The organism is Streptomyces sp. NPDC006134, assembly GCF_040628835.1.
In the GTDB taxonomy this organism is placed as follows: Bacteria; Actinomycetota; Actinomycetes; order Streptomycetales; family Streptomycetaceae; genus Streptomyces.
This window is the reverse complement of sequence record NZ_JBEXTV010000027.1, coordinates 1-57,516: the sequence shown is the minus strand read 5'-3', so window position 1 is coordinate 57,516 and position 57,516 is coordinate 1. Positions and strand designations below refer to the sequence as shown.

Below are 57,516 nucleotides of genomic sequence, written 5' to 3'. Positions count from 1 at the left end.
AGACGGCCGTCGTCGTGGACGGCGCGGAGCTGGCCGGCCGGCTGCTGGCCCGGCTGGCCGCGCGGCACCGCGGCGTCATCGGCGGTGCCATCGGCGGCCAGGAACCCCAGCCCGGGTGGACCGTCACCGCGGCGCCGCAGGACGGGCCGGGCGCGCAGTGGACGGCCGGCCGCCGGCACCTGCTGGCGGGCGAGGCCGCCCTCGCGCCCGGGGAGGACGAGCGCACCGCCCTGCTCGCCTGTACCGAGCCGGCCTGGCTGCACCTCACCCCGCTGGGCGGCGGCCGGGCCCTGCTGCAGGCCATGGTTCCGGGGCCGGTCCGGGATTCCGCCGGGCTGCTGACCCGGCTGCTCGCCGCATCGCCGCTGGCGGACCGGCTCCGGCACGCTCCGGCCTCGGCGGTGGCGGTGCCCGCCGCCCCCCGCGTCCATCGGGCGCCCGCGCCGCCCGGACGCCTCGTCGTCGGCGCGGGGGCCCTCCGCCACGACCCGCTCAGCGGTTCCGGAACCGCGCAGGCACTGCGTACCGCCGTCCTCGCCGCCGCGGTCGTCGACGCGGCGGCGCGGGGCGTGCCCGCGGACGCACTCCGCGCCCACTACACCGCCCGCCTGCACGCCGCCTTCCGCGAGCACCTGCGCACCTGTGCCCGGCTGTACGCCGCGGCCTTCCCGTCCGCCGCCTGGCACGACGAGCTCGACGCCGCCCGCCTCCCGCTCCCCGCGCCGCCCGTGCCCGCGTGAAGGCCGGTGGCCTCGGCTCCGGCGGCGACCGGGCCTCCACGCGCACCCCTGGTGGGCGTGGAGACAGGCCGGTCTCACCGGCCTTCCCCCGGTCCGGAGCGTCCTGGCCGTGCCGGCGTCGATGACGTGATCGGCGCCGGTGACGTCACCGACGACGTCGGGGAGGAGGTGCTGTCCGAGGCCGCGTCCGAAGCGGGTGATCCGCATGGCCGGTGAGGGCGACCGTCACGGGGACCCGGGCGGAAGGGGACTCTCGCCGCCGTGCCGCAGCCGGTGGACCTGCCCGGCGAACGCCGCGAACGCCCGCTCGTCGAACAGGACGAACCTGACTTCCTCGACGGCGGTCTCCGTGTCCCGCACCGTCTCCACGGCGATGCGGGCGACGTCCTCCACCGGCCACCCGTAGGCACCGGCCGAGATGGCCGGGAACGCCACCGTGCGGGCGCCCAGCTCGTCGGCCACCCGGAGCGACTTGCGGTGGCAGGAGGCGAGCGGCGAGGGATCGCTGCCGGCGCCCTGGTACACCGGGCCCACCGTGTGGATCACCCAGCGGGCGTCGAGATCGCCCGCGGTGGTGGCGACCGCCTGCCCGGTGGGCAGGCCCTTGCCGTACCGCGAGGCGCGCAGCGCGCGGCACTCGGCGAGGATCGCGGGGCCGCCGCGGCGGTGGATCGCGCCGTCGACGCCGCCTCCGCCCAGCAGGGAGGAGTTGGCCGCGTTGACGATCGCGTCGACGCTCTGGCGTGTGATGTCGCCCCGGACGAGAGTGAGGGTGGTCATGTCTGTCTGAGCCTCCGCCAGACGGCCTTCGCCGCGTTGTGTCCGGACATGCCGTGCACTCCGGGGCCCGGCGGGGTGGCCGACGAGCAGAGGAAGACGGCCGGGTGCGGGGTGGCGTACGGGAACAGGGACAGCTTGGGACGCAGCAGGGTCTGCAGGCCGCGGACCGCCCCGGAGGCGATGTCGCCGCCGACGTAGTTGGCGTTGCGGGCGGCGAGTTCGGGCGGGCCGGCGGTCGCGCGGGCCAGGACGCGGTCGCGGAAGCCCGGCGCGAAGCGCTCCAGCTGGCGTTCGACGGCGTCGGTGAGGTCGCCGGTCCAGCCGTGGGGCACGTGCCCGTACGCCCAGAAGACGTGCTTGCCGGCCGGGGCCCGGGTGGGGTCGGCGACGCTGGGCTGCACGGTGATGAGGAAGGGGGCGCCGGAGGGGCGGCCCTCGTGGGAGGCCGCGTGCAGGGCGGCACCGATCTCCCCGGTGTCCGCGCCGACCTGGACGGTGCCGGCGGCGCGGGCCTCTGCCGCGGTCCACGGGACCGGGCCGTCCAGCGCGTAGTCGATCTTGAAGACGCCGGGGCCGTAGCGGTAGCCGTCGTAGTACCGGCCCAGGCCCGCGATCCGGGCCAGGGCGGTGGGCGAGGTGTCGAAGACGTACGCGCGCGCGGGCGGCAGGTCGTCCAGGCGCTTGACCTCGTAGTCGGTGTGCACGGCGCCGCCGAGGTCCGTCAGGAGGGCGGCGAGGGCGTCGGAGATCGCCTGGGAGCCGCCGCGGGCGACGGGCCAGCCGCGGGCGTGCGCGGCCAGGGCGAAGACCAGGCCGATGGCGCTGGTGGCGAAGGAGCCCAGGGGGGCCATGACGTGCGCGACGAGTCCGGCGAACAGGGTCTTGGCCTTCTCGTCGCGGAAACGGCGCATCAGCCAGGTCGACGGGGGCAGGCCGGCGAGGCCGAAGCGGGCGAGGGTGACCGGGTCGCGGGGCAGCGCGGTCAGCGGCAGGGACATGAAGTCGCGGGCGAGGGTGTCCCACCGGGGCAGGAAGGGCTCGACCAGTCTGCGGTAGGTGCCCGCGTCGCGCGGGCCGAACGAGGCGGCCGTCTCGCCGACCGACCGCGCCAGCACGGCGGCCGAGCCGTCCGGGAACGGGTGCGCCATCGGCAGCCCGGCGTGCAGCCACCGCAGGCCGTAGCGCTCCAGGGGCAGGGCGCGGAAGGCGGGCGAGTTGACGCCGAGGGGGTGGGCGGCGGAGCAGGGGTCGTGCCGGAAACCGGGCAGCGTGAGCTCTTCGGTGCGGGCGCCTCCGCCCACGGTGCCGCGCGCCTCGAACACGGCCACGGAGAACCCGCGCCGGGCCAGCTCCACCGCTGCGGTCAGCCCGTTCGGCCCCGCCCCCACCACGACCGCATCGAGCATCGACGGCACCTTCGGACCCCTTCGTCAGCCGACGGCCACTGAGGATCAGGATATGCCCGGGCACCGACAGTCCCCGGCCGCGGGTCCGCTCCCCCGACGACTGCCCGGACTGCCGGAGCGTCTTCGGCAGACCCCGGCCGCGGGTCCGCTCCCCCGGCGCCGGGCCCGCACGGTGCCCGGCGCCCGGCGCCCGGCGCCCGGACGCCCGCCCTCAGGCGGCCCCGCCCGACAGCAGCGCCGCCACCTGCCGGGCCGTGGCCGCGTCACGGGCCGCGGTGAACGGCAGCTCGTTGCCGCCCGTGATGCGGAAGGGCTCGCCGGTGCGGGTCAGGTGGGTGCCGCCCGCCTCCTCGACGAGCAGCAGCCCGGCGGCGTGGTCCCAGGCGGCCTCCCAGGAGAACGCCGTGGCGTCCGATGCGCCGCGGGCGACGGCGAGGTACTCCAGTCCGGCCGAGCCGCAGGCGCGGGGTGCGACGCCCTTGGTCCACAGGCCGAGCAGGGCGCGCTTCTGCTCCGGCGTCGTGTAGTCCGGGTGGGAGGTGGCGACCCGCAGGTCACGGCCCGGCTCCGGCGGTCCGGCGTGCAGCCGCTCCCCGTCCAGGAACGCGCCCCGGCCGCGTACGGCCGTGGCGAACTGTTCCCGGGCGGGCGCGTAGGTCCAGGAGGCCCGCAGGACGCCGTGCTGCGCGAGCGCGACCAGCGTGCAGAACCCGGTGTCGCCGTGCACGAACTGCCGGGTGCCGTCGACGGGGTCGACGATCCACACCGGTGCCTCGCCCCGGAGCGCCTCGTAGGAGGCGGGGTTGGCGTGCACCGCCTCCTCGCCGACGACGGCGGAGCCGGGCAGCAGGGCGACGAGCGCCTCGGTGAGGTACAGCTCGGCCTTGCGGTCGGCGTCCGTCACCAGGTCGTGCGGTCCCGCCTTCTGGTCGACCTCGTGCGCGGCGAGCCGCCGCCAGCGCGGCATGATCTCCAGTGCGGCGGCCGTGCGGACGGCTTCCTCCACGTCGGAGGCGTGCCGGGCGAGAAACCCGTCGATGGTTTCGCTGTCTTCGATCATGACTCCATGAGAGCACGCGCCACCGGCGGTCCCCACCCGGCCGGTGTGCTCCGGGCACGACCGGCGTGAACACCGGGGCACCAGGGGCCAGGGATGGGGAGGGGGATGGGGACAGGGCCGGGGACGGGCCGGATCAGCGCCCCACCGCGTACCCCTGCATGCCTCTGGGGTTGGCCGCGGCCGACAGGATCCCCGTCTCCGGGTCCCGCGCGACGGCGCACAGCCGCCCCTCCGACCAGGGGTCGCCGACGGTGACGTCGTGGCCGCGGCGCCGCAGTTCCCCGACGACCGCCGGGTCCGTGCGGGACTCGACGGTGACGCTGCCCGGTCGCATGCCGCGCGGGAAGAAGGAGCCGGGGAAGCTGTCGTTGTGCCAGTTCGGGGCGTCGATGGCGCCCTGGAGGTCGAGGCCGCCGCGCACCGGTGCGCGCAGCCCGACCGCGAGGAGGAAGTGGAGCTGCCACTGGTCCTGCTGGTCGCCGCCGGGGGTGCCGAACGCCATGAACGGGACGCCGTCGCGCAGCGCGATCGAGGGGGTGAGGGTGGTGCGGGGACGGCGGCCCGGCGTGAGGGAGTTGGGCAGGCCCTCCTCCAGCCAGGTCATCTGGAGCCGGGTGCCGAGGGGGAAGCCCAGTTCCGGCACGACGGGGTTGGACTGCAGCCAGCCGCCGCTGGGCGTGGCGGCGACCATGTTGCCCCAGCGGTCGACGACGTCGAGGTGGCAGGTGTCGCCGCGGGTGGTGCCGTCGGCGGCGACGGCCGGCTCGCCCGGCACCGGGGAGAGCGGGCTCTTGGCGACCGTGGGCTCGCCGGCGCCCGGTGCGGCGGAGCCGGCGCCCTCGGCGGCCGCCGCGTACGCGTGCGCGGCCAGCCGCGGGGTGCGCCCGCCGGGGCTGCCGGGCCGCAGCTCGTACGAGGCGCTCTCCCCGACGAGCCGTCTGCGCTGCGCGTTGTACGCGTCCGACAGCAGGTCCCCGACGGGCACGTCGGCGGCGTCCCCGTACCAGGCCTCCCGGTCGGCCATGGCGAGCTTGCAGCCCTCGATCAGCAGGTGCACGTAGTCGGCCGAGCCGTAGGGCGGCAGTTCGGGCGGGAGCAGGGCGAGCTGCTGGAGCAGCACCGGGCCCTGGCTCCAGGGGCCGGGCTTGCATATGGTCCAGCCGTTCCAGTCGTACGTCACCGGTGTCTCGTACGTCGCCGACCAGGCGGCGAGGTCGGCGGCCGTGAGGGTGCCGGTGTGCCGCTCGCCGCTGGTGTCGAGGGTGGGGCGCGCGGCCTGCCGTACGAGGGCATCGGCGATGAACCCGGTGCGCCAGACCTCGCGGGCGGCCTCGATCTGCGCCTCGCGGTCCCCCGCCCCGGCGGTCTCGGCGAGGAGCCGCCGCCAGGTGGCGGCGAGGGCGGGGTTGCGGAACAGCTCGCCCGCGCGGGGCGGGCGTCCGTGCGGCAGGTACACCTGTGCCGAGGAGGTCCACTCCGTCTCGAACAGCTCGCGGACCGTCTCGACGGTCTCGCCGACGCGCTCCACGGGCGCGTGCCCGTGCTCGGCGTAGCCGATGGCGTACTTCAGGACGTCGGCGAGGGGCTTGGTGCCGTGGTCGCGCAGCAGGAGCATCCAGGCGTCGAACGCGCCGGGCACGGCGGCGGCGAGCGGACCCGTGCCGGGGACGAGCTCCAGGCCGAGGCTCTTGTAGTGCGCGACGCCGGCTCCGGCGGGGGCGACGCCCTGCCCGCACAGCACCCGCACCTCGCCGCCCGCCGGGGCGAGCAGGATCGGCACCTCGCCGGCCGGTCCGTTCAGGTGCGGCTCGACGACGTGCAGGACGAACGCGCCCGCCACGGCGGCGTCGTAGGCGTTGCCGCCGTCCTCCAGGACGGCCATCGCGGACTGCGAGGCCAGCCAGTGGGTGGAGGAGACCATGCCGAAGGTGCCCTGGAGCGTGGGCCGGGTGGTGAACATACAGCCTCTCACCTCGCTGTTCGCGCCCATCGGTCCGTCCGATCGGCGCTGGGGAGCCGTCCTGGGGAGGATCCGGGGAGTCCGGGCCGGGACCCGCGCTCCCCTGATCCCCGAGCAGGCTATCGATCGCCCTGTGCCCCTTCTCCCCTGCCTCCGGCATGAAGCGGGCGTGGTGGTCGAGTGTGATCGTCGGCGACGAACGCCGCGAACGCGGTGCGGTGACACGGCGTGAGCGGGCGCAGCCGGCCGGGGAACGCGCCGTCGTCCATGGCCGGTGGAGGTGTGTCCCACCCCACCACGAGAGTGGCCGGGAACGGGTCTCGTCTCCCGGGCCAGGTGATCACACCGCGTGCCATGGATGCCCGCCACACAGGGCATCCGGCAAGCCTGGCCCTCCCGCCCATGTCGACACCGCCGGGGCGCCGTGATGATGCACGTCACACCGTTCACCGGTCTTCGTCCGGCGTCGGCGCACGGCCGTTCCCACCGCTTCAGGAGGCAGTCGTCATGGGTCCGTCGCACCCTCCGTTCCGTTTCACCGGGAGCCGCCGCCTCCTCAGAGGCGTCCGCCGCTGGGTCACCGCCGCCGTGGGCGCCCTGGCCCTGACCGGCGGCCTGGCCGCCGCGGCCCCGCAGGCGACCGCCGCGGGGCTCACCCAGGTCACCGCCTTCGGCAGCAATCCCGGCAATCTGTCCATGTACGCCTACGCACCCGACACGCTGCCGGACGGCGCCCCGCTCGTGGTCGCGCTGCACGGCTGCACTCAGAGCGCGAACGACTACTACGCGCACTCCGGCTGGCCGAAGTTCGCCGACCGCTACGGCTTCGCGCTGGTCTTCCCGCAGACGAGCAGCGCCAACAACGCCAACTCCTGCTTCAACTGGTTCGAGCCGGGCGACAGCAAGCGCGGCCAGGGCGAGGCACTGTCGATCAAACAGATGGTCGACAAGGCCGTCGCCCAGTACGGCAGCGACAGCCGGCGGGTCTACATCACCGGTCTGTCCGCCGGAGGCGGCATGACCGCGAACATGCTCGCCGCCTACCCCGACGTCTTCGCGGCCGGCTCCGTCAACTCCGGACTGCCCGCCTCCTGCGCGACCGGCATCGCCGCCGCGTACACCTGCATGTACAGTCCGCCGGACAAGAGCCCCGCGCAGTGGGGCGACCTGGTGCGCGCGGCCGCCCCGTCCGGCACGGCCTCCTGGCCCCGCGTCGCGATCTGGCAGGGCACCGCGGACACCACCGTCAAGCCCGCCAACGCCACGGAACTGCGCGACCAGTGGACGGACGTGTGGGGCATCGGCCAGACGCCTTCCCGCACCGAGACCCTCGCCGGGGGCACCACGCTCAGCGTCTACGACGACGCCTCCGGCCGGCCCGCCGTCGAGGTCTACTCCCTCTCCGGCATGGCGCACGGCCTCGCGGTCGACCCGGGCAGCGGTGACGAGCAGTGCGGCACCGCCGGCACCTATTACCTCGACACCATCTGCTCCAGCCACCACACCGCCCGTTTCTGGGGGCTCGACGGCGAAGGCGACGGAGACGGAGACGGAGACGGCGGCCAGGACCCCGGGGCCCTGCCCGCGCCCACCGGCCTGGCGGTCACCGCCACCACCGGTACCACCGTCGCCCTGCGCTGGAACGCGGTCGACGGCGCGTCCTCGTACGCCGTCCACCGCGGCGGCAGGAAGGTGGGCACCACCACGTCGACCTCCTACACCGACACCGGCCTGGCCACCGGCACCACGTACGGCTACACGGTGGCGGCCGTGAACGCGGCCGGCACGGCGGGCGCGGTCTCCGCGACGGTGACCGCGACCACGACCGGCTTCACGCCCACGTGCCACACGGCGAGCAACTACGCCCACACGACGGCCGGACGGGCCCACCAGAGCGGCGGCTACACCTACGCCAACGGCTCGCAGCAGGCCATGGGGCTGTGGAACACCCTCATCACCCACACCCTCATGCAGACCGCACCCGGCTACTACGTCCTCGCGGACTCCGGCTGCCCGGCCTGACCCTCACCCCACGGTCCCGGTGGACGCCCGTCCGCCGGGGCCGCTCATGCCCGGCGGGCCGCCGCTCTGGTGGGCCCGTCCGGCCGCCCGGGGACCCGTCACTCGCCGAGTTCGCGGACCAGGGGGTGGTGCGCGCAGCGGAAGCCGCCGGCGAAGGCGGTCACCGCGTCGAAGGCAAGCGTGTGGACCGTGACGTTCCGCCCGGTCAGCGCTTCGGCGAGGCCGGTCAGCCGTTCGTCGACGAGCACCTCGCCGGGGCCGAGGACGAGACTGTTGCCCGCGAGGAGGTTCACCGCCTCCCACAGGGTGACGTCGATCAGGTCCCAGTCGGCGACGGGGGCCGGCACGCCGTCGGGGAACTGCTGCCGGCACACGACCGCCAGCCCCTCGCGGACGGCGGTGAGGCCGTCGTCCAGGTGGATCACCCGATCGCTGAGCGGCACCTCGTGGACGCGGTGGCCGTCCCCGAGCAGGCGTGCCAGCCACCGCGCCCCCTGCGCGTCGGAGGCCGTTCCGCCCCGGCCGATGCCGACGAGGACGTCCCGGCCCAGGACCAGCACGTCGCCGCCTTCGAGGAACGGCCCCGTCGCCGAGGCGAGCTCGGGCACCGGTACCGGTGACGGCGGCGGCATCACCGAGCAGCGCGCCCCGCGGGCGGCGGCCTGCGCGAAGACGGGGCGCAGCCCGAAGCGTTCCTTGAACCGGGCCGGCAGCCGCAGGGCGGCCTCGATGACGTGGTCGCCGACGACGATCATCGGATCGCGGACGAACGTCTGCGTGCTGAACCGGTCGCCGTCCCTCCCGTACACGGCCAGTTCGGGTTCGGTCAGCTCCCGCGGGCGGTGCACGGCCACCCCGCGGCCGGTCAGGAAACGGGCCAGTCCCTCGATCTGCCCGACGCTTCTCGCCCAGCCCTCGGGGTCCGCCTCGGACCAGAGTCTTCCCGCCCAGCGCGGCAGGTTCCGCCGGGTCTGCTCGGGCAGGAAGCGCAGAGAGTCCGGCAGCCCCGCACCGAGCCGTTCCGGGACGCGGAAGTCGATGACGCGGCCCACCACCGCTTCCTTGAGCACTCCCCATTCGTGGGTGACGTTGACGCGGTCGAGCGGTTGCGGAGTGGTCATGATCGCGTGGCTCCTCGTCCGGGAGGGGGGAGACCGGGTACGGGCTCGAAGCGGCGCCCCGGTCCGAGGACACGTCCACCGTTTCACCCCGGACCGGCCGGTACATCGGCGAAGGGGACCGAAGACGGCTGGACATTCGGGAGGAACCACCCCCGCGGGACGTCGTTCTCACGGAGGAGACGCCGACGGGGACGGCCCGTCGTGGAACCGGGCCGTCAGCGCACGCAGTCCCAGAAGCCGAGGTTGTGCGCGCGGTGGTAGTCGACGGGGCCGATCCGCTGGGGCGCCAGTGACTGCGTGTACGGCCGTCCGGCGGGGCCCCGGTGGTGGTAGGGGCGCCAGGCAGGCAGTCCGGCGCCGCGGGGTGCGCCGGTGCGGGCGAACGCGGCCCAGTAGCCGGTCATGGCCGCCGACAGGCGGCGCTGCGCCGGGGTGAACAGCGGCTCGGCCGCTTCGTCCTCGAACAGGTACGGGATGTCGCCGGCGTGGAAGGCGCCGAAGTCGAAGTCGCCGGGCAGCGGCAGGAACATCGGCGCGTCACGGTCGGCGAACTCGTACGCGTACACCGGCACGTGCCGTGCCAGCGCGTCGTGCTGGTCCCGGGTGCCGCGCGCCCACATGCGGTCGGTGATCACGGTGGCCCACGCCAGCGCGGGGGACGGGAAGGCGTCCGCGGGGTACTCGGCCCGCACCCGCCAAGCCGCCCGCTCGCCGAACGCGGTGCGCAGCGCCCGGTCGTAGTCGGCCTCGGTGAACGGCCTGCCCACGGCGTCGTAGAGCATCCCGACGAACGTGCGGTGCTCGTCGCGGGTCGCGCCCGACAGGACGGGCACCCGGTGGAACCGTCCGGCGCGCAGGGCCCGGGGCGGCAGCTCGGGCAGGGTGGTGTTGCCGTACCCGAACGCCTGGAAGGCGTTCATGATGTGCGGCACGTCGAGGATCGTCTTCACGGGCAGGGCGCGCAGGCAGGCGAGGACGCGCTCGGGGCGGTCGTCGCGGCAGCCGAGGGGGGCCGTCATCTCGCGGGTGACGTCCTCCATCTCCCGTCCGGTGCGCCAGACGTACCAGGGGTAGCCCGGCACGTCCGGTCCCATGGCGCCGGCCGGCATGTCCATCATGGCCTCGCCGCTGGCCATGACGGCCCGGTGGAACAGGCCCCGGGAGGCGGGGGACGTCAGGTGTCCGGCGACGGCGGACGCGCCGTAGGAGACGCCGGCCACGGTGACGTTGCCGGGGTCGCCGCCGAAGGCGCGCGCGTTGTCGCGCACCCAGGCCAGGGCCGCCCGCTGGTCCTGGAGGCCGAAGGTGCCGGACCCCTCCAGGCCCGGCAGGGCGAGGCCGCCGAAGACGCCGAGGCGGTAGTTGACGGTGACGACCATCAGGCCCCGCCCGGCCAGACGGCGCCCGTCGAAGAAGGAACCCCCGCCCACGGAGCCGTCCCCGTGGATCCACACGAGCACGGGCCAGGGCCCCCGGCGGTCCCCGCCCGACGGGGTGGTGACGTTCAGGACCAGGCAGTCCTCCTCCGTGCTGGAGATCGGCGCGTACTGCGAGGGCACCTGAGGGCACAGCGGTCCCGGCTCGGTCGCGTCCCTGACCCCCTTCCACGGCGGTACGGGGCGGGGCGGCGCCCACCGGTGCCGTCCCTCGGGGGCGCCTGCGTAGGGAATGCCCTGGAAGATCCGGTACGGGCCCGAGCGGGTGCCGCGGACCAGGCCCGCGCCCGTGCGTACCGTCTCGCCGGTGGGGGCGGAGGGCTCGGCGGTGAGGGCGGAGGGCTCGGCGGTGAGGGCGGAGGGCTCGGCGGCGGACCGGGCCGCGGCGGCTGCCGGGCCGGGCTTCGCGGTGAAGGCGGGCGGGGCGGACAGCGGTGCGGTGAGCGCCAGGGCGGAGACCGCCGTGACGACGGCCGCCCGGTGACGGATTCTGCGCTGGGTCACGGCGGAAGCCTTCCGCGCACGGACCGGCCCGGCGCGGGAATGCACCGGGGGCAACCTGATCGGACGCGTGCCCGGGCCGGACGTGTGCCCGGGCCGGACGTGTGCCCGGGGCGACGCGTGCCCGGGGCGACGCGTGCCCGGGGCGTCCGGAAGAGCACGGGCGTCCCGGGCCCGGGAAGCCGTCCGGTGGCACCCTGCGGCGTCCTCGGTGCCCGGCGGTGCCCGGCGGCGTGTGTTCCGGTCACGCGCGGGCGGCGGCCGGTTCCGGGGACGCCGCGCGCCGCGGAGTGCCGCCATGCGGCCGGTGACGTTCTCGCGGGCGCCTTCGCCCGCGGTGCCGGGGGGCCGGTTACTCCGGCTCGGGGGCGTGCGGGGACGCGGCGGGCGGTTCGGGCGTGCGCTCCCGCCCGCCGTCGTGGCCGGAGACCACCACGGCGACGAGCCCGACGACGACGGCAGCGGCGGCGGCCCGTCCCGCCGCCCGCACCGTCCAGGCCGGCCAGGTCACGCCCGCGCGCCCGCCCGGACCGCCCAGCCGTTCACCCCGCCGGGCGGGCCGCAGCAGGCGGAGCAGCAGCAGGACCGCGACCGGCAGTTGCAGCAGCCACAGCACGGTCCGCGGCCACTCGCCGTACCAGACGTTGGTGCCGTACAGCAGTGTGTGCCACACGCTCAGCACGTACACGACGATCACGAACCGGTGCAGCCGGCGCCAGGTGTTCGCCCCGATGCGGTGCCGGACGTAGAACAGCAGGCCCAGGGGGACGGCCAGGTACAGGGCGCCCTGGCCGAGCGGAATGGCGATCCTGCCGGTCCCGGAGTCGTACCAGCCGGGGACGAAGGTGTCCGCGAAGCCCGCCCACAGCCGCTCGGCCCACGCCAGCTGTGCCTCGTAGCGGACGAGTTCGGCCGCGAACATCAGCGCGTGCGCGGCCATCAGGGCCGTCGTGGTCAGGCTCGTGGTGCGGTGCCAGCGTTCCAGGACCGGCCGGGAGACCGGCAGCCGGGCGGGGCGCGGCCCCGACAGCAGCAGGCCGAGCATCACCGTGCCCCACGCCCACAGCAGGCCCGACCAGCCGAACGCCTGGCTGAGCAGGTACATCCAGTAGGTACCGGCGTCGTCCATGAACGGCATGACCGCGACCGTGGCCGAGGCGCCCGACTCCATGCGCGCGTACAGGAACCAGAACACGGCCCCCGTGACCACCACCGCGGCACCGGCGTCGGGCAGCGCGGAGCGCAGGTCGCCCCGCAGGGCGATCCGGTCGGCGGGAGGCCGTCCACGTCCGGGCGGAACGGTGGTGCCGTCTCCGTCCGATCTGGCGTCCGACAGCATCAGGGGCCTCCCGGGCACGGGCCACCGCGGGAGCGGTGCGCGTGGTGACGTGGAGCACCAGTGTGAAGGGGGAGGGCGGGGAACACCGAGACGCGTTCCGGCCAGAGCGACCGCTTGGGAAACGGTGGCCCCGGCAGCCCCGGATATCGTCTGAGCTGCGGAAAACACCGGCTCCTCCCCCGCTCCACCGCTCACGGAAGCGCACGGGAGTTCCCTTCCGGCCAACCGCCGACGGCCCCCTGCCGCACGGCTGCGGACGGCTCTACGCTGATGCGCGCAGCCGGCTCGCTCCTCCTGCCCCGCGCGTCACCGCTGTCCCGCGCGGCCGGGTGACCGCCGGCGCGCCCGTGCGTCGCACGCGGGCCGTGCGCGGCGGCCCCAGGGGGGAACGGGCGGGCGGTACGGACGGCCGTACGGGGGCGTGGTCTTCCGCCCTGTCCGGTGGTGTGTTCACGGTTCACGGCCCGCTCCACACGGCCCGGTACGGAGGAGGACGCGTGCGCGACCGGTCGAGTCCTCGTCGTCCCCGCCGCCCGGCGGCCGGTCCGGTGCCCGGCGAGCCGGGGCGCGGGGAGCGGGGCGGCATCGTCTCCGGCGTCTGCCACGGCACCCTGGGCGAGCTGTACCAGGGCCCGCTGCGGGCCGGCCCCGAACCGGACATCGCGGTGGTGTCCTTCCCCGTGGACCGTCACTCCTGGGTGTGCTTCACCCCGGGGGAGGCGGCCGGCCCGCCGCGCCGGCCGCCGCTCGGCGAGAAGTCGATGACGGCGGTCCGCCTGTTCCTGGAGCACTACGGCCTCACCCTGCCGCCGGGCGACTGGAGCACGTACTCCGAACTGCGGGTGGGGGTGGGGATGGCCAGTTCGACCGCGGACGTCGTGGCGACGCTGCGCTGCCTGTTCCGCGTCTTCTCCCTGCCCTGCGACCTGGAGGTGATGCTCGGTGTCCTGGCGCGGATCGAGCGCGCCGACAGCGTGTTCCTCGACGAGTTCGCGCTCCATCTGAGCGGGCGGCACCGGGTGGTGCGGCGTCTGGGCACGGGCATCGGCTTCCACACCGTCTTCGTCACCGAGCCCGGCACCGTCGACACCGCCGCCGTCACCTCCCGGCTGCTGGCCCACTACCGGCGGCGCGGGGAGGAGTACGAGCGGTGCCTGGGCGACCTCCTCAAGGGTTTCGCCTGCGGTGACGCCGCCGCCGTCGCCCGGGCGGCGACCGTCAGCGCCGCGCTGTCCCAGGAGGTGCTGCCCAAGGCGTCCTTCGACGCGCTGCTCGCCCACCGCGAGCGGTTCGGCGCCGACGGCGTCTTCGTCGCCCACACCGGCTGCCTGGCCGGCTACCTCTTCACCCGCCGCCCCGCCGCCGGCGTCAAGTGCGAACTCTCCGCGTTCTTCCGCTCGCTCGGCCACCAGTGCTCATTCGCCCAAGGAGGCTACGGGTGATCCACTCCCACATCGCCGACGCCCTGAAGGTCCCCGACCTGGTCCGGCTCACCGACGGCCTGGTCCTGCTGCGGTTCGAGTCGATGAAGGTCTACTCGGCGCTCGCCGCCGTCCGCCACCTGCTCGACCGGGGCACGGTCCGCCCCGGGCAGACCCTCGTCGACAGCTCCAGCGGCATCTACGCCTACGCGCTCGCCCTGGCCTGCCACCGGTACGGCCTGCGGTGCCACATCGTGGCGTCCACCACCGTGGACACCACCACCCGCGCGCAACTGGAGATCCTCGGCGCCACCGTGGAGCAGGTCAGACCGTCGCAGAACCTGAAACTGGACCAGGAGCTGCGCGTGCGGCGGGTCGAGGAGATCCTCGCCGAGCGCCCCGGCTGCCACTGGATGCGCCAGTACCACGACGACATCCACTACCTGGGCTACCACGAGGTCGCCGACCGGGTGGCGGCGGCGTTCCCCGGCACCTCTCTGACCGTCGTCGGCGGAGTGGGGTCCGGCGCCTCCACGGGCGGCCTCGTGGAACGCCTGCGGGAGTCGGACCCCGGGGTGCGGCTGGTGGGCGTGCAGCCCTTCGGCAGCGTCACCTTCGGCAGCCAGGACCACCACGACCCGGAGGCGATCATCGCGGGCATCGGATCGTCGATCGTCTTCGACAACGTCCGCCACCACCTGTACGACGCCGTGCACTGGGTGGACTTCACCCACGCGATGTCCGGCGCCGTCGCCCTCCTGCGCGACCACGCGGTCTTCGCCGGGCTGTCCACCGGCGCCGGGTACCTGGCGGCGGCGTACGAGGCGCGCCGTCACCCCGACCGGCTGCACGTGGTGATCGGCGCCGACACCGGACACCGGTACGTGGAGCGCGTCTTCGCCCGGCACCGGGAGGCGCTGGACCCCGCCGGGCTGAAACCCGTCGAGGTCGGGGACCCGGAGGAGATGGTCATGCCCTGGTCCAGGATGGCGTGGCGGCGCGCCGCCCTCCCGGCGCACCGGAAGGAGGCGGCGGCATGACCGTGGTCTGCCTGGAGTCGCTGACCTTCGGGCTGGGGCACCTGGTCCGCGCCGCCGACGCGCTCGGCGAGCGGCTGACGCTGCTGACCTGCGACCCCTCGTACTACGCCTTCGAGCTGGAGCGGCTGCCCGCGGGCCGTCTCGACGTCGTCGAGACCGACACCTTCGACGTGGAGCGGGTGGCGGACGTCCTCAAGCAGGTCCCGGACCTGCGGGGCCTGATCGGCTCCACCGACACCTGGATGACCGTCTGCGCGGATCTCACCGCCCGTTTCGGCCTGCCCGGGCTCGACCCCGCGGTCCTGCGGCTGACCCGCGACAAGGCCGCCGTACGCAACCGGCTGCACGCGCTCGGCCTCACGCGCGGGCGGGCCGTGGAGGCCGCCGGCTCCGCGCCCGGCACCCGGGACCTGCTGCTCGGGGAGACCGGACTGCCCCTGATCCTCAAGGACACGGCGGGCACCGGCAGCCAGAACGTCTGGCTGGTCCGCGACGAGGCCGAACTGGACGCGGCCCTGGCGGAGGCGGCCGGGCGGGCCCTGCGGGGGCGCCTGTTCGCCGAGCCCTACTTCAGCGGCCCGGTGTACAGCGCGGAGACCCTCACCTGGGCGGGCCGCACCCGGCTCCTCGGCGTCTCCAGCAGGCTCATGTCCCCCGAGCCCCGCTTCCGCGAGGAGATCACCGCCTTCCCCGTGGCCTTCCCCGAGCCCCGGCGGGCGTCCCTGGAGCGGTGGCTCGACGAGGTGCTGGCCGCCCTCGGGTACACCGACCGCTTCGCGCACGTGGAGTTCGTGCTGACCGCCGACGGCCCGGAGGTCGTGGAGGTCAACCCCCGCATCGGCGGCGCGCTGGTCGGCGAGGGCCTGTGCCGGGCGCTCGGCGTCAACGTGTACGAGGCGATGGTCGAGGCGGCGCTGGGCCGCCGCCCCCGGCTGATGGACGCCGGGCCGCCCGGCGGCCCGGCCGTCGCCTTCGTCCTCGGCTACCCGGCCGAGCCCGGCGTGTTCACCGGGGTCGCCGGGCTCGACCGGCTGGCGGACATGCCGGGCGCACCGGCCTGGTACCCGGTCAAACGGACCGGCGACCTCATCGAGCACCTGGACGACAGCCGCGGCTACGCGGGCATCGTCTACGCCGAGGCCGAGACGGCCGAACTCGCCACGCACCGGGCGGTGGCCGCCGCGGGGGCGCTGCGTGTGCTGACCCGCCCGCTCCCCGGCCCTGCCGCCCGCAAGACGTCAGGTGGGTGAACGCCCCTCGGGCGCGGCGGGGCTGCGGGCCGCGCTGTTCCCGCTCGACGGCCCCCTGCGCTTCCTGCTGCTCTGCTCCTTCCTGATCCCGCTCGGCAGCTTCATGGTCCTGCCGTTCATGTCGGTGTTCCTGCACGAGCGGCTCGGGATGGGGCTCGGCACGGTGGGTGTCGTCCTGGCGGCGGCCTCCCTCGTGCAGTTCTCCGGCAGTGTGGCGGGCGGGGCGCTCGCGGACCGGATCGGGCTGCGCCGCACGATGCTGTGGGCGCTGGCCGTGCGCACGGCCGGGTTCGCCGGTCTGCTGGCGGCCCTGCGCTGGCCGCCGCTGGCCGTCGGCGCGCTGGTCCTGACGTGCTGCGGCGCCGCGCTGTACCTGCCCGCCAACAAGGCGTACCTGGTGCACGGGGTGGACGACGAGCGCCGCCCGGCGTTCCTGTCGGCGGGCAACGCGGCGCTCCACGCGGGCATGGCGGTGGGCCCGCTGGTCGCCGGGCCCTTCGTGCTGTCCGCGCCCGGCTGGCTGTTCGCGGCCGTCACGGCGCTGTTCCTCGCGGTCACCGCGGGGCACGCACGGCTGCCCGATGCGGACGGGAAGGACGGGAAGGACGGAAAAGACGGGGAGCGGCCGTCCGCCCCGGGCGGTGCGCGCCGGGGCCCGCTGTCCGGCGTGGCGGTCCTGCCGTTCGCCGCCACCGTGCTGGCGTTCTATCTCTACTTCCACTTCCAGCACTTCCTGGCGGTGTACGCCGTCGAACGCGCCTCCGGCACGTTCTACAGCCTGGTCCTCCTGCTCTGCTTCGTGCTCGTGATCGTCGTCCAGCCCCTCGCCTCCGGCCTGATCAGGCGCATGCCCTACGCGACGGCCCTCGCGGCCGGCTTCGCGGGTCTGGCGGCCGGGCTGGCCGTGCTGGCGATCGGCACCCGGCCGGCGCTGCTGGCGGGCGGAGCGCTGATCACCCTGGGCGACATCGTCCTGTTCCTGAAGAACGACCTGGAGGCGCTGCGCCGCAGCCCGCGCTCGGACGCCGTGGTCTTCGGCCGGCAGCGGCTGGCCGCGGGGATCGGTGCCTGCGCCAGTGGAGTGCTGGGCGGGCAGCTCTACGGACTCACCGAACACGCCGGGCACACCGGCTGGTTCTGGCTGCTGGCCGCCGCGCAGTGCCTGCTGCTCCCGGCCGTCCTGCCGGCCTTGCGCGACCGCACGCCGCAACACCTCCACCCCCATGACGACGAAGGAGGACTGAGACCGCATGACACGGACGGGCGGGTTCCAGGACGATGACTTCTGGACCGGGTTCCACGACTTCCTCTTCTCCGAGCAGCGTTACGCACAGGCCGAGGAACTGCTGACCACCTCTCCCCTGCTGTCCTTCCCGGCCGGCGCCCGGGTGCTGGACCTGTGCTGCGGGCCCGGGGTGTTCACGGTGCCGCTCGCCCGCCGCGGCCACGACGTCACCGGGGTGGACCTGAGCCCGGCCATGCTGGAGCGGGCGCGGAAGCGGACGGCCGACGCCGGCGTCCGGGTCACGTACGTGCGGGCCGACGCCCGCGCGTACGAGGCGCCGGGCGCCTTCGACGTCGTCCTCAACATGTTCACCTCGTTCGGCTACTTCGAGGACCCCGCCGACAACGAGCGGGTGCTGCGCGTCATGCACGACTGCCTGGTACCCGGCGGCACCCTCGTCCTGGACCTCGCCGGCAAGGAGCTGCTGGCCCGCAAGGTCACCCCGCCGAAGGTGGTGCGGCGCGGCGAGGACCTGATGGTGCAGACCGACACCGTGCTGGACGACTGGGCGCGGCTGCGCAGCGACTGGGTCCTGGTCCGGGGCGAGCGGGTGACGCGGGCCACCTTGGTGTGGTTCGTGTACAGCGCGGTCGAGCTGCGGCGGATGGCGCGGGAGGCGGGGTTCGGCCGGGTGGAGGTGTTCGGCGGGTTCGACGGCCGCCCCTACGACGAGAACGCCGAGCGGCTGGTGCTGCGGGCGGTCCGCGAGGAGTGACGCGGGGCACGGGGGGGCGTGCAGTGACGCGGGGCACGGGGGCGTGCGCGCAGGTCCGCACGCCCTTTCGACCCGAGCGGGGCGGATCGTAGTATCAGCGGGTCATCGCCGCGACGGGAGACAGGAAGCCGGTGCGAATCCGGCACGGTCCCGCCACTGTGACCGGGGAGTGCACCCCTCGACACGCCACTGCGCGCCGCGCGGGAAGGCCGGGGGAGGAGCGTCGATCCGGGAGTCAGGACACTGGCCTGTCGCGGGCCCGTTCCGAGGAGCGCGGACTCCCCAGGAGGCTTCACGTGTACGACGGCACGTCCCGTCCCCCGCTGTTCACCCCTGCCCGCAGGCGCCGTACCCTGCGTGCCACGGCCGCGGCCGTCGCCCTGTCGGCGGCCCTGCTGACCGCCGGCTGCGGATCGTCGCGGGACACCGCCGAGGCCGCGAAGGCCACGGCCGCGCCGGCCGCGGGCTTCCCCGTCACCATCGACAACTGCGGCGTGGAGACGACGTACGACAAGCCGCCCTCCCGTGTCGTCACCATCCACCAGCACCCGGCGGAACTGATGCTCGCCCTCGGCCTGAAGGACCGCATGGCCGGCACCGCCTTCCCCGACTCCGCGGTCCTGCCCGAGTGGAGGAAGGACTACGAGGCGATCCCCCGGCTGGCGGAGAAGGAACCGTCGTTCGAGACGGTCCTGGAAGCCGAGCCCGACCTCGTCTACGGCGGCTACGGCAGCGCCTTCGCCGAGCACGAGGGCCGCTCCCGCAAGGCGTTCGCCGACGCCGGCATCGCCACCCACCTCAACCGCGAGTACTGCGGCGAGAAGCGGGTCACGATGGAGGACACCTACGCCGAGATCCGCACCATCGGCAGGATCTTCGGCGTCCCCGGCCGGGCGGACGCACTGGTCGCCGGCCTGCGGGCACGGGTCGGCAGGGCCACCACCGCCGTCGAAGGCAGGCCCCGGGTGCCCGTCTTCGTCTACGACAGCGGCGACAAGGCCGCCTTCACCGCGGGCGGCAGGAGCCTGGGCACCGAACTGATCCGGCTGGCCGGCGGCGAGAACGTCTTCGCCGGCCTCGACGACGTCTTCGGCGACGTCTCCTGGGAGCAGGTCGTCGAGCGCAGGCCCGAGGTCATCGCCCTCTACGACTACGCCGGCGCCGGAAGCGTCGAGCGGAAGAAGGAGTTCCTGCTCTCCCAGCCCGCCCTCCGGGACGTTCCCGCCGTCAGGAACCAGCGGTTCGTCGTCCTGCCGCTGACCGCGACGCTGGTCGGCGTCCGCTCGGCCTACGCGGTCGAGGACCTGGCCCGCGGCATCCACCCCGAGAGCTTCGCGTGACGGCCCCGGCCGCCGAGGCCGGCACCGGGCAGGCCGTGCGCCGACGTCAGGAGGGCGGCGGGCGGGCGGGCCGGGCCGGTCTCACCGTCACGCTCGTCGTCCTGGCCGTCCTCCTGGTGGTCTCCGCCACGGCGGGTCTGGCCCTCGGCTCGGTGCGGGTGCCGCCCGGCCAGGTGTGGGGCATCGTGACGCACGCGCTGGGCGCCGACTGGGTAAAACCCGACTGGTCGCGGGCGCGGGAGACCATCGTGCTGGACGTCCGCGCGCCGCGCGTGCTCCTCGGGGCCGTGGCCGGCGCCGGGCTGGCGGTCGTGGGCACCGCCCTGCAAGCTCTGATCCGCAACCCGCTCGCCGAGCCCTACCTGCTCGGCGTCTCCTCCGGGGCGTCCCTGGGCGCCGTCGTGGTGATCGTGTCCGGGGTGACCCTGTTCGGGCCGGTGTCGCTGCCGGCCGCCGCGTTCGCGGGCGCGCTGGGCGCCCTGCTGCTCGTCTACGCCACCGCCCGCACCGGCGGCCGGATCACCTCGGCACGGCTGGTCCTGTCCGGTGTGGCCGTCGCCGCGGTGCTCACCGCCGTACTGGACCTGCTGCTGCTCACCACCGGCCGGGGCAACGAGGCCCGCGCGGTCCTCGCCTGGACTCTCGGCGGCCTCGGCGGCGTCGGCTGGGACACGCTGTGGCTGCCCGGCGCGGCCCTGCTCCTGGGCACCGCCGTCCTCCTGGTCCAGGCCCGCAACCTGAACCTCCTGCTCGCCGGCGAGGAGGCCGCGACCACGATGGGGCTGGACGTGGCGCGCTTCCGCGCCCGCATGTTCGTCCTGCTCTCCCTCGTCACCGGCGTCCTGGTCGCGGCGTGCGGGCCGATCGGCTTCGTCGGCCTGATGCTGCCGCACATCGTCCGCCTCGCCGTCGGCGGCGACCACCGCCGCGTCCTGCCGACGGCGGCCCTCGGCGGCGCGGTCTTCCTCGTCTGGGCCGACATCGCCGCACGCGTCGTCGCCGCGCCCATGGAGATCCCCGTGGGTGTGCTGACGGCCCTGTGCGGCGGCCCGTTCTTCCTGTGGCTGATGCGCCGGGACGCCCGGCGGAGCACCGACCGGACAGTGGCATGAGCGCGGCAGATCTCACCGTCGAGGGCGTCACCCTCACCGCCGGAGCCCGCCACCTGGTGCGGGACGTGTCCCTGGCCGCCCGGCCGGGCGAGACGATCGGGCTGGTGGGCCCCAACGGCAGCGGCAAGTCCAGCCTCCTGCGCACCGTCTACCGCGTGCTGCGCCCCGATGCCGGGCGGGTCCGCGTCGACGGCGCCGACGCCTGGTCGCTGCCCGTGCGCCGGCTGGCCCGCACCGTGGCGGCGGTGGTGCAGGAGCCGGGCTCCGGCCTCGACCTCGCCGTCCGCGAGGTCGTCGCAATGGGCCGCACCCCGCACAAGCGGCTCCTGGCCGGCGACACCCCCGAGGACGCCGCGCTCGTCGGTTCCGCGCTGGCGGCGGTGGACGTCACCCACCTGGCCGACCGCCCCTTCGACCGGCTCTCCGGCGGCGAACGCCAGCGCGTGCTCATCGCCCGCGCCCTCGCCCAGCAGCCCGCCCTGCTCGTCCTCGACGAACCCACCAACCATCTGGACATCCGCCACCAGCTGGACGTCCTCGGCGTGCTGCGCCGGCTGCCCGCGACCGTGCTGCTCGCCCTGCACGACCTGAACCTGGCCGCGTACTACTGCGACCGCCTCTACGTCCTGCGCGACGGCGAGGTCGCCGCCTCCGGGCCGCCCGCCGAGGTCCTCACGCCCCGGCTGCTGGCCGAGGTGTACGGGGTGGCGGCGGAGGTCGGCGTCCATCCGCGCACGGGCGCTCCCCAGGTGACGTTCCTCCCCGGGGAGCCGCGGCGGGCCGCCCCGGACCGGGCGGGCCGCTCCACCGCGTGACCGTGCGCGTCCCCGGCCGGGAGCGGTCCTCGTCCCGGCCGGGGACGGGGCCTCGTCCCCGGCCGGGTCCGGTCCGGGCGCCGTCTCACTCCTGCGGCGCCTCGTCCCGGCCGGACGGCCCCTGCCCGGTCGGGTCCTGGCCTGCCGGTTCCTGGCCGAAGGCCGCGTGGAAGGCGCGCGTGTGGTCCACGTGGCGCGCGGGGCCGGTCAGGGTGACCGTCGCCGTCAGGCGGGGGTCGGTGCTGGAGGCGGCCAGGCGCAGTTCCAGCTCGCCCGGCTCGACCACGCGCCGCCCGTCGCGGCCGGTGAAGGAGGCGAGGTCGGCCGGGACCGTGACGCGGACCCGCCGGGCCTCGCCCGGGGCGAGCGGCACCCGGGTGTAGCCGACGAGGCGCTGCACCGGCTGCACGACGGAGGCGACCGGGTCGTGCAGGTAGAGCTGGACGACCTCGGTGCCGTGCCGTTCGCCGGTGTTGCGGACGGTGAGGGCGAGGCGGAACTCGCCGTCCGTGGGCGCCCGGTCGGCCTCCACCGCGAGGTCGCTCCAGTCGAACGACGTGTACGACAGTCCGTGCCCGAAGCCGAAGGCGGGCGTGGGGTCGATGCTGGACACCTCGCTGGCGTGCGCGAGCCGCGCGCCGAGGTAGGTGGAGGGCTGGGAGCCCGGTCCGCGCGGCACGCTGACCGGCAGGCGTCCGCTGGGGTTGGTCCGGCCGCTGAGCACCCCGGCGAGGGCGGCGGTGCCCTCCGCGCCGGGGAAGAACGACTGGACGATCGCGGCGGCCTCGGTGGTGGCGCGGCCGAGCGCGTAGGGCCGTCCGGCGAGCAGTACGGTCACCACCGGCGTGCCCGTGTCCAGCAGGGCGTCGAGGAGCTGCTGCTGGGCGCCGGGCAGGGCGAGCGACTCGGCGTCGCAGCCCTCGCCGCTGGTGCCGCGGCCGAAGAGCCCCGCCCGGTCGCCGAGGACCGCGACGACGACGTCGGCCCGGCGGGCGGCCTGGACGGCCTCCGGGATGCCGAAGACGTCGCCGTCGTCGACACCGGTGCCGGGGACGATCGTCAGTTCCGCGTCGGGGAACTCGCGGGCCAGGGTGTCGCCGAGGGTGGGCAGGCCGATGCCGACCGGGGTGCCGGGGTGGTGGACGCCGACGTGCAGGGGGAAGGAGTAGCAGCCCAGGACGGCCGTCGGCTCGGTGGCGTTGGGGCCGACCAGGGCGATGCGGCGGGGCCGGTCCAGCGGCAGGGTGCCGTCGTTGGCGAGCAGGACGACCGCTTCCTCGGCGACGGTGCGGGCCAGGGCGCGGTTCTCGGGGGTGTCCAGGTCGATCGTGCCGCGCAGCGCGTCCGGGTCGTCCGGGTCGGCGTCGGCGAGCGCGGGCGGGAGGGGGTTCCAGTCCGCGTCGAGGAGGCCGAGCATCGCCTTCTGGGTGAGGACCCGGCGCAGGGCGCGGTCGACGACCTCCTCCGGCACCCGGCCCGCGCGCACGGCCTCGGCCAGAGGCTCGCCGAACGTCTTGACGGTGGGCAGTTCCACGTCGACGCCCGCCGTCAGGGCGGTGCCCGCGGCCTCGGCCCAGTCGCCCGCCACGCCGTGCAGGGTCTTGAGGAAGGCGATGCCGAAGTAGTCGGCGACGACGGTGCCCTCGAAGCCCCAGGTGTCGCGGAGCAGCCCGGTCAGCAGCGCCTCGTCGGCCGCCGACGGGACGCCGTCGGTGTCGGTGTAGGCGTGCATGACGGACCGGGCGCCGCCTTCGCGCACGGCCATCTCGAAGGGCGGCAGCAGGATGTCGGCGCGTTCGCGGGGGCCGATGGAGGCGGGGGCGAGGTTGCGCCCGGCGCGGGAGGCCGAGTAGCCGGCGAAGTGCTTGAGGGTGGCGACGATCCCGGCGGACTCCAGCCCCTGGACGTAGGCCGTGCCGATGGAGCCGACGAGATAGGGGTCCTCGCCGATGGTCTCCTCCACCCGTCCCCAGCGGGCGTCGCGCACCACGTCCAGCACGGGCGCGAGGCCCTGGTGGACGCCGACGGACCGCATGTCGCGCCCGATGGCGGCGGCCATGCGGCGGATCAGGTCCGGGTCGAAGGTGGCGCCCCAGGACAGCGGGACGGGGTAGGCGGTGGCGCCCCAGGCCGCGAACCCGGCGAGGCACTCCTCGTGGGCGAGCGCGGGGATGCCGAAGCGGTTGGCGGCGGTGATGCGGGCCTGGGTGCGGGCCAGGGACAGGGCGCCCAGGGCGGGGTCGACGGGGGCGGTGCCGAAGGGGCGGGTGAGCTGGCCCAGCCCGGCGGGCAGGAGGGCGTCGAGGTCGACGGCCTCCTCCATGTCGTGCTGGTGCGGGGCGACTTCGCCGCCCTCGTCGGACGCGCCGACCCACACGCCGTACAGCTGGGCGATCTTCTCCTCCGTGGTCATCGCGTCGATGAGCGCGGAGACCCGGGTGGCGACGGAGTGGGCGGGGTCGTTCCAGAGGGGGACTTCGGGGGTGGTCTCAACGGCCACGTTGGCGGTCACTTTCCTCCCACGCCCATCAGCCCCTGGACCAGGGCGCGACGGGCGAACAGGTAGACGAGCAGGACGGGGACCATGGACAGCACCACGGCCCCCAGCAGACCGGGGATGTCGATGCCGTGTTCGGTCTGGAAGTTGTACAGACCCAGGGTGATCACCTTGGTGGAGTCGGACTGGGTCAGGACGAGCGGGAACAGGAAGCCGTTCCAGGCCTGGAGCGCCGAGAAGACGACGATCGTGGACAGTCCGCCGCGGGACAGCGGCAGGACGAGCTGGAAGAACATGCGGCGCGGGGTGGCGCCGTCCATGGCCATGGCCTCGAACAGCTCCGGGGAGATGTCGCGCATGGCGCCGCTGAGGATCAGCGCGGACATCGGCAGGCAGAACGCGGCCGTGGGCAGGATGACGCCGAGGAGGTTGTCGTACAGTCCGGCTTCGCTGATCAGGTAGAACATCGGGACGATCACGGCCTGCGCCGGGATGGCGAGGCCGAGCAGGAACAGCCGGAAGACGTGCGAGGTGGCCCTGCTGCGGTTGCGGACGATGGCGTAGGCGAGCGGCGGGACCAGCAGCAGCACGATGCCGATCACGCACGCGGTGACGAGGAGGGTGTTGAGGAAGTACCGGCCGAAGCCGGAGTCGAAGGCCCGGGTGTAGTTGTCGAGGGTGAAGCTGTCGGGGATGGACAGGGGGCCGTTCTCGGCGTAGTCCGACCGAGTCCGCACCGTCGCGGCGAGCATCACGTACAGCGGCAGGCCGACCAGGAACAGCCAGACCAGCGAGCCCGCGCCGGCCAGGTAGTTGGGGCGTTTTCTTGTCGCCCGGCTCATGACACACCCTCCATGTCGCTGCGCATCTTGTCGTAGCCGGACACGCGGACGACGATCAGCGAGACGATGGTGGCCGCGATCACCAGGGCGAGGGCGATGGCGGCGCCGGCGCCGAAGTCGAAGCCCTTGAACGCCTTCTCGTACATGTAGTACGCGCTGATCGTGGTGTCGGTGCCGGGTCCGCCCTGGGTGAGGATGAGGACCGTCTCGAACGTGGTCAGGCCGCCGACGATCATCAGGATCATCGAGGTGACGACCGAGTTGCGCAGCTGCGGCAGCGTGATGTGGAAGAACTGGCGGTAGCGTCCCGCGCCGTCGATCTCGGCGGCCTGGTAGAGCACCTGCGGGATCGCGCGGGCGGCGCCCTGGTAGATCAGGGTGTGGAACGGAGTGAACTGCCAGGTGCTGACGAAGGCCAGCACCCCGATGGCGGTGGCCTGTTCCCCGAAGAGGTTGCCGTCGCCGAACAGCCAGGTGGCGCGGGAGGGGACGCCGAAGTTGGGGTCGAGCAGCGCCCGCCACAGCACGGACACGGCCGTCGCGGACAGCAGCAGCGGGATGAAGTAGACGGTCGACAGCACCGCCCGGTTGCGCTGGTGGCCGGCGGCCCAGACGCCGAGCACGATGCTCAGCGGCGTCTGGAGCACCACGCCGAGCGCGGTGAGCAGCAGAGTCAGCCAGATGCTCTTGAGCATCACCGGGTCGTCGGCCAGGCGCGACCAGTTGTCGAGGCCGGCGAACTCGGGGGAGCCGAGGCCGTTCCAGGTCATGAAGGACAGCACCGCCACCATGATCAGCGGGGCGATGGCGAAGAGGGCGAAAAAAACAGTGGCGGGCAGCGCCCAGAGGAACCCGGGACGTCCCACCCGGGACGCGGAGGAGGCCTCCGGCCGCCGCCGGGCCCGCTTGCGGGGCTCGACGGCGGGCGGAGCGCTCGTGATCTGCGTGGTCATGAGCCGTTCATTCGGTGGGGAGGGCCTGCATGGCCTTGATGAAGCCGTCGGTGTCGAGCTGTCCGTTGGTGAACTGCTGCAGGGCCTGGTACATGGGCGTCATGGCCGCGGGCGGGTACGCCTGGTCCCACGAGAGCTGGAACGCCGGGGCCTTCGCCACCAGGTCGTACTGGAAGCGCGAGTAGTCCGGGTCGGCCGCCGTGCCGAGGAACTTCTTGGTGTTGGTGGTGGTCGGCAGATTGCCGACGGCCAGCTGCTCCTTGACGAACTCGTCGGAGTACATGAGCTTCAGGAACTCGGCGACGGCCTCGGGGTGCTTGGTCTTCTTCAGCACCGAGTAGAAGTTGTTGGTGTTGCCGACCACGTCGGCCGGGTCGCCCTTGCCGCCGGGGACGGCCGGGAAGGCGGTGTAGCCCAGGCTCTTCTCGGCGAACTCCCTGGCGTCCTCCTGCTGCTGGGAGTAGTACCAGGAGCCCATGAGCTCGAATCCGGCCTTGCCGGAGGCCAGCAGGGCGGGCGAGGAGCCGTTGGTGTACTTCACGGAGTCGTAGTTCTTGCCGAAGGCGCCCGCGTCGACCAGCTCCTTGAGCATGCCCAGCGCCTTCTTGCTGTCCGCGCTCGCCCAGGCGTCCTTGTCGCCTCCCACCGCCTTCCGGAACAGCTCGGGCCCGGCGACACGGTCGTAGAGGTACTCGAACCACATCAGCGTCGGCCAGCGGTCGCCGGCGCCGAGCGCGATGGGCGTGACCCCTTCGTCCTTCAGCTTCTTCACCGCGTCCAGCAGCTCGTCCCAGGTCTTGGGCGGCTTCACCCCGGCCTTGTCGAGCACCTCCTTGTTGTGGAACAGGAGGACCGGCTGGGTACCGCGCATCGGGACGCCGTAGGTCTTGCCGTCGACGACGGCGCTGTCGAGGACCGAGGGCAGGAAGTTGGCCTTCAGCCCCGGGTCCTTCTTGATGAAGTCGTCCAGCGGCATCAGCAGATCGGCCTTGACGAACGGCTTGATGCTGCCGCCGCCCCAGTTGAAGAAGACGTCCGGTGCCTGCGGCGTGTTGATGATCGTCTGGAGCTTCTGCTGGTAGTCGGCGCCGGGGATGGTGTCGAGGACGACCTTGACGTCGGACGTCTTGTTGAAGGTGTCGACGATCTTCTTCTCGACCTTGTTGGTGGCGTCGCCGTAGACCAGGACACGGATCTTCCCGTCGCCCGACGACCCCCCGCCGTCACCGTTGCCGCAGGCCGTCAGGGACAGGGCCAGGGCGAGCGTCGCACCACAGGCGAGCAGCCGGGGCAACCGCACACGTGTCTTCATCGTTCGCCTTTCGAAAGTTTCGGCTTCTTCGCCGAAAGTCCATGCCGTCGGACAGTAGGTGGAGATCCGATTCGCGGTCAACGGTCGTGCACACACGCGGCCAAACCGTTATCGGCGTCGGTGACTTATGCTGCGCGCATGCACGATGACGACGAGGTGAGCGGCAGAGTGACCCTGGCCGCGGTGGCGAAAGAGGCGGGTGTTTCGCTGCCGACAGTTTCGAAGGTCCTCAACGGGCGTTCGGATGTCTCCTCGACGACCCGGGCCAGGGTCGAGCAGCTCCTGAAGGCCCACGGCTACCGCCGCAGGCACCAGGGGGCGCCGCCGGCCCCGCTCGTCGAACTCGTCTTCCACGAGCTGGACAGCATCTGGGCGATGGAGATCATCCGCGGCGTGGAGACCGTCGCGAAGGCGAACAAGGCGACCGTGGTGCTCACCGAGAGCGGCACCCGGCACGCCCCCGCGCCCGGCTGGATCGAGGGCGTCCTGCGCCGCCGGCCGCTCGGCGTCGTCCTGGTCTTCTCCACGCTCCCCGAGGACGTCAAGCAACTGCTGCGGTCCCGCTCGATCCCGTTCGTCGTCATCGACCCGGCCGGCGACCCCGACCCGGACGTGCCCTCCGTCGGCTCCGCCAACTGGGCCGGCGGCCTCGCCGCCACCCGCCACCTCACCGACCGCGGGCACCGGCGCATCGCGATCGTCACCGGTCCCGAGGACATGCTGTGCTCCCTGGCCCGCCTGGACGGCTACCGCTCGGCCATGGCGATGGCGGGCCTGGAGACCGACCCGCGCCTGGTGCGTTTCGGCGACTTCCACGTGCAGGGCGGCTTCGCGCACGCCATGGACCTGCTGGACGGCCCGGACCGGCCGACGGCGATCTTCGCGGGCAGCGACCTCCAGGCGCTCGGGGTGCTGGAGGCGGCCCGGCTGAAAGGGCTGAGCGTGCCGGGAGACCTGTCGGTGGTCGGGTACGACGACGTCCCCCTGGCCCAGTGGTCCAGCCCGCCGCTGACCACGGTCCACCAGCCGCTGCGGCACATGGCCGAGGAGGCGGCCCGCATGCTGCTGCGCCCCGGCGGCCCCGGCGAGGCGGCGCAGCGCATCGAGCTGGCGACGCGGCTGGTGGTGCGGCAGAGCACCGCGCCGCCGCGGGAGGCGTGACCGGGAGGCGCCGGGACCGGCCGGACGACGCGGGCGCCGCCCCGCCGGCCGGTCCCTGGGGCGCTCAGCCGGACGTGGGGCGGGCCTGGCCCGTACCGCCGGCCGGTCCCGGAGCGCTCAGCCGGACGTCGCCGCCCGGTCCCGGAGCGCTCAGCCGGACGTCGCCGCCCGGTCCCGGAGCGCTCAGCCGGACGTCGCCGACCGGTCCCGGAGCGCTCAGCCGGACGTCGCCGACTGGTCCCGGAGCGCTCAGCCGGACGTGGCGGTCCTGGCCCGTCCCGCCAGCCGGTCCTGGAGCGCGCGGTAGGCCGGCTTGGGCCGGTACTCCTCGTCGAGGATGTTGGCGGCGCCCTCGCCCTCGAAGGTGCCGGGCACCCAGGAGTACTTGTCGGTGAAGCCCCACACGGTGAACGAGACGCAGTGCCGTGCGCGCAGGCAGGCGTCGAGGAGCAGCCGGTACCCCTCGGCCTGCGTGCGCAGCTTCTCCTCGTCGGCCGGCATGACCATGCGCACGTCCGCCTCCGTCACGGCGGTCTGCACCCCCAGCGCGTCGAAGCGCTGGAAGTTGGCAGCCACGCCGCCGGGCAGGCCGTACTGGATGCCGAGGTGCCCCTGGAAGCCGACCCCGTGGACGGGCACGCCCTCGGCGCGCAGGGTGCGGACCAGGTCCAGCACGGCGTCGCTCTTCGGGCCGGCCCACTCGATGTTGTAGTCGTTGTAGAAGAGCTTGGCGTGCGGGTCGGCCGCGTGGGCCCAGCGGAAGGCGTCGGCGATGTAGCCGGGGCCCAGTGCGCGCAGCCAGATGCTGTCGCGCAGGGTCCCGTCCTCGTTGAACGCCTCGTTGACCACGTCCCAGTGCCAGATGCGGCCCTTGAAGTGCCGCACCGTGTCGGTGATGTGGCGGCGCAGGATCGTGCGCAGTTCGTCGGGGGTGAAGTCGCCCGAGGTGAGCCAGGCGGGCAGCTGGCTGTGCCAGACGAGGGTGTGGCCGCGGACCTTCTGTCCGTGCCGCTCGGCGAACCGGACGAGCCGGTCGGCCGCGGCGTAGTCGTACTCGCCCCGCCGCGGTTCGGTCACCTCCCACTTCATGACGTTCTCCGGGGTCACGGAGGAGAACTCCGAGCCGGCGAGCGCGCGGTAGGGGGCGTCCTGGGCGAGGGCGGTCGTGTCGACGGCGGTGCCCACGCGCAGCCGGTCGTCCGCGGCGAGCTGCCGCAGCGACCGGTCCTGCGGGGCGGGGGCTCCCCCGGCGGCGGCCGCGGGACCTGCGGCCGCGAGAGGGATCAGGGCGAGGGTCGACGTCACGGCGGCGGCTGTGACGAGGCGCAGCACCTTCACGGGCGAGTACTCCTTGGTGTCTGGGGTGGCCGGGGCGCCCGGGAGGTCCGGGGTGCCTGACGGCAGCGGACCAGGGCGGCCACCCTGTCCCGAATGTTTCGAAGTCCTTCGGTATGGTGCTGCGTCACCGTATGGGTCGGCCGTCACACCGTCAACAGAGCGTCACGGCAGGGAAACTCGTCCCGGCGACGGGGCGGATTCCTGCGCGACCGGTTGACCCGGCGATCGGTGAGCCGTACGTTCTCCCGCATCCGCTCGGAAAGCTTCCCGAAACTTTCGGGTTCGGTGATCCCGGAAGAGTTCATCCACCCTCCCACCCACAGGCCGCGCCGACCCGGCGACGGCCACCCAGAAGGGGATGACATGACCATGCTCATCACGCGCCGTACGTCTCCACCCCGGGCCCGCACCGCCCTGGGGGCCGGCCTGGCAGGCCTGCTCGCCCTGACCGGCGTCACCGCCCTGGCCGGGACGGCCGACGCGGCGACGACCCTCGCCTCCGCGGCGGCGGCCAAGGGCCGCTACTTCGGCACCGCCGTCGCCGCCAACCACTTGGGCGAGGCCCCGTACGTCTCCACGCTCAACACGGAGTTCGACTCGGTCACGCCCGAGAACGAGATGAAGTGGGACGCCGTAGAGCCCAGTCGCAACTCGTTCAACTTCTCCGCCGCCGACCGGATCGTCAGCCACGCCCAGAGCCGGGGCATGAAGGTGCGCGGCCACACCCTGGTGTGGCACTCCCAGCTGCCGGGCTGGGTCGGCGGTCTGAACGCGGCCGACCTCCGCTCGGCGATGAACAACCACATCAACCGGGTCATGGGGCAGTGGAAGGGCAAGATCCACAGCTGGGACGTCGTCAACGAGGCGTTCCAGGACGGCTCCAGCGGCGCCCGCCGCAGCTCCCCGTTCCAGGACAAGCTCGGCAACGGCTTCATCGAGGAGGCGTTCCGCACCGCCCGCGCCGCGGACCCGGCGGCCAAGCTCTGCTACAACGACTACAACACGGACGGCATCAACCCGAAGAGCAATGCCGTCTACGCCATGGTCAAGGACTTCAAGGCGCGCGGCGTGCCCATCGACTGCGTGGGCTTCCAGTCCCACTTCAACAGCGCCTCCCCCGTCCCCGGCGACTACCAGGCCAACCTCCAGCGCTTCGCCGACCTCGGCGTCGAGGTCCAGATCACCGAGCTCGACATCGAGGGCTCCGGCACCTCCCAGGCCACCAGCTACGGCAACGTGGTGAAGGCGTGCCTGGCCGTCACCCGCTGCACCGGCATCACCGTCTGGGGCATCACCGACAAGTACTCCTGGCGCGCGAGCGGCACGCCGCTGCTGTTCGACTCCAACTACGCCAAGAAGCCCGCGTACACGGCGGTCCTGAACGCTCTCGGCGGCTCCTCCGACGGCGGCGGCGGTGGCGGCGGCGGCGCGTCCTGCACCGCCACCTACGCCAAGGCCGAGGAGTGGAGCGACCGCTTCAACGGCCGGGTCACGATCACCGCGGGCAGCGCACCCATCAGCACCTGGAGCGTGACGGTCACGCTCACCCCGCCGCAGAGGATCTCCGCCACCTGGAACGGCTCGCCCACCTGGGACAGCAGCGGCAACGTCATGACCATGAAGCCCAACGGCAACGGGAACCTCGCCGCCGGGGCGTCCACGAGCTTCGGCTTCACCGTCATGAAGAACGGCACCAGCACCCCGCCGGTCATCGGGGCGTGCACCGCCTCCTGACCCGTACGGCGAACGGCCTCCCGCGCGCACGGATGCCGCGGGAGGCCCCTTCCGGCACCGGCGGGGCTCCCGGGCGCCCCGCCCGGAAGCCCCCGTCCCCGGCCATGGCCCCACCGCGTCCGGTTCGCCCCCCTTCGCTCGGCCTTCACTCCGCCGCGACTGATTTGCTCCGCCGCGGCCGGGGGCGGAGACTGGAAAAAGCCGACGTGGAGCCACCCACGATCCGCTCCGCGCCGCCCCTGGCACGATCGAAGGGGCTGAGCCGGTGGAGAACAACACATTGATGATCCTCCTGTCGGAGGAGGGAGCGGAAGCCGAACGCGTGGCGGAGCTGACCGCCTACCTGCGCGAGGAATTGCTCGCCCTGGACGTGGACGACGTATCGACCGCCTCCGGTGAGGACGTCCCGCCCGGAGCGCGGGCCGTGGACGTCGCCCTGATCGGCACCCTCCTGGTGAACCTGGGCACGTCGGCCGCCGCCCTGACCCAGGTGGTGACCGTCGTCCGCTCCTGGCTGGGCCGGTGCCAGGACCAGCGCCCGTCGCTGCGCCTGACGCTGAACGACGACACGCTGGAGATCTCGAAGGCCACCGACGAGCAGGTCACCGAGGCCTTCGACCTCTTCGTGCGCAAGCACTCCGCGGCGGGAGCCGCGTCATGACGGAATCCCGGCACGCGCTGATCATCGCCAACGACCGCTACGACGAGCAGGGGCTCAAGAAGCTGCGGGCACCCGCGCAGGACGCCACCGCCCTCGCCGAGGTCCTGCACGATCCGGAGATCGGCGACTTCGAGGTCGAGGTCGTGCGCAACGAACCGGCCCACGTCATCCGCCGGCGCATCCAGGGCTTCTTCACCGACCGCCGGCGCGACGACACCCTGGTGCTGCACTTCTCCTGCCACGGGCTCAAGAGCGAGACCGGCGAGCTGTACTTCGCCGCCAGCGACACCGAACCCCGGATGCTGGACGCCACGGCGGTCCCCGCCCAGTTCGTACGCGGATGCATGTCCCGCACCCGGGCCGGCAGCACCGTCCTGTTCCTCGACTGCTGCTACGGCGGCGCCTTCTCCAAAGGGTCGTCCTCCGTCCGCGCCTCCGGGGACGTGAACGTGCTCGAATCCTTCAAGGCCGAAAAACCGCCCAGGGGGCGGGGCTGGGCCGTCATCACGGCGTCCAACTCCATGGAGTACGCCTTCGAGGGGCCCGACCTCGCCGAGAACACCGGACCCCGGCCGTCGGTGTTCACCCACGCGGTGGTGGAGGGCCTGAGGACCGGCGAGGCCGACCTCGACGCGGACGGCGAGGTCTCCCTGGACGACCTGTACGACTACGTCTTCGACCACGTACGGGAGCAGAACCCGAACCAGACGCCGAGCAAGACCGTGGAGATGCAGGGAGACCTGCATCTGGCGCACAGCAGGCACCGCCGTATCAAGATCGTCCCCGTCGGCCTCCCGCCCTCCGTGAAGAGCGCCCTCGGCAGCAGGAACGCCTTCGCCCGCCTGGGCGCCGTGGCCGAGCTGCGCTCCCGGCTGCGGAACGAGTCCCTCCCCATCGCCGAAGGGGCACGCCAGGCCCTGGAGGAGGTCGCGCGCAACGACATCCGGCAGATCGCCGACGAGGCGAGCAGCGCCTTGCGCGAGGTCCGCCTCCAGCCCACCCCGGCCCGCCTGGACTTCGGCCCGGTGCCGCGGGGCTCGCCACCGCAGCACCGGTCCGTGACCCTGGCCGGCCCGCCCCTGGCCCGCTGTTGCGTGGCCCACTCCACGCACGGCTGGCTGCGGGTCGAGGAGTCGGCCGAGGGCCTGGACGTCACCCTGGACCCGTCCGCCGAGGGGCATCTGAGCGGCGACATCGTGCTCAAGGGGATCACCGCGGACGCGGTGATCCACGTGGAGGCGGTGGTGGAGCCGGAGCGCGAGGAGACGCCCACCCAGGCCACTGACCGCCCCGAGCGGCCTCCCGGGGCGGACGGCCGCGAGCCCCCGCCACCCGGCCACAGGCCGCCCCCGCCGACAGCCCAGGTCGAGCCTCCACCTCCCCCACCGACAGTCCAGGTCAAGCCTCCGCCTCCCCCGCCGCCCCCTCCCCCTCCTCCACCCCCGTCCCCTCCCCGGCAGAAGTCCTTCCTCTCCCCCGCCCTCGCGACCGCCGCCCTGGCCGCCGCCGTCACCTCGGTCATCATGCTCGTCAAGGCCGCGGTACGGGCCGTGGAAGCCGTGGAGGACTGGATCGCCCCAGGAGCAGAAAGCCGGCTCCAGGTCTATGCGGAGGCCGTCGGCGTACTCCCGCCGCTCGTCATCTGCCTGATCACGGCGGTGGCGGCCCTGGTTCTCGGCGCGTTCGCCCGGCACGATCTGCGAGCGCGGGGCGACCGCTACACGGCCTGGTCGGCCGGCTTCGCCAAGGGCCTGACCGCCACGGCGAAGGTCCTGGCCGTTCCCGCCTTGGCACTGGCCGCGCTCATCGGCATCGCCTACCTCGTGGCGAAGGACCGCCAGTAGCGACCCGCCACTCGCGCGACATTCCAGGAATCACGGGCAACACGGGAATCATCCGCCCTGGTCCGGCGTTGGCCGATGGCGGACGCGGTCGACCGGTCGGGACCGCAGGACCGGGAACGGAGAGACAGTCGGGTGCACGGTGAGTACAAGATCCCCGGCGGCAAGCTGGTCGTCGTGGACGTGGAGACCGAGGACGGCGTGCTGCGTCACGCGCGCGTGGCGGGCGACTTCTTCCTCGAACCGGACGAGGCGCTCGACGCCGTGAACCGCGCCCTGGAGGGCGCCCCGGCGGACACCGACGCGGCCGGTCTGGCGGCGCGGATCGACGCGGCGCTGCCCGAGGGGACCGTGATGTACGGGCTGACCTCGGAGGGCGTCGGCATCGCCGTGCGCCGCGCCCTCGCGCACGCCACGGACTGGACCGACTACGACTGGCAGCTCATCCACGAGGGCCCGCAGTCCCCGGCCCTGCACATGGCGCTGGACGAGGTGCTGACGGGCGAGGTCGCGGCGGGCCGCCGGCCCCCGACGCTGCGCGTCTGGGAATGGGGCGCCCCCGCCGTGATCATCGGCAGCTTCCAGTCGCTGCGCAACGAGGTCGACGCCGACGGCGCCGCCCGCCACGGCGTGGAGGTCGTGCGCCGGATCTCCGGCGGCGGCGCGATGTTCGTGGAACCGGGCAACACGATCACGTACTCGCTGTCGGTGCCCGGAGCGCTGGTGCAGGGCCTGTCCTTCCAGGACAGCTACGCCTACCTCGACGACTGGGTGCTGGGCGCGCTCGGCGACATGGGGATCAGGGCCTGGTACCAGCCGCTGAACGACATCGCCACCGACCAGGGCAAGATCGCGGGAGCCGCGCAGAAGCGGGTCGTGGGACCGGACGGCGGCCCCGGCGCCGTGCTGCACCACGTGACCATGTCGTACGACATCGACGCCGACAAGATGCTGGACGTGCTGCGCATCGGCCGGGAGAAGCTGTCCGACAAGGGCATCAAGAGCGCGAAGAAGCGGGTGGACCCGCTGCGCCGGCAGACCGGGCTGCCCCGCGAGGCCGTCATCGACCGGATGATCGATTCGTTCCGCGGCCGATACGGGCTGACCCAGGGCAAGGTGACCGACGAGGAACTGGCCCGGGCGCGGGAACTGGCGCGCACCAAGTTCTCGTCACCGGAGTGGACGGCCCGGGTGCCCTGAGTCCGGATGTCGGGCTGCCCCTCGGGCGCGGGGCGGCGCCTGCCGGGTGCACGGACTGCACAGCAGGTCAAAGGGCTGGCGGCCTCTCGTCCCATGCGAGCGGGAGGCCGTTTCCATGATCAGATCCCGCACCCCCGCGTGATCTTGCCGGCCGGATCGGGTGAACCGATCAGCGTTGCGCCGCCGGCCAGGCGGCCAGCGCCAGTTCGGCCACCGCGGCCAGCTGGGCGGCGGCGGCACCGTCCTGGGCTCGTTGCGAGAGTCCCTGCAGGACGGTGGCGAAGTAGTCGGCCAGGGCCCGAGGGCTGGCCTCGGCGGGCAGTTCCCCCGCCCGCTGCGCCTCCCGCAGTCGGGCCTCGAACCCGTCCACGTTCCTGTTGCGCAGGTCGCGGAGGAACGCCCGCACCTCCGCGTCCTGCGGAGTGACGTTGGTCGCCGCGCCGATGGCCAGGCAGCCGGCCGGGTGCGCGGGGTCCGAGTAGACGACCGCGGCCTCTCGAAGGATGCGCGCGAACGCCCCGTACGCGGTGGGCTCCTCCCGGAGCGCGACCCCGGCGAAGCCGCCGACAGGTGTCCGGCCGTAGGCGTCGACCACTTCCTTGAACAGGGACTTCTTGTCTCCGAAGGCCGCGTACAGGCTCCCTGAGCGAATCCCCATCGCCTCGGTCAGCTCGCCGATGGAAACGCCTTCATAGCCTCGCTCCCAGAACAGGCGCATGGCCGCGGTCAGAGCGGCTTGGCGGTCGAAGGTGCGCGGACGGCCGCGCTTGGGGGTCTCAGCCATGCCCCACATTTTAGAGTGCTCGACCAACAAACCGTGCTACCTTCTTTCTTGGTCGATCACTCAAAAAATGGAAGGCGGCCAACCACCATGGGTACGCAGCGACTTGACGGAAAGACCGCACTCGTCACCGGAGGCAGCAGGGGCATCGGACGCGCCGTCGCACAGCGGCTCGCCCAGGACGGCGCTGTTGTCGCGCTGACCTACGCCCGCGACGAGACCGCGGCGCACGACACCGTGGAGCGCATCCGGAAGGACGGCGGTCGGGCCTTCGCCCTCCACGCGCAACTGGGCCGTCACGGCGATGCCGCCGCCCTGTGGTCGGCCTTCGACACCCAGATCCTCCACCACACGCCCGAGCCGGTCGTCGACATCATCGTCAACAACGCCGGTATAGGACGCAGTGCGGACCTGGCGTCACTGACCGAGGACGGTTTCGACGAGGTCTTCGCCGTGAACGTGCGAGCACCGTTCTTCGTCGTGCAGGAGGGGCTGAAGCGACTGCGCGACGCCGGCCGGATCATCAACATCTCCAGCGGCGCGGCCCACCTCGCCATGCCCGAGGCCATCGCCTACGGCGCCACCAAGAGCGCCCTGGACAACTTCACCCTCAACCTCGCCAAGGAGCTTGGCGCCCGGGGCATCACAGCGAATTCGGTCGCGCCGGGGATCATCGACACGGATGTCAACGCGGACTGGCTGCGGGGCAACCCGGAGGCCGAAGCCCACGCCGCCTCCCTGGCCGCACTGGGCCGCGTCGGCCAGCCGGAGGACGTGGCCGACATCGTGGCCTTCCTCGCCTCGGACGACGCGCGCTGGGTCACCGGCAAGGTGATCGACGCCACCGGCGGCTCCGGCCTGTGAGTCCTCGCCCTCGGGCGGGAGCACCCGTCGGTGGCCTTCCGCCCGAGGGAACTCGTCGTGGTGAACCGCTCCACGCCCCCACACGCACACCGCGCCGCGAGCCTGGACGGCGGCCAGCGCGTCGAGCGGGGCGGCACGAGCAGGACCAGCACCCCGGGTGTGAACAGGTCCCACAGGGAGAGCAGGGGCCAGGCAGCCCCTGCGGACCGGGCTCTCCCTGCGGTCCCGTAGAGCCCGGCTCCCCAGAGATTCCTGATTCATCGCGCTGGTGTCGTCCCCGCGTGGGCGGAGATCGCTCAGAGGGCGGCGCTGTCGGGCAAGCCTCCCTTCCGGCCGGTGGGCGGCAATCGGCTCGGGGCCGACGGCTTCACCCCTCCCCGGCGGAGTCGTGCGCGCGCCGGCGCATACCACCGAAAGCACTTATATACGCGTAAATCATGCCTGACCGAAACCGTCGGCAGGCCGGTCCCGTCACCGTGCCTGCACACAGTGAGAGGGCACTTTCGCCTCACGAGGACTCGTGTGACACTGTCGTCCCGTCCGCAGTGTGGACACACTCCGCACCGTCCCCAAGAGAAGTGCGCCGTGCGTTCTCTCCCTCTGCCGTTCGCCCTGGCCGCGCGCCTGGCCCCGGTCGCCGTGCTCGCCACGGCCGGCTGGGCGCTGGCGTCCGAGCCGCCGTCCGGGCCGCCCGCCGCGGCTCCCGCCGCCGGGAACCAGGCCGCTCCCGAGGCCGGGAGCCGGTCCCCTTCCGCCCCCTCGACGCAGGCCGCGTCGAGGACGTACCGCTCCGCTCCCGCGCCGTGCGCCAGTCTGGCCGAGGCGACGGTCGCGTCTCTCGTCCCGGGGGCGAGGAAGGCGGGGAAGGAGATACCGTCCACGGACACACAGGTGCGCCGCACCTGCTCGTGGAACGCGCTCAAGGAGTACGACTACCGCTGGCTCGACGTCTCCTTCGAGGTCATGGAGTCGGACGAGGCGGCACGGGCGTCGTACGAGGAGCGCCTGGAGAACGACCGGGGTGGCGGCGAGGTCCCGGGGCTGGGCGACGCGGCGTACTCCGTGGTGAACCTGGTCACCGAGGACGGGCAGCAGACCCGTGAGGGCACGGTGGTCGTCCGCGCGTCCAACGCGCTGGTGGTCGTCACGTACAACGGCAGCGACTTCGAGACGCGGAAGGCGCCCGGCACGGAGGAGATCAACAAGGGCGCCGTCAAGGCCGCGAAGGAAGCGTTGGCCGCGCTGGGGGACGGCCGGGGCTGACCCTCCCCCTCCGCGGGGGCTCCGTAAGGGTACGGCCGGTCACCGCCGGGCGGCGGCCGTCCGGCGGTGGCGCGGCAGCATCAGCGCCAGGTACAGCACCGTCGACGTGCCCAGGCCCACCGCCCAGCCGTAGTCGGCCAGCGGCGCCAGCGCCGGGACGGGACGGCCGTCGATCAGCGGGTGGAAGTCGGCGCCGCCGATGGCGAGGACACCGCCGGCCGCGAAGGCGGCGACGGCCCGCCAGTTCCAGCCGGCGTCGTACCAGTAGCGGCCGCCCGCGCGGTACAGGTCGACGAGGTCGAGCCGGGCCCGGCGCAGGATCCAGTAGTCGGCGACGAGGATGCCGGCGACCGTGCCGAGCAGCCCGCCGACCAGGCCGAGCCAGGTGAAGATGTAGCCCTGCGGGTCGGCGTACAGCTTCCACGGGAAGATCAGCACGGCGAGGACGCAGGTGATGAGCGCGCCGGTGCGGAAACTCACCCGGCGCGGCGCGACGTTGGAGAAGTCGAAGGCCGGCGAGACGAGGTTGGCGGCGACGTTCACGGACAGGGTCGCGACCAGCACGGTGACGAGGGCGAAGAGGAGCCCGGCCGCGTTGTCCGTCCGGGCGGCGAGCTGCACCGGGTCCCAGACCGGCTCGCCGTACACCGCCTGCGAGCCTGAGGTGACCAGGACGGACAGGAACGCGAACAGGGTCATGGTGGTGGGCAGTCCGAGGGCCTGGCCCCAGGTCTGGGCCTTCTGGCTGCGGCCGTAGCGCGTGAAGTCGGGGATGTTCAGCGACAGCGTCGACCAGAAGCCGATCATGCCCATGAGCGCGGGTGCGAAGAGCGTCCAGAAGTCCGCGCCCCAGCCGAGCCTCGACGGCTGGTCGAACAGCGGGCCGAGGCCGCCCGCCTTGTCGCTCATCCACCACAGCATCACGAACGCGCCGATCAGGACGAAGGGCGCCGCCCAGTTCTCGAAGCGGCGGATCGTCTCCATGCCGCGGTGGATGATGGCGAGCTGGAGCGCCCAGAACAGCGCGAACGACAGCCACATGGTCCACGCGTGGCCGCCGACCTCGGCGGCACCGGTCCAGCCGTCCCCGACGAGCTTGCCGGCCAGGAAGTAGATCGCCTCGCCGCCGATCCAGGTCTGGATGCCGAACCAGCCGCACGCGACCAGCGCCCGCACGACGGCGGGCAGGTTGGCGCCGCGGATGCCGAACGAGGCGCGGGCGAAGACCGGGAAGGGGATGCCGTACTTCGGTCCCGCGTGGCCGGTGAGCAGCATCGGCACCAGCACGATCACATTGGCCAGGGCGATGGTGAACACCGCCTGCCTCCAGTCCATGCCGACGGCGATCAGGCCGGAGGCGAGGGTCCAGGAGGCGGTGTTGTGGGCCATGCCGACCCACAGCGCGGAGAAGTTGTACGTGGTCCAGGTGCGCCGGGAGACGGGAACCGGCAGCAAGTCTTCGTTGGCGTACGGGCCGCTCGGCGGCGGGGAGTCCGGGGCGAGCTCCACCCGCCCGTCGGGGAGGGTGACCTGGGTGGCGGCGGGCGGTATGCCCGTGGGGGCGGTGTCGGTCATGGGCGGGCCAATCGGCTGGACGGGGCGGGAGAGGCCGTGCGGGTGTCACCGACCGGAGGAAGGAGCGGGAGAACAGAGAAGCGGAGAAGGAGGTGAGCAGCGGGTCGGCGCAGGAGGAGGTCAGCGGTTCACGGCGGGGATCACCTGTGTCCCGTACGCGTCGATCACGGCTTCCCGCGCGTCGTGCATGGCGTAGACGGCGAACTGGTCGACACCCAGCGCGCGCAGCGCGTTCAGCTTCTCGATGTGCCGCCCGGCCGGGCCGATCAGGCAGAACCGGTCGACGATCTCGTCCGGCACGAACCGGGTGTCCGGGTTGCCGCTGCGTCCGTGGTGGGCGTAGTCGTAGCCCTGGCGTGCCTCGATGTAGTCGGTGAGCTCCTGCGGTACGACGCTGCCGTCCGTGCCGTACCGGGCGACGAGGTCGGCGACGTGGTTGCCGACCATGCCGCCGAACCAGCGGCACTGTTCGCGGGCGTGGGCGAGCGCGCCGGGCGAGTCGTCGGCGGTGACGTACGCGGGGGCGGCGACGCAGACCGTCACCTCGGCCGGGTCGCGGCCGGCTGCGGACGCCGCGCTCCTGACCGCCTCGACCATGTACTCGGTCAGGTAGAGGTCGGCGAGCTGGAGGATGAACCCGTCGGCCTCCTCCCCCGCCAGCTTCAGCGCCCTGGGGCCGTACGCGGCCATCCACACCGGCAGTTCGGCGCCCGGCCGGACCCACGGGAACTTCACGACCGTACCGTCGCCGAGGTCGGCCGCCTCGCCGCGGCCGAGCGCCCGGATCACCCTCATCGCCTCGCCGAGGCGGGCCAGGGTGGTGGGCCTGCGGCCGGCGACGCGCATCGCGGAGTCGCCGCGGCCGATGCCGCAGACCGTGCGGTTGCCGAACATGTCGTTGAGGGTGGCGAAGGTGGAGGCGGTGACCTCCCAGGTGCGGGTGGCCGGGTTGGTGACCATCGGGCCGACCTTCAGCCGGGTGGTGTTCGCGAGGATCTGGCTGTGGATGACGAACGGCTCCTGCCACAGCACGGCGGAGTCGAAGGTCCAGCCGTAGCGGAAGCCGTTGCGTTCGGCGCGCTTCATCAGGCTGACGACCCGGGAGGCCGGCGGATCGGTCTGGAGGACGAGTCCGAAGTCCATGGGCACCGCTCCTGAAGTGCTAGAGGAGATACTGGCAGGTGGAGCGCGGGGTGTAGACGCCGTGGCCCTTGCGTCCGGTGTACTCCCGCTCGGTGATGACGGGTTCGCCGCGCGAGAGCACGGTCTCGACGCGGCCGGTGACGCGCTTGCCCTCGTACGCCGAGTAGTCGACGTTCATGTGGTGGGTCTCGGCGGAGATCACCTGCTCGGCGTGCGGGTCGTAGATCACGACGTCCGCGTCGGCGCCGGGCGCGATGGTCCCCTTCTTCGGGTACAGGCCGAACATGCGGGCCGGGGTGGCGCAGGCGATCTCGATCCAGCGGCGGCGGGTGAGGTGACCGTCCAGGACGGCCTGGTGGAGCAGGTCCATGCGGTTCTCCACGCCCGGCAGGCCGTTGGGGATCTTCGAGAAGTCGCCGCGGCCCAGCTCCTTCTGGCCGGCGAAGCAGAAGGGGCAGTGGTCGGTGGAGACCACCTGGAGGTCGTTGGTCCGCAGTCCCCGCCACAGCGCGGCCTGGTGCTCGCGGGGCCTCAGGGGCGTGCTGCACACGTACTTGGCGCCCTCGAAGTCCGGCTCGGCGAGGTTGTCGGTGGACAGGAACAGGTACTGCGGGCAGGTCTCCCCGAAGACGTTCAGGCCCTCGTCGCGGGCCCGGGCCAGTTCGGCGACCGCCTCCCGCGCCGAGACGTGCACGACGTACAGCGGGGCCCCCGCCACCTGCGCCAGCCGGATGGCGCGGTGGGTGGCCTCGGCCTCCAGCAGGGACTTGCGGACCTCGCCGTGGAAGCGGGGGTCGGTCTCGCCGCGGGCCAGGGCCTGCTCCACCAGCACGTCGATGGCGATGCCGTTCTCGGCGTGCATCATGATCAGGCCGCCGTTCTCGGCGGAGCGCTGCATGGCGCGCAGGATCTGGCCGTCGTCGGAGTAGAAGACGCCCGGGTACGCCATGAACTGCTTGAAGGAGGTGACGCCTTCCTCGACGAGGAGGTCCATCTCCTTCAGCGTCTCCTCGTTCACATCGGAGACGATCATGTGGAAGCCGTAGTCGATCGCGCAGTTGCCCTCCGCCTTGGCGTGCCAGGCGTCCAGGCCCTCGCGCAGGGAGCGGCCGACGCTCTGCACGGCGAAGTCCACGATCGTGGTGGTGCCGCCCCAGGCGGCGGCCCGGGTGCCGGTCTCGAAGGTGTCGGAGGCCAGGGTGCCGCCGAAGGGGAACTCCATGTGGGTGTGGACGTCGACGCCGCCCGGGACGACGTACTTGCCGGTGGCGTCGAGGACCCTCCCCCACCCTCCGGGCGGGGGGTCCCCCATCTCGCTTCGCTCGGCCGTGAACGACGCGGCGGCCGGGGTGCCGGACGCGGCGAGGGCGGCGATGCGGCCGTCCTCGATCAGCACGTCGGCGTGGATCTCGTCGGAGGCGGTGACGACGAGGCCACCGCGGATGACGGTACGGCTGCTGCTCATGCTGCTGTTCCCTCTCCTGCCGTGGTCGGTGGTGCCGGGGCGTGCGGTCCGGTGGGACGCGCGCCCCGGCACCACCTCAAGGCCCTTGAAGTGCCTCGAGGTGGCGGTCCCGGTGTGCTCGCTCCTCCGCTCGGCGGCCGGTTACCGGAGGCTTCTCAGGGCGTGCTCCAGGATCGCGGCGCCTTCCTCGGCCTCCGCGACCGTGAGGGACAGCGGCGGGGCGATACGCAGGGCGCTGGTGTCGTGGCCGCCGCCCTTGCCGATGAGCAGTCCGCCCGCGCGGGCCGCCTCCAGCACGGCGGACGCGGCCTGGTGGTCCGCCTCGTCGGTGCCGGGCCGGGTCAGCTCGATGCCGATCATCAGCCCGCGCCCGCGCACCTCGCGGACGTGCGGGACCTGCGCGGCGATCGACCGCAGCCGCTCGATGAGCAGCCCGCCGACCCGCCGGGCGTTGCCCTGGAGGTCGTGTTCCAGCAGGTAGGTGAGGTTGGCGAGGCCGGCCGCCATCGTGATCTGGGTGCCGCCGAAGGTGGAGATGCTGTTGGCGTCCAGGCAGTTCATGATCTCGGCGCGGGCGATCACCCCGCCGATGGACATGCCGTTGCCGATGCCCTTGGCGAAGGTGACGATGTCGGGCGGGCCGCTGCGGGCGTGCGCCTGCCAGCCCCAGAAGTGGTCGCCGGTGCGGCCCCAGCCGGTCTGCACCTCGTCGGAGATCCACAGGATGCCGCGGTCGCGCAGCACCTCGCGGAAGGCGGCGTACAGGCCGTCCGGCGGGGAGGTGAAGCCGCCGACGCCCTGGACCGGTTCGGCGATCAGCGCGGCCGGCGGGCGGGTGTGGCCGAGGAGGTCGGTGAGGTCCGCGACGCAGGCGTCGATGAAGTCCCGGTCGTCGAGGGCGGCGTAGGGGCCTCGGGTGCGTACGCCGCCGTGGACGTACAGGGTCTGGAGCGGGGACAGGGAGGTCGGGGACCAGCCGCGGTTGCCGGTGATGCCGACCGCGCCGAAGGAGCGGCCGTGGTAGCTGTTGCGCATGGCGAGGACCGTGTTGCTGCGCCGGTACGTCGTCGCCAGCAGCAGGGCGGTGTCGTTGGCCTCGGTGCCGGAGGTGGTGAAGAAGACGCGGGCGTCGGGGATGCCGGACACCTGGGCGACGCGCTCGGCGAGTTCGACCATCGGCCGGTTGAGGTAGAGCGTGGAGGAGTGGAGGATCCGCCCGGCCTGTTCGCTCACCGCCTTGGTCACCTCGGGCAGGGCGTGCGCGGTCATGGTGGTGAGGATGCCGCCGAAGAAGTCGAGGTACTTGTTGCCGGCGGCGTCCCAGACGTGGCGGCCCTCGCCGTGGGTGATCTCGATGGGGTCCTCGTAGTAGAGGGCGAGCCAGTCGGGCAGGACGGCGCGGTGGCGGCTGAACAGATCCCGGGTCACGGACGCACCAGCCCCTCGTAGGCGTCGGGCCGGCGGTCGCGGTAGAAGGCCCACTGCTGCCGCACCCGGTCGATCAGGCCGAAGTCGAGGTCGCGGACGACCAGTTCCTCCTTGGTGTCGCTGGCCACGTCTCCGACGAACTGTCCGCGCGGGTCGACGAAGTACGAGGTGCCGTAGAAGTCGTTGTCGCCGTACTCCTCCTGGCCGACGCGGTTGATCGCGGCGACGAAGTACTCGTTGGCGACGGCCGCCGCGGGCTGCTCCAGCCGCCACAGGTGGGCGGACAGACCGCGGTGGGTGGCGGACGGGTTGTACACCAACTGCGCTCCCGCGAGCCCGAGTTGGCGCCAGCCCTCGGGGAAGTGGCGGTCGTAGCAGATGTAGACGCCGACCTTGCCTGCGGCGGTGTCGAAGACGGGCCAGCCGAGGTTGCCGGGCCGGAAGTAGTACTTCTCCCAGAAGCCTTCGACCTGCGGGATGTGGTGCTTGCGGTAGGTGCCGAGGACGGTTCCGTCGGCGTCGATCACGGCTGCGGTGTTGTAGTAGAAACCCGGCTGCTCGACCTCGAACACCGGCGCGACGATCACCATGCCGGTCTCCCGCGCGAGCGCCCGCATGCGGCGCACCGTCGGGCCGTCGGGCACCGGTTCGGCCCAGCGGTAGTGCTCCGGATCCTGGACCTGGCAGAAGTAGGGGGCGTTGAAGACTTCCTGGAACCCGATGATCCTCGCGCCCTGCCGGGCCGCCTCGCGGGCGTACTCCTCGTGTTTCGCCACCATGGACTCGGTGTCGCCGGTCCAGGTGGCCTGGACCAGAGCGGCACGTACGACGTTGGCCATGAGCTGCTCCTTCGACGCGACGAAAGCGCCTCTACGCCCGTAGAGCAGGCCGTAGAGGGACGAACGTAAGCCTCTCGGGCGAGCTTGCCAAGACCATCGTCGCCAAGGCGGGGTGTCGATCGCGTTTCACACCCCTGTGGGTGAGCGGGTGGCGAGACCTGTGGGGCGGGTGGGGCAGGCGGGCTCAGCGGGCCCGCTGCGACGCGGTGCGGGACGCAGGGCGGCGCAGCGCGAGGCGCAGGGCAGGGCGGTGCGAGGCGGGCCGCGGCACCGCACGAGGTGACGCCGGATCAGACCCCGGCGAGCGCGCAGCGACCCGCCAGCTCGTCCATCGACAGGCCGAGGGCATGGGCCAGCGCGGCCACCGTGAAGAAGGCCGGGGTCGGGGCCCGGCCGGTCTCGATCTTGCGGAGGGTCTCGGCGGAGATCCCTGCGCTCGCCGCGACGTCCGCCATGCTCCGGCCGCCGCGCGCTTCGCGCAGCAGCCGTCCGAGCCGCTCGCCGCGTTCCCGTTCCTCGGGGGTCAGTGGGGTGCGCACCATGCCGCCATCCTACCGCCAGGACCCCATTAAAATACCGGTATAGTAATTGGCATGGTGGAACTGAAGACGGACAAGTCGATCGACGCGATGTACGAGGCGGGGCAGGTCGTCGGGCGGGCGCTGACCGCCGTACGGCGGGCCGCGGACGTGGGGGTCTCCCTGCTGGAGCTGGACGCGGTGGCCCGGGAGGTGCTGCGGGAGGCGGGGGCCGGCTCGCCGTTCCTCGGTTACCGGCCCTCCTTCGCGCCGACGCCCTTCCCGGCCGTCATCTGCGCCTCGGTGAACGACGCGATCGTGCACGGCATCCCGAACGGCTACCGGCTGCGCGACGGCGACCTGGTCTCCATCGACTGCGGCGCGGAGCTGAACGGCTGGGCCGGCGACTCGGCGATCAGCTTCGTCGTCGGCCGGCCGCGCGCGGCGGACCTGCGCCTGGTCGAGACCGCCGAGCGGGCCCTCGCCGCCGGCATCGAGGCCGCCGTCGTCGGCAACCGCATCGGGGACATCGCCCACGCGATCGGCTCGGTGTGCCGCGCCGCGGGTTACGGCGTCCCGGACGGTTTCGGCGGGCACGGCATCGGCCGCCGTATGCACGAGGACCCGCCGGTGCCGAACGAGGGCCGCCCGGGCCGGGGCATGCCCCTGCGCCACGGCATGGTCCTGGCGATCGAGCCCATGGTGATCGGCGGCGGCGGGGACGGCTACCACGCGGCGCCGGACGGCTGGACCCTGCGGACGGACGACGGCTCGCGCGCCGCCCACGCGGAACACACGGTGGCGATCACCGAGGAGGGGCCGCGCGTGCTCACGGCGCGGGAAGGGGTCTGAGGGACGGGCAGGGGCTGAGAAGCAGGCCCGGGGAGCGGCCCCGGGGAGAAGACCGAGGGGCGGGCACGGGAGGAGACGCCTGAGGAACGGGGGGCGGGCATGCCCGGGGAACTGAGGGCGGGCGGATGCGGGCGGGCCCGGGGAACGGGCGCGGACGGACCCGGCAGGCAGACGCGGGCGGGCCTGGCGGGCGGGCGCGGGCAGACCCGGGGAACGGGCGCGGACGGACCCGGCAGGCAGACGCAGGCAGACCCGGCGGGCGGGCGCGGGCAGACCCGAGGAACGGGCGCGGACGGACCCGGCAGGCAGACGCAGGCGGGCCTGGCGGGCGGGCGCGGAAAGCCTTCCGGGGCCGGGCGCCGGCGCCGTTCCCGAACGTGCCCGCCACGGGACGACGTGTCATCGTGGCATGAGCGGGCCCCGACCGGGTTACCCGGCCCCGGCACGTCGACCAGCGGAGGACACCGGAGGACGGACAGCGATGACCAGCGGCTTCATCAGCCCGGAGGGCGACCCCTTCGCCGAATTCCTCGCCCGGTTCTTCGGCGGACCGCGGCCCCGGCACATCGACATCGGCCGGCTGCTCAGCCAGCCGGCGCGGGAGCTGGTGCGCGGCGCCGCCCAGTACGCCGCCGAGCACGGCAGCCGGGACCTGGACACCGAGCACCTGCTGCGGGCCGCGCTGTCCGCGGAACCGACCCGGAGCCTGCTCAGCCGGGCCGGCGCGGACCCCGACTCGCTGGCGTCGGAGATCGACGAGCGCTCCGGCCCGGTCCAGCACACCCCCAACGAGGCCCCGCCGCCCACGTCGCTGTCCCTGACGCCGGCCGTCAAGCGCGCCCTGCTGGACGCGCACGAGCTGGCCCGGGCGAGCGGCGCCGGGTACATCGGCCCGGAGCACGTGCTCAGCGCGCTGGCCGCCAATCCGGACTCGGCCGCCGGGCACATCCTGAACGCGGCCCGGTTCGCGCCCTCCGGCCTGCCGTCCGAGGCGCCGGAGGCGGCGGGGGCCCGCGCGGAACGCCCCCAGCCGACGAACACGCCGACCCTCGACAAGTACGGCCGCGACCTGACCGAGCAGGCCCGGCAGGGCCGCATCGACCCGGTGATCGGGCGGGACGAGGAGATCGAGCAGACCGTCGAGGTGCTCTCCCGCCGCGGCAAGAACAACCCGGTGCTGATCGGTGACGCGGGCGTCGGCAAGACCGCCATCGTCGAGGGGCTGGCGCAGCGCATCGCCGACGACGACGTGCCCGACGTGCTCGCCGGGCGGCGGGTGATCGCCCTGGACCTGACGGGCGTGGTCGCCGGCACCCGTTTCCGGGGCGACTTCGAGGAGCGGCTGAACACCATCGTGGGCGAGATCCGCGCCCACTCCGACAAGCTGATCGTCTTCATCGACGAGCTGCACACCGTCGTCGGCGCGGGCGGGGGCGGCGAGAGCGGGTCGATGGACGCGGGCAACATCCTCAAGCCGGCCCTCGCCCGCGGCGAGCTGCACATCGTCGGCGCGACCACGCTGGAGGAGTACCGCCGCATCGAGAAGGACGCGGCCCTGGCCCGCCGCTTCCAGCCGATCCTGGTGCCGGAGCCGACCGCCTCCGACGCGGTGGAGATCCTGCGCGGCCTGCGCGACCGCTACGAGGCCCACCACCAGGTCCGCTACACCGACGAGGCGCTGGTGGCGGCCGTGGAGCTGTCCGACCGCTACCTCACCGACCGGCGGCTGCCGGACAAGGCGATCGACCTGATCGACCAGGCCGGGGCGCGGGTGCGGCTGCGGGCCCGCACCAAGGGCACCGACGTGCGGGCCATGGAGCGCGAGGTCGAGCAGCTCACCCGGGACAAGGACCAGGCGGTCGCGGACGAGCAGTACGAGCAGGCGACCCGGCTCCGTGACCGGATCGTGGAGCTGAAGCAGCGGATCGCCGAGGCGGCCGGCGACGGCGAGGCCGACGAGGGGCAGAACCTGGTGGTGGGCACCGAGGCCATCGCCGAGGTGGTGTCCCGGCTGACCGGCATCCCGGTCAGCAGCCTCACCCAGGAGGAGAAGGACCGGCTGCTGGGCCTGGAGCAGCACCTGCACGAGCGGGTCGTCGGCCAGGACGAGGCCGTCCGGGTGGTCGCCGACGCCGTCCTGCGCTCGCGCGCCGGGCTCGCCAGCCCGAACCGGCCGATCGGCAGCTTCCTCTTCCTCGGCCCGACCGGCGTCGGCAAGACGGAGCTGGCCCGGGCGCTGGCCGAGGCGCTGTTCGGCAGCGAGGACCGCATGGTCCGCCTCGACATGAGCGAGTACCAGGAGCGGCACACCGTCTCCCGGCTGGTCGGTGCCCCGCCCGGGTACGTCGGGCACGAGGAGGCCGGCCAGCTCACCGAGGTCGTGCGCCGCCACCCCTACTCGCTGCTGCTGCTGGACGAGGTGGAGAAGGCGCACCCGGACGTCTTCAACATCCTGCTCCAGGTCCTCGACGACGGACGGCTGACCGACTCCCAGGGCCGCACGGTGGACTTCACCAACACGGTCATCGTGATGACCAGCAACCTGGGCTCCGACGTGATCACCCGCCGCGGCGCCGGCATCGGCTTCGGGGCGGGCGGCGCGGACGCGGACGAGGAGGCCCGGCGCGAGCAGGTGCTGCGCCCGCTGCGCGAGCACTTCCGGCCGGAGTTCCTCAACCGCATCGACGAGATCGTCGTCTTCCGCCAGCTCAGCGCCGAGCAGCTGCGGCAGATCACCAGCCTGCTGCTGGAGCAGACCCGCCGCCTGCTGCACGCGCAGGACGTCACCGTCGACTTCACCGACGCCGCCGTGGACTGGCTGGCCGAGCACGGCTACCAGCCGGAGTACGGCGCCCGCCCGCTGCGCCGCACCATCCAGCGGGAGGTCGACAACGAGCTGTCGCGGCTGCTGCTGGACGGCCGCGTCGCCGGGGGCGGCCGGGTGACGGTGGACGTCGAGGACGGGCGGCTGGCCTTCCGTACGCGGCCCGTGCCCGCCCCCGAACTGTGAGAGCCGGTGCGGTGGCGGTCAGCGGGCCGGGCGCACCACCATCGCCGAGCCGCCGCCGCGCCGTTCCTTCTCGGCGGCGGCCAGCCACCTGCCGTCCGGCAGCCGCTGGATTCCCGTCGCCGCGCCGATCTCCGGGTTCTGCCGGAAGGAGTGCCCGATGGCCTCCAGGCGGCGCTGCGTGTCGGTGCCGTACAGCCCCGGCTCCATCTCGGTCTGTGCCGCGTTGCGCTGGCTGACGCGCGGCGCGGCGATCGCGTCGACGAGCGGCAGGCCCCGGTCGAGGAACCCGGTCAGGGTCTGGAGCACGGTGGTGATGATGGTGGCGCCGCCGGGCGAGCCGAGCGCGACGACCGGCCGGTCGTGCCGGTCCAGGACGATCGTCGGCGACATCGACGAGCGGGGCCGCTTGCCGGGGCCGGGCAGGTTCGGGTCGTGCACGGCCGGGTCGGCGGGGGCGAAGGAGAAGTCGGTCAGCTCGTTGTTGAGCAGGAAGCCGCGGCCGGGCACGGTGATGCCGCTGCCGCCGGTCTGCTCGATGGTGAGGGTGTAGGCGACGACGTTGCCCCACTTGTCGGCCGCCGTCAGGTGCGTGGTGTTCTCGCCCTCGTACGTCGTCGGGGCCGCCGGGCCGCCGGCCGCGCAGGGGGCGGGGTCACGCGGGTCGCCGGGGGCGACGGGGCTGGTGAGGACCGCGTCGTCCTTGATCAGGCAGGCGCGGGAGTCGGCGTACCGCTGCGACAGCAGCTGACGGGTCGGTACGTCCTCGAAGGCGGGGTCGCCGACCCAGCGCCCGCGGTCGGCGAAGGCGACGCGGCTGGCCTCGATGAAGCGGTGCAGGTACCGGGCCTCGCTCGTCCGCTCCTTCGACAGGTCGGTGCGCTCCAGGATGTTGAGGGCCTCGCCGACCGTGGTGCCGCCGGAGGACGAGGGTGCCATGGAGTACACGCCGAGGCCGCGGTAGGAGGTCTTCGTGGGTGCCTGGAGCCGGGTGCGGTAGGCCGCCAGGTCCTGGGCGGACAGGTCGCCGGGGCGGGCGTTCCAGCCGGAGTCCGGGTCGACGGGCGGCTTGTTGACGGTGGCGACGACGTCCTCGCCGATGTCGCCGTGGTAGAGCGCGTCCACGCCCTTCCTGGCCAGCTCCCGGTAGGTGCGGGCGAGGTCGGGGTTCTTGAAGGTGGAGCCGACGGCCGGGAGTTTCCCGCCCGGCAGGAACAGCTCGGCGGTGTCGGGGAAGTACCGGAACCGGGCCTCGTTCTCGGCGGTCTGCTTCCGGAAGGTCTCGTCGACGGTGAAGCCGTCGCGGGCCAGCCGTTCGGCGGGTGCCAGCAGCGTGGCGAGCTTGCGGCTCCCCCACTTGTCCAGCACCGTCCGCCAGGTCGCGGGCGTGCCCGGGGTGCCGACGGCGAGACCGCTGCTGACCGCCTCGGCGAACGGGATCGGCTCGCCGTTCTCGGTGAACAGGTCCTTGCCGGCGGTCAGGGGGGCCGTCTCGCGGCCGTCGACGGTGTGCACCGTACGGGACTCGGCGTCGTAGTAGACGAAGTAGCCGCCCCCGCCGATGCCGGCCGAGTAGGGCTCGGTGACGCCGAGCGCGGCGGCGGTGGCGACGGCCGCGTCGACGGCGTTGCCGCCCTTCCTCAGCACCTCGATGCCGGCGGCGGAGGCGTCCGGGTCGACGCTCGCGACCGCGCCGCCGTGGCCCACGGCGACCGGGGACTTCTCGGCGGGGCCTCTCTGCGCGGACGGCGGGGCCGCGGCCCCCACCGACACCACGGCGGCCGAGACCGCCAGGACCGCGAGCTTCCGTGCGACCGGTTTCCGCGTGACAGGACGACGCATCCGCACCTCCAGTGACAGGCCGTCCGGGCAGCTTAATTCATCGTCATGGCCGCGTCATGGACCTGCCGGGTACGGGCCCGTCGCCGCCCGCAGGCGTGCGCGGCCGTGACCGGCGGCGTGCGCGACATCGTGCCGGGCGTGACAGCGGCGGGGATCAGCGCCGCACCGGGCCGGGGCTCGCCCGCACGTGTCCGTGGAAGCGCGAGCTCCGCCGTAAGCCGTAAACAGACCTTCCTCGGGCTGCCGGCGCACTCCGAGTCGCCGCTCGTCGTCAACCGACCCGGCCGCCGCCGGGACGTCCCGGACGGCCGCGACCGGGCCGCTGTCAGGCCCCGGTCAAACCTCGGTCAGGCCTCGGCAGCCTCCGCGTACAGCTGCGACAGCTGAGGGGCGCCGCTGGCGGCCCACTCCAGCCCGCAGGCCACGACGTCGAACTCCCGGCCGGAGGCGAGCCACACGACGGGCTGCCCGTCGGACCGGATCCGCCAGGCGGCACCGGGAACGGTGCGGACGATCACGGTGCCCAGGTACAGGCCGGCGTCGTTGCCGAGCCAGGGCAGGATCTCCTCGTCATCGCGCCAGCGCGGCACCAGCTGGTCGAGCGCCTCCAGCGAGGCGGCGGTGTCGTCGAGCAGAACACCGTCCCCGGATGCCTGGGAACGGAGCAGTTCACACTCGGCGAGCAGCCCGGCGATGCCCTCGGGATCGAGAGTCATGACGGATTTCTCGCGCCGATTGCCCAGGAAGGGGATGTTCATACCTCCAGATTGGCATTCGTACCGGCGTGCGCACCACAGGCACGCATCCGCCATTCGCTTCAACGCGCCTACCACTCGTGCCGGGTGGGCGGTGTCATGTGGGTGGTGTCGTGCGGGACGTGACGTGACGTGACGTGCGGGACGTGACATGCGAGTCGCGTCGTGCGGGTTGTGCCGCATGAGCCGTTTCGTGCGAGCCGCATCATGCGAGTCCTGTCGTGCGAGTCCTGTCGTGCGAGCCGTGTCGTGGAAGGAGCCGTTGTGCGCCCAGGGATCCGGAGTGCCGTCGTCGTCCTCGCCCTGTCGGCCGCTCTCATGCCGGCCGCTCTCGTGCCGACGGCCTCCGCCACCCGGGCCGCCGCCGGGAGCGCCGCCGGGCCGCTGCCGCTGGAGCGGCTCTTCGACAACACCGCCGTCAGCGACGACGCCCGGCCGGGCGAGGCGGACTTCGACGGCTCGGGCGCCTCCCTGTCGGCGCAGGACCTGGCGGCGGCCGGCTGGACGCCCGGCCGCACCCTCACCGTGCAGGGCGCCCGGCTGCTGTGGCCGCGACGGGCGGCCGGCGAGCCGGACAACGTGCGGGCCGCCGGGCAGGACGTCCGCGTCACCGGACGCGGCGACGCGCTCGCCTTCCTGGTCGCGGGCACGGCCGGCACCGCCGTGACCGGCGCGGGGAGGGTGACGTACGCCGACGGCACCGGCTCCGCCTACCGGCTCACCGCGCCCGACTGGCGCACCGGCCCGCTCGCGGCCAAGGCGGTGGCGCTGCCGCACGTCAACACGCCCGCGGGGCAGCGGGCCGGGAAGGCACGGCTGTACGTCGTCACCGTGCCGCTCGCGCCGGACCGCGAGGTGGCCTCGGTACGGCTGCCGCACGCGGCGGGCCTGCACGTGTTCGCCCTGTCGGTGCGGGACGCCGGGCGGGGCTGGACGGGCGGCTGGGCCGCGTCGACGTCCGGCTACCCGGCGGTGGGGCCGTGGAGCGACCGGACGCTGCGGCTGGTGGTGCACATGTCGGCCGGCGGGCCGCGGGTGCGGGTGCGGTTCGACAACACGTTCGCCGCGGCGCCGGTGCGGATCGGCGCCGCGACCGTCGCGGTGCGGGCGGCGGGCGCGGCGGCGCGCCAGGCCCCGGTGCCGCTGTCCTTCGCGGGCGCGCGGGGCGTCGGCGTCCCGGCGGGGGCCCAGGCGTACAGTGATCCGCTCCCCTTCGCGGTGCCCGCCGGCGCCGATCTGCTGGTGAGCTTCCACCTGCCGGGCACGGTGACGGCGGCGCCCGTGCACCGGCAGTCACTCCAGCGGTCGTACCTCAGCGAGCCGGGCGACCACACGGCTGACGGCACCGCCGCCCCGTACACCTCGATCCTGACCGGCTGGCCGCTGCTGACCGGGGTGGATGTCGGCGGCGGTCCCGGGTCCGTGGCCGTGCTCGGCGACTCGATCACCGACGGCGACCGGTCCACGGCGGACGCCAACCGGCGGTGGCCCGATGTGCTGGCCCGGCGCCTGCACGCCCAGGACGCCGTCCCCCGCTACGGGGTGCTCAACCACGGCATCTCGGGCAACCGCGTGACCGGGGACCGCTACCCCGGCGACGGGGTGTCCGCCGACACGGCCGGGGTGAGCGCCCTGCACCGGTTCGACCGTGACGTGCTCGCCCAGACGTCCGTGCGCGCGGCGGTGGTCTTCGAGGGCGTGAACGACCTGCTGGCGGGCACGGACGCGCAGCGCGTGATCACCGGCCTGCGGGAGCTCGCGGACCGGGGGCGGGCCCGGGGGCTGCGGATGCTGGGGGCGACCGTGCTGCCCTGCGGGGGCAGGGCGGGGTGCACGGCCGCCGTCGACGCGGAGCGGGCCGCGGTGAACGCGTGGCTGCGCGGGACGGACGCCTTCGACGCGGTGCTCGACTTCGACGCCGTCGTCCGCGATCCGGCGCGGCCGTCCCGGATGCTCCCGGTGTACGACAGCGGAGACCATCTGCACCCGGGGGACGCGGGGCTGGCGGCGCTCGCCGGCTCCGTGGACCTGCGGCTGCTCACCGGGTGACGGGGGCGGCGGGCCGGTGCCTCACACGTCCAGGTCCACCACGACCGGCGCGTGGTCGGAGGCGCCCTTGCCCTTGCGCTCCTCGCGGTCCACGTACGCGTCCTGGACCGCCTTCGCGAACGGCGCGTTGCCGTACACGAGGTCGATCCGCATGCCGCGGTTCTTGGGGAAGCAGAGCTGGCGGTAGTCCCAGTACGTGTACGGGTGGTCGTACTTCAGCGGGCGCGGCACGACGTCGGACAGGCCCGTCTCGCGCAGTGCGGCCAGTGCGGCGCGCTCGGCCGGGGTGACGTGGGTCGAGCCCTCGAAGGCGGAGCGGTCGTACACGTCGTCGTCGGTCGGGGCCACGTTGTAGTCGCCCAGCACGGCGAACGGGCGGCTGCCGGCCGCGTCGCCGGCGACGGCCGCGCGCAGCGCCTCGAACCAGCGGAGCTTGTAGGCGTAGTGCGGGTGGTCGACCTCGCGGCCGTTGGGCACGTACACCGACCAGACGCGGACCGGGCCGCAGGTGGCACCGACCGCGCGGGGTTCCTGCGCGCCGTCGTAGTCCGGGCCGCCGGGCAGGCCCTTGACCACGTCCTGGAGGCCGACGCGGGAGAGCACCGCGACGCCGTTCCACCGGCCGGTGGCGTTCACCGCGGCCTCGTAGCCCAGCTCGCGCAGCTCGTCGAACGGGAACTGCTCCTCGGCGACCTTGGCCTCCTGGAGGCAGAGCACGTCGGTGCCGCTGCTCTCCAGCCAGGCCAGCAGCCTCGGCAGACGAGCGGTGATCGAGTTCACGTTCCAGGTCGCGATGCGCATGTCCCACAACCTACCGGGCGGCACCGACAACCCCGGTCCCGCCCGCCGCCGCGGCCACCGCCTGGCCCCGCCGGCTCACACTTCGGCGCTGTCCCCCGGCGTCAGCCTCAGGTGCTCCGCGCCGCCGAGCTGCCCGATCTGCCGGTCGTAGACCGGGCGGGCCAGGTCGGTCAGGAGGGCGTCGTGGATGTCGTAGGCGCGCCGCGGCCGGACCTCGCGGACGTAGTCGATCACCTCGGAGATCTTGTTCCAGGGGGCCATCACCGGCAGCATCAGCGTCTCCACCGGGTGGTCGGGGACGGTGAGGGCGTCGCCGGGGTGGAAGACCTTGCCGCCGTCGATCAGGTAGCCGACGTTGGTGATCCGCGGGATGTCCGGGTGGATCACCGCGTGCAGCTCGCCGTGGACCTGCACGTCGAAGCCGGCGGCGGTGAAGGTGTCGCCGTGGCCGACGGTGTGCACGCGGCCCGGGAACGCCGACGAGATCTGCTCCGCGACCGCCTTCAGCGTCCAGATCTGCGCGGCCGGGTTGATCTCCATCGCGGCGCGCAGCCGCAGCTCGTCGAAGTGGTCGGGGTGCTCGTGGGTGACGAGGATCGCGTCCGCGCCGAGCGCGGCGTCCTCCTCGCTGAAACCGCCCGGGTCCAGGACGAGCACCTGCCCGTCCTTCTCCAGCCGGACGCAGGCGTGCGACTTCTTGATGAGCTTCATGCAATCCATCCTGCCTCCGCTCCGCCACCCGGGCGCGCCCGGGCTGCCCGGGTGGCGGGGCCGCCCCGGGCCCCGCTATCCCTGCGGGGTGGTCTCCTCCCGTACGACCTGCTGTGCCACCCGGAACGCCCGGTTCGCGGCGGGCACGCCGCAGTAGACGGCCGTCTGCAGCAGCACTTCCTTGATCTCGTCCGGGGTGAGCCCGTTGCGCAGGGCGGCCCGGGTGTGGGCGGCGAGATCCTCCAGGTGCCCGCCCGCGACCAGGGCGGTGAGGGCGACGCAGGAGCGGGTACGGCGGTCCAGGCCGGGCCTGTCCCAGATCTCGCCCCAGGTGTAGCGGGTGAGGAATTCCTGGAAGTCCCCGGCGAAGTCGCCGGCCTCCGCCAGCGCCCCGTCGACGTGCGCGTCGCCGAGCACCTCGCGGCGCACCTTGAGCCCGGCGTCGTACACGTCCGGCCGGCCGCCGGGCGGTGTCTCCACCGCGGCCGGGGCGATCTCGGCGACCGGCTGAACCGGCGCGGCCTGCGGCGGCACGGGCGCGGCCAGGACCGGCCGGACGGGGGCCGCGGGGATCGCGGTCTGCCCGGTGGCGGAGTCGTGGACGGGCTGCCAGGCGGTGCTGAAATGCGTCACCAGCAGGTCGGTGACGGCGGCGGGCTGCTCGACGGGGACCAGGTGCGAGGCGCCGGGGACGACGGCGAGACGGGCGTCCGGGATGCCGGCGACCAGGGTGCGGGCCTCGGCGGGGCCGGTGACCTGGTCGTCGGAGCCGACGAGGACGAGGGTGGGCACGCCGACCCGGCCGAGCTCGGCCCGTACGTCGAACGTGGCGAGCGCCTCGCAGGCGGCGATGTAGCAGCCGGGGTCGGTGGTGCGGACCATCTGCACGGCCCACTCGGTGATCGCGGGCTGCGCCGCGGCGAACCCGCCGGTGAACCACCTGTCCGGAGCCGTACGGGCGATGGGGTCGAGCCCGTTCGTCCGTACGACCACGCCGCGCTGGCGGAACTCGTCGGCCGTGCCGAACCGCGGCGAGGCGGCGATCAGCGCGAGCGAGGCGAGACGCTCGGGGTGGCGCAGGGCCAGCTCGACACCGATCGCGCCGCCGAGCGCGCAGCCCGCGTAGCCGAAGCGCTGCACGCCGAGCCCGTCGAGGGTGGCGAGCAGGCGGTCCGTCAGCTCGGCGACGGAGCCCGCCGGATGCGCGGGGGCACCGCCGTGCCCCGGCAGGTCGAAACGGACGACGCGCCACTGCTTGGCCAGCTCAGGAACCTGCCGGTCCCACATGTGCCATGTAGTACCGAGGGACGGTCCCAAGATCAAGACAGGGGCGTCTTCTGGCCCGTCAAAGCGGTATTGCAGCGTATCGATCTTGGCCTCGCTCACGGGTTCACACCTTCATCTGTCACGATCTGTCACACGCTCCCCCGCGAGACCTCCCCATGCCTCCGCTGCTGGAAGCAGGTCGGCCACGTCCGGTTTCACGTACCACTTCTTGGTCGTCTTCACATTGGTGTGCCCAGCCCACATGGCAAGCAGGTGATCCGGCACCCCGTTGTTCGCCAGGTAGGTCAAGCACGACGCCCGAGCATCGTACAGACGGACCCTGCGAAGGCCGTTTTCGTCCATGATCTTGTAGGCCCGCACCCGGAGCTGCCGGCCGTTCAGCACGGCGCCGAGTTCATCCACGAGCACGTACCCGCCGCTCGCGTACCCTTCGCCTGCTGCCAGGCGCTCCTTCGCCTGCGTGGCCCGGAACGCCTTCAGCGCTTCACGCACGAGCGCCGGAAGCGGCAGCACACGTTCGCCCGCCATGCTCTTGGTGTCCTTCTCCACCACGGTGCGGTTACCCATGAGGGTCCGCGTGTTGGTGATGCTGACCGTGGCCGCCTCCAGGTCGATGTCCGACCACCGCATGCCGCAGACCTCCGCCGGACGGAGCCCCATCAGGGATAGCAGCAGCGGCGCGTACAGGCGGTCCTCCCTCATCGCGGCAATGAAAGCGCCCACCTCCGTGGCATTCCACGGCGTGACGACCGCCTTCGTCTTCCGCTCCGCCTTCCGGGCCTTCAGCGGAATGTGCACTTCGCTCGCCACATTCACGGTCACCAGGCGGCGCGCGACGGCCCGGTTCAGGGCGTCCTTCAGCCTGGCCAGGCTCATTTCCACGGAGGTCACCCCGAGGCCCGTACCCGCCTTCACGCCGCGCGCACGCCCTTGCTGGAGCGCCCATCGCATCCAATCAACCACGTGGTCTTCGGTGAGTTCCTGGAGCCGGATACAACCGAGTTTCCCGCGTACACGGTCCAACGTGGTGCGGTAGTTGTAGACCGTCGTGGGCTCCAAATGAGCTGCCCCGAGTTTCGTAGAGTCCGGTGATCTTGTTTCAGGCGGACTGCGGGGAGGCTTCCTGTTGTCGCCGCCCGTCGCGTTCGTACTCGGCGGGCGGTACGTAGTCGAGGGCGGAGTGGAGCCGTTCCTCGTTGTACCACGTGACCCACTGGAAGATCGCACGCTCGACCTGGTCGAAGTCCCGCCATGGCCCTTGCATCTCGATCAGCTCGGCCTTGAAGGTGCCGTTCAGCGCCTCGGCCATCGCGTTGTCACAGCTGTCCGCGACCGAGCCGACCGACGCGGTGGCCCCGGTCTCGGCGAGCCGTCCGGTGTACCGGATGGAGACGTATTGCGAGCCGCGGTCGCTGTGATGGATGAGGCCGGAGTCCTTCTTGATCCGCCTCCTC

Annotated in this window: 46 protein-coding genes and 1 riboswitch (1 of these 47 only partly in view); of the genes, 20 read left to right on the top strand and 26 right to left on the bottom strand. The window is 73.3% G+C overall.

Annotated features, from left to right (window positions below):
• Positions 1-740, top strand: partial view of a hypothetical protein gene (locus ABZ340_RS19260; protein ID WP_358782973.1) — the 3' portion only. Its footprint begins 268 nt before the window's first position; 740 of the gene's 1,008 nt are visible here — the last part of the coding sequence; its start codon lies off the left edge, out of view; its stop codon occupies positions 738-740.
• Positions 741-965: 225 nt separating this feature from the next.
• On the opposite strand, the gene ABZ340_RS19255 is transcribed toward ABZ340_RS19260, so the two are convergent.
• The 4 genes from ABZ340_RS19255 to ABZ340_RS19240 form a co-directional block, all read right to left on the bottom strand.
• A complete protein-coding gene (locus ABZ340_RS19255; protein WP_358782972.1) occupies positions 966-1,520 on the bottom strand; it encodes an O-acetyl-ADP-ribose deacetylase in 555 nt (184 codons plus the stop codon).
• Positions 1,517-2,926 carry an NAD(P)/FAD-dependent oxidoreductase gene (locus tag ABZ340_RS19250; RefSeq protein WP_358782971.1) on the bottom strand — a complete coding sequence of 470 codons (1,410 nt, stop codon included), beginning with the start codon at positions 2,924-2,926 and terminating at the stop codon, positions 1,517-1,519. The genes ABZ340_RS19255 and ABZ340_RS19250 overlap by 4 nt, the downstream gene beginning before the upstream one ends.
• Before the next feature lie 211 nt (positions 2,927-3,137).
• Complete coding sequence (locus ABZ340_RS19245) at positions 3,138-3,986, bottom strand: inositol monophosphatase family protein (protein WP_358782970.1); 849 nt, start codon at positions 3,984-3,986, stop codon at positions 3,138-3,140.
• Between the two features lie 133 nt (positions 3,987-4,119).
• Entirely contained in the window at positions 4,120-5,946 is a 1,827-nt protein-coding gene (locus ABZ340_RS19240; RefSeq protein ID WP_358782969.1) for a gamma-glutamyltransferase, read from the bottom strand.
• A gap of 507 nt (positions 5,947-6,453) precedes the next feature.
• Between ABZ340_RS19240 and ABZ340_RS19235 the strand changes: the two genes are divergently transcribed.
• Positions 6,454-7,968, top strand: a complete 1,515-nt coding sequence (locus tag ABZ340_RS19235; RefSeq protein ID WP_358782968.1) for a PHB depolymerase family esterase — start codon at positions 6,454-6,456, stop codon at positions 7,966-7,968.
• Positions 7,969-8,066: 98 nt separating this feature from the next.
• Here the strand turns inward: ABZ340_RS19235 and ABZ340_RS19230 are convergent, their stop codons facing one another.
• The 3 genes from ABZ340_RS19230 to ABZ340_RS19220 all read right to left on the bottom strand — a co-directional run bounded on the left by ABZ340_RS19230 (position 8,067) and on the right by ABZ340_RS19220 (position 12,365).
• The gene (locus ABZ340_RS19230) at positions 8,067-9,089 is read right to left on the bottom strand and encodes an amidinotransferase (protein WP_358782967.1); all 1,023 of its coding nucleotides are present in this window, start codon (positions 9,087-9,089) and stop codon (positions 8,067-8,069) included.
• 215 nt (positions 9,090-9,304) lie between these two features.
• Positions 9,305-11,029 (bottom strand): carboxylesterase family protein, encoded by a 1,725-nt coding sequence (locus ABZ340_RS19225; protein WP_358782966.1) that lies wholly within the window; start codon positions 11,027-11,029, stop codon positions 9,305-9,307.
• 349 nt (positions 11,030-11,378) lie between these two features.
• Positions 11,379-12,365, bottom strand: coding sequence for a ferric reductase-like transmembrane domain-containing protein (locus ABZ340_RS19220; RefSeq protein ID WP_358782965.1), 987 nt, complete (start codon positions 12,363-12,365; stop codon positions 11,379-11,381).
• Positions 12,366-12,862: 497 nt separating this feature from the next.
• On the opposite strand from ABZ340_RS19220, the gene ABZ340_RS19215 reads away from it, so the two are divergent.
• From ABZ340_RS19215 to ABZ340_RS19180, 8 genes are all read left to right on the top strand, one after another.
• A complete protein-coding gene (locus ABZ340_RS19215) occupies positions 12,863-13,807 on the top strand; it encodes a hypothetical protein (protein ID WP_358782964.1) in 945 nt (314 codons plus the stop codon).
• Positions 13,804-14,826 (top strand): cysteine synthase family protein, encoded by a 1,023-nt coding sequence (locus ABZ340_RS19210; RefSeq protein WP_358782963.1) that lies wholly within the window; start codon positions 13,804-13,806, stop codon positions 14,824-14,826. The genes ABZ340_RS19215 and ABZ340_RS19210 overlap by 4 nt, the downstream gene beginning before the upstream one ends.
• Positions 14,823-16,076 (top strand): ATP-grasp domain-containing protein, encoded by a 1,254-nt coding sequence (locus tag ABZ340_RS19205; protein WP_358782962.1) that lies wholly within the window; start codon positions 14,823-14,825, stop codon positions 16,074-16,076. The genes ABZ340_RS19210 and ABZ340_RS19205 overlap by 4 nt, the downstream gene beginning before the upstream one ends.
• Positions 16,069-17,358 carry an MFS transporter gene (locus ABZ340_RS19200; protein ID WP_358782961.1) on the top strand — a complete coding sequence of 430 codons (1,290 nt, stop codon included), beginning with the start codon at positions 16,069-16,071 and terminating at the stop codon, positions 17,356-17,358. Before ABZ340_RS19205 ends, ABZ340_RS19200 begins: the two co-directional genes overlap by 8 nt.
• Positions 17,327-18,076, top strand: a complete 750-nt coding sequence (locus ABZ340_RS19195) for a class I SAM-dependent methyltransferase (RefSeq protein ID WP_358782960.1) — start codon at positions 17,327-17,329, stop codon at positions 18,074-18,076. Before ABZ340_RS19200 ends, ABZ340_RS19195 begins: the two co-directional genes overlap by 32 nt.
• A gap of 82 nt (positions 18,077-18,158) precedes the next feature.
• A riboswitch (cobalamin riboswitch) is annotated at positions 18,159-18,343 on the top strand.
• A gap of 29 nt (positions 18,344-18,372) precedes the next feature.
• Positions 18,373-19,416 (top strand): ABC transporter substrate-binding protein, encoded by a 1,044-nt coding sequence (locus tag ABZ340_RS19190; protein ID WP_358782959.1) that lies wholly within the window; start codon positions 18,373-18,375, stop codon positions 19,414-19,416.
• Between the two features lie 35 nt (positions 19,417-19,451).
• On the top strand, positions 19,452-20,528 hold the full coding sequence (locus ABZ340_RS19185; RefSeq protein ID WP_358783014.1) for an iron ABC transporter permease: 1,077 nt from the start codon (positions 19,452-19,454) through the stop codon (positions 20,526-20,528).
• Positions 20,525-21,343 carry an ABC transporter ATP-binding protein gene (locus ABZ340_RS19180; RefSeq protein WP_358782958.1) on the top strand — a complete coding sequence of 273 codons (819 nt, stop codon included), beginning with the start codon at positions 20,525-20,527 and terminating at the stop codon, positions 21,341-21,343. Before ABZ340_RS19185 ends, ABZ340_RS19180 begins: the two co-directional genes overlap by 4 nt.
• A gap of 85 nt (positions 21,344-21,428) precedes the next feature.
• On the opposite strand, the gene ABZ340_RS19175 is transcribed toward ABZ340_RS19180, so the two are convergent.
• The 4 genes from ABZ340_RS19175 to ABZ340_RS19160 are packed head-to-tail and all read right to left on the bottom strand — an operon-like array spanning position 21,429 to position 26,947.
• The gene (locus ABZ340_RS19175; protein WP_358782957.1) at positions 21,429-23,855 is read right to left on the bottom strand and encodes a glycoside hydrolase family 3 N-terminal domain-containing protein; all 2,427 of its coding nucleotides are present in this window, start codon (positions 23,853-23,855) and stop codon (positions 21,429-21,431) included.
• The gene (locus tag ABZ340_RS19170; RefSeq protein WP_358782956.1) at positions 23,852-24,682 is read right to left on the bottom strand and encodes a carbohydrate ABC transporter permease; all 831 of its coding nucleotides are present in this window, start codon (positions 24,680-24,682) and stop codon (positions 23,852-23,854) included. The genes ABZ340_RS19175 and ABZ340_RS19170 overlap by 4 nt, the downstream gene beginning before the upstream one ends.
• Positions 24,679-25,635 (bottom strand): sugar ABC transporter permease, encoded by a 957-nt coding sequence (locus ABZ340_RS19165; protein WP_358782955.1) that lies wholly within the window; start codon positions 25,633-25,635, stop codon positions 24,679-24,681. Before ABZ340_RS19165 ends, ABZ340_RS19170 begins: the two co-directional genes overlap by 4 nt.
• 7 nt (positions 25,636-25,642) lie before the next feature.
• Positions 25,643-26,947 carry an extracellular solute-binding protein gene (locus ABZ340_RS19160; protein WP_358782954.1) on the bottom strand — a complete coding sequence of 435 codons (1,305 nt, stop codon included), beginning with the start codon at positions 26,945-26,947 and terminating at the stop codon, positions 25,643-25,645.
• A gap of 138 nt (positions 26,948-27,085) precedes the next feature.
• On the opposite strand from ABZ340_RS19160, the gene ABZ340_RS19155 reads away from it, so the two are divergent.
• Positions 27,086-28,108: a LacI family DNA-binding transcriptional regulator gene (locus tag ABZ340_RS19155; protein WP_358782953.1), complete on the top strand. Its 1,023-nt coding sequence runs from the start codon at positions 27,086-27,088 to the stop codon at positions 28,106-28,108.
• 249 nt (positions 28,109-28,357) lie between these two features.
• Here ABZ340_RS19155 and ABZ340_RS19150 read toward each other — a convergent pair whose 3' ends face one another.
• Complete coding sequence (locus tag ABZ340_RS19150; protein WP_358782952.1) at positions 28,358-29,446, bottom strand: endo-1,4-beta-xylanase; 1,089 nt, start codon at positions 29,444-29,446, stop codon at positions 28,358-28,360.
• A 363-nt stretch (positions 29,447-29,809) separates the two neighbouring features.
• Between ABZ340_RS19150 and ABZ340_RS19145 the strand changes: the two genes are divergently transcribed.
• The 4 genes from ABZ340_RS19145 (at position 29,810) to ABZ340_RS19130 (ending at position 34,882) form a co-directional block, all read left to right on the top strand.
• Positions 29,810-31,180 (top strand): endo-1,4-beta-xylanase, encoded by a 1,371-nt coding sequence (locus tag ABZ340_RS19145; protein WP_358782951.1) that lies wholly within the window; start codon positions 29,810-29,812, stop codon positions 31,178-31,180.
• Positions 31,181-31,445: 265 nt separating this feature from the next.
• On the top strand, positions 31,446-31,841 hold the full coding sequence (locus ABZ340_RS19140; protein WP_358782950.1) for a hypothetical protein: 396 nt from the start codon (positions 31,446-31,448) through the stop codon (positions 31,839-31,841).
• A complete protein-coding gene (locus ABZ340_RS19135) occupies positions 31,838-33,685 on the top strand; it encodes a caspase family protein (protein WP_358782949.1) in 1,848 nt (615 codons plus the stop codon). The genes ABZ340_RS19140 and ABZ340_RS19135 overlap by 4 nt, the downstream gene beginning before the upstream one ends.
• A 132-nt stretch (positions 33,686-33,817) precedes the next feature.
• Positions 33,818-34,882, top strand: coding sequence for a biotin/lipoate A/B protein ligase family protein (locus tag ABZ340_RS19130; RefSeq protein ID WP_358782948.1), 1,065 nt, complete (start codon positions 33,818-33,820; stop codon positions 34,880-34,882).
• A gap of 169 nt (positions 34,883-35,051) precedes the next feature.
• Here ABZ340_RS19130 and ABZ340_RS19125 read toward each other — a convergent pair whose 3' ends face one another.
• Entirely contained in the window at positions 35,052-35,675 is a 624-nt protein-coding gene (locus ABZ340_RS19125) for a TetR/AcrR family transcriptional regulator (RefSeq protein ID WP_358783013.1), read from the bottom strand.
• 78 nt (positions 35,676-35,753) lie between these two features.
• Here ABZ340_RS19125 and ABZ340_RS19120 point away from each other — a divergent pair, with 78 nt between their 5' ends.
• On the top strand, positions 35,754-36,527 hold the full coding sequence (locus ABZ340_RS19120) for an SDR family oxidoreductase (RefSeq protein ID WP_358782947.1): 774 nt from the start codon (positions 35,754-35,756) through the stop codon (positions 36,525-36,527).
• 585 nt (positions 36,528-37,112) lie between these two features.
• Positions 37,113-37,790 (top strand): hypothetical protein, encoded by a 678-nt coding sequence (locus ABZ340_RS19115; RefSeq protein WP_358782946.1) that lies wholly within the window; start codon positions 37,113-37,115, stop codon positions 37,788-37,790.
• 39 nt (positions 37,791-37,829) lie between these two features.
• Here ABZ340_RS19115 and ABZ340_RS19110 read toward each other — a convergent pair whose 3' ends face one another.
• From ABZ340_RS19110 to ABZ340_RS19085, 6 genes are all read right to left on the bottom strand, one after another.
• Positions 37,830-39,365, bottom strand: coding sequence for an NCS1 family nucleobase:cation symporter-1 (locus tag ABZ340_RS19110; protein WP_358782945.1), 1,536 nt, complete (start codon positions 39,363-39,365; stop codon positions 37,830-37,832).
• Positions 39,366-39,485: 120 nt separating this feature from the next.
• Complete coding sequence (locus ABZ340_RS19105; protein WP_358782944.1) at positions 39,486-40,508, bottom strand: TIGR03842 family LLM class F420-dependent oxidoreductase; 1,023 nt, start codon at positions 40,506-40,508, stop codon at positions 39,486-39,488.
• A 19-nt stretch (positions 40,509-40,527) separates the two neighbouring features.
• Positions 40,528-41,973, bottom strand: coding sequence for a dihydropyrimidinase (gene hydA / locus ABZ340_RS19100; RefSeq protein ID WP_358782943.1), 1,446 nt, complete (start codon positions 41,971-41,973; stop codon positions 40,528-40,530).
• Between the two features lie 141 nt (positions 41,974-42,114).
• Complete coding sequence (locus ABZ340_RS19095) at positions 42,115-43,401, bottom strand: aspartate aminotransferase family protein (RefSeq protein WP_358782942.1); 1,287 nt, start codon at positions 43,399-43,401, stop codon at positions 42,115-42,117.
• Positions 43,398-44,240 (bottom strand): nitrilase-related carbon-nitrogen hydrolase, encoded by an 843-nt coding sequence (locus ABZ340_RS19090; protein ID WP_358782941.1) that lies wholly within the window; start codon positions 44,238-44,240, stop codon positions 43,398-43,400. The genes ABZ340_RS19095 and ABZ340_RS19090 overlap by 4 nt, the downstream gene beginning before the upstream one ends.
• Positions 44,241-44,530: 290 nt before the next feature.
• Positions 44,531-44,782 (bottom strand): helix-turn-helix transcriptional regulator, encoded by a 252-nt coding sequence (locus ABZ340_RS19085; protein ID WP_358782940.1) that lies wholly within the window; start codon positions 44,780-44,782, stop codon positions 44,531-44,533.
• A gap of 51 nt (positions 44,783-44,833) precedes the next feature.
• On the opposite strand from ABZ340_RS19085, the gene map reads away from it, so the two are divergent.
• On the top strand, positions 44,834-45,610 hold the full coding sequence (map, locus tag ABZ340_RS19080; protein ID WP_358782939.1) for a type I methionyl aminopeptidase: 777 nt from the start codon (positions 44,834-44,836) through the stop codon (positions 45,608-45,610).
• A 481-nt stretch (positions 45,611-46,091) separates the two neighbouring features.
• Entirely contained in the window at positions 46,092-48,620 is a 2,529-nt protein-coding gene (locus ABZ340_RS19075; protein WP_358782938.1) for an ATP-dependent Clp protease ATP-binding subunit, read from the top strand.
• Between the two features lie 18 nt (positions 48,621-48,638).
• On the opposite strand, the gene ggt is transcribed toward ABZ340_RS19075, so the two are convergent.
• The gene (gene ggt / locus ABZ340_RS19070; RefSeq protein WP_358782937.1) at positions 48,639-50,459 is read right to left on the bottom strand and encodes a gamma-glutamyltransferase; all 1,821 of its coding nucleotides are present in this window, start codon (positions 50,457-50,459) and stop codon (positions 48,639-48,641) included.
• Between the two features lie 347 nt (positions 50,460-50,806).
• Positions 50,807-51,217, bottom strand: a complete 411-nt coding sequence (locus ABZ340_RS19065; protein WP_358782936.1) for a DUF6278 family protein — start codon at positions 51,215-51,217, stop codon at positions 50,807-50,809.
• A gap of 315 nt (positions 51,218-51,532) precedes the next feature.
• Between ABZ340_RS19065 and ABZ340_RS19060 the strand changes: the two genes are divergently transcribed.
• A complete protein-coding gene (locus ABZ340_RS19060; RefSeq protein ID WP_358783012.1) occupies positions 51,533-53,263 on the top strand; it encodes an SGNH/GDSL hydrolase family protein in 1,731 nt (576 codons plus the stop codon).
• Positions 53,264-53,284: 21 nt separating this feature from the next.
• Here the strand turns inward: ABZ340_RS19060 and ABZ340_RS19055 are convergent, their stop codons facing one another.
• The 5 genes from ABZ340_RS19055 to ABZ340_RS19035 all read right to left on the bottom strand — a co-directional run.
• A complete protein-coding gene (locus tag ABZ340_RS19055) occupies positions 53,285-54,064 on the bottom strand; it encodes an exodeoxyribonuclease III (protein ID WP_358782935.1) in 780 nt (259 codons plus the stop codon).
• Between the two features lie 75 nt (positions 54,065-54,139).
• Positions 54,140-54,775 carry an MBL fold metallo-hydrolase gene (locus tag ABZ340_RS19050; protein ID WP_358782934.1) on the bottom strand — a complete coding sequence of 212 codons (636 nt, stop codon included), beginning with the start codon at positions 54,773-54,775 and terminating at the stop codon, positions 54,140-54,142.
• 75 nt (positions 54,776-54,850) lie between these two features.
• Positions 54,851-56,161, bottom strand: a complete 1,311-nt coding sequence (locus ABZ340_RS19045) for an alpha/beta fold hydrolase (protein ID WP_358782933.1) — start codon at positions 56,159-56,161, stop codon at positions 54,851-54,853.
• A gap of 12 nt (positions 56,162-56,173) precedes the next feature.
• Positions 56,174-57,121 (bottom strand): tyrosine-type recombinase/integrase, encoded by a 948-nt coding sequence (locus tag ABZ340_RS19040; protein ID WP_358782932.1) that lies wholly within the window; start codon positions 57,119-57,121, stop codon positions 56,174-56,176.
• A 40-nt stretch (positions 57,122-57,161) separates the two neighbouring features.
• On the bottom strand, positions 57,162-57,516 hold a 355-nt coding region (locus ABZ340_RS19035), incomplete at its 5' end, for an integrase core domain-containing protein (RefSeq protein ID WP_358782931.1).

Excerpts from the sequence above, each read along its gene's own strand:
- ABZ340_RS19255 (WP_358782972.1), bottom strand. The coding sequence starts at position 1,520 with ATGACCACCCTCACTCTCGTCCGGGGCGACATCACACGCCAGAGCGTC.
- ABZ340_RS19250 (WP_358782971.1), bottom strand. The coding sequence starts at position 2,926 with ATGCTCGATGCGGTCGTGGTGGGGGCGGGGCCGAACGGGCTGACCGCA.
- ABZ340_RS19245 (WP_358782970.1), bottom strand. The coding sequence starts at position 3,986 with ATGATCGAAGACAGCGAAACCATCGACGGGTTTCTCGCCCGGCACGCC.
- ABZ340_RS19240 (WP_358782969.1), bottom strand. The coding sequence starts at position 5,946 with ATGTTCACCACCCGGCCCACGCTCCAGGGCACCTTCGGCATGGTCTCC.
- ABZ340_RS19235 (WP_358782968.1), top strand. The coding sequence starts at position 6,454 with ATGGGTCCGTCGCACCCTCCGTTCCGTTTCACCGGGAGCCGCCGCCTC.
- ABZ340_RS19230 (WP_358782967.1), bottom strand. The coding sequence starts at position 9,089 with ATGACCACTCCGCAACCGCTCGACCGCGTCAACGTCACCCACGAATGG.
- ABZ340_RS19220 (WP_358782965.1), bottom strand. The coding sequence starts at position 12,365 with ATGCTGTCGGACGCCAGATCGGACGGAGACGGCACCACCGTTCCGCCC.
- ABZ340_RS19205 (WP_358782962.1), top strand. The coding sequence starts at position 14,823 with ATGACCGTGGTCTGCCTGGAGTCGCTGACCTTCGGGCTGGGGCACCTG.
- ABZ340_RS19195 (WP_358782960.1), top strand. The coding sequence starts at position 17,327 with ATGACACGGACGGGCGGGTTCCAGGACGATGACTTCTGGACCGGGTTC.
- ABZ340_RS19180 (WP_358782958.1), top strand. The coding sequence starts at position 20,525 with ATGAGCGCGGCAGATCTCACCGTCGAGGGCGTCACCCTCACCGCCGGA.
- ABZ340_RS19170 (WP_358782956.1), bottom strand. The coding sequence starts at position 24,682 with ATGAGCCGGGCGACAAGAAAACGCCCCAACTACCTGGCCGGCGCGGGC.
- ABZ340_RS19165 (WP_358782955.1), bottom strand. The coding sequence starts at position 25,635 with ATGACCACGCAGATCACGAGCGCTCCGCCCGCCGTCGAGCCCCGCAAG.
- ABZ340_RS19160 (WP_358782954.1), bottom strand. The coding sequence starts at position 26,947 with ATGAAGACACGTGTGCGGTTGCCCCGGCTGCTCGCCTGTGGTGCGACG.
- ABZ340_RS19155 (WP_358782953.1), top strand. The coding sequence starts at position 27,086 with ATGCACGATGACGACGAGGTGAGCGGCAGAGTGACCCTGGCCGCGGTG.
- ABZ340_RS19145 (WP_358782951.1), top strand. The coding sequence starts at position 29,810 with ATGACCATGCTCATCACGCGCCGTACGTCTCCACCCCGGGCCCGCACC.
- ABZ340_RS19135 (WP_358782949.1), top strand. The coding sequence starts at position 31,838 with ATGACGGAATCCCGGCACGCGCTGATCATCGCCAACGACCGCTACGAC.
- ABZ340_RS19125 (WP_358783013.1), bottom strand. The coding sequence starts at position 35,675 with ATGTGGGGCATGGCTGAGACCCCCAAGCGCGGCCGTCCGCGCACCTTC.
- ABZ340_RS19120 (WP_358782947.1), top strand. The coding sequence starts at position 35,754 with ATGGGTACGCAGCGACTTGACGGAAAGACCGCACTCGTCACCGGAGGC.
- ABZ340_RS19110 (WP_358782945.1), bottom strand. The coding sequence starts at position 39,365 with ATGACCGACACCGCCCCCACGGGCATACCGCCCGCCGCCACCCAGGTC.
- ABZ340_RS19105 (WP_358782944.1), bottom strand. The coding sequence starts at position 40,508 with ATGGACTTCGGACTCGTCCTCCAGACCGATCCGCCGGCCTCCCGGGTC.
- hydA (WP_358782943.1), bottom strand. The coding sequence starts at position 41,973 with ATGAGCAGCAGCCGTACCGTCATCCGCGGTGGCCTCGTCGTCACCGCC.
- ABZ340_RS19090 (WP_358782941.1), bottom strand. The coding sequence starts at position 44,240 with ATGGCCAACGTCGTACGTGCCGCTCTGGTCCAGGCCACCTGGACCGGC.
- ABZ340_RS19085 (WP_358782940.1), bottom strand. The coding sequence starts at position 44,782 with ATGGTGCGCACCCCACTGACCCCCGAGGAACGGGAACGCGGCGAGCGG.
- map (WP_358782939.1), top strand. The coding sequence starts at position 44,834 with ATGGTGGAACTGAAGACGGACAAGTCGATCGACGCGATGTACGAGGCG.
- ABZ340_RS19075 (WP_358782938.1), top strand. The coding sequence starts at position 46,092 with ATGACCAGCGGCTTCATCAGCCCGGAGGGCGACCCCTTCGCCGAATTC.
- ggt (WP_358782937.1), bottom strand. The coding sequence starts at position 50,459 with ATGCGTCGTCCTGTCACGCGGAAACCGGTCGCACGGAAGCTCGCGGTC.
- ABZ340_RS19065 (WP_358782936.1), bottom strand. The coding sequence starts at position 51,217 with ATGAACATCCCCTTCCTGGGCAATCGGCGCGAGAAATCCGTCATGACT.
- ABZ340_RS19060 (WP_358783012.1), top strand. The coding sequence starts at position 51,533 with ATGCCGGCCGCTCTCGTGCCGACGGCCTCCGCCACCCGGGCCGCCGCC.
- ABZ340_RS19055 (WP_358782935.1), bottom strand. The coding sequence starts at position 54,064 with ATGCGCATCGCGACCTGGAACGTGAACTCGATCACCGCTCGTCTGCCG.
- ABZ340_RS19050 (WP_358782934.1), bottom strand. The coding sequence starts at position 54,775 with ATGAAGCTCATCAAGAAGTCGCACGCCTGCGTCCGGCTGGAGAAGGAC.